The sequence below is a fragment of the Candidatus Pelagibacter sp. PS_37 genome (assembly GCF_059417825.1).
The window spans coordinates 399308-456643 of the sequence record NZ_CM182067.1; the positions used below are offsets into that span (position 1 = coordinate 399308).

62 protein-coding genes and 3 tRNA genes (2 of these 65 only partly in view) are annotated in these 57336 nt (G+C 30.7%); 46 read left to right on the forward strand and 19 right to left on the reverse strand.

Annotated elements, in window-relative coordinates:
• A protein-coding gene (locus AC5SL9_RS02145; protein WP_006997091.1) for a DUF3553 domain-containing protein crosses the window boundary here: on the reverse strand, window positions 1-150 show its 5' portion. 57 nt of this gene lie to the left of the window's left edge; the window shows 150 of its 207 coding nt (coding positions 1-150); the start codon lies at window positions 148-150; its stop codon lies beyond the left edge, outside the window.
• A 5-nt stretch (window positions 151-155) separates the two neighbouring features.
• On the opposite strand from AC5SL9_RS02145, the gene mnmA reads away from it, so the two are divergent.
• The 13 genes from mnmA (at window position 156) to AC5SL9_RS02210 (ending at window position 11636) form a co-directional block, all read left to right on the forward strand.
• Window positions 156-1271, forward strand: a complete 1116-nt coding sequence (gene mnmA, locus AC5SL9_RS02150; RefSeq protein WP_494574273.1) for a tRNA 2-thiouridine(34) synthase MnmA — start codon at window positions 156-158, stop codon at window positions 1269-1271.
• A gap of 185 nt (window positions 1272-1456) precedes the next feature.
• Window positions 1457-2632: a trans-sulfuration enzyme family protein gene (locus AC5SL9_RS02155; RefSeq protein ID WP_494574274.1), complete on the forward strand. Its 1176-nt coding sequence runs from the start codon at window positions 1457-1459 to the stop codon at window positions 2630-2632.
• Window positions 2629-3849, forward strand: coding sequence for an MFS transporter (locus AC5SL9_RS02160; protein ID WP_271622941.1), 1221 nt, complete (start codon window positions 2629-2631; stop codon window positions 3847-3849). The genes AC5SL9_RS02155 and AC5SL9_RS02160 overlap by 4 nt, the downstream gene beginning before the upstream one ends.
• Before the next feature lie 3 nt (window positions 3850-3852).
• Window positions 3853-5016, forward strand: a complete 1164-nt coding sequence (locus AC5SL9_RS02165) for a chorismate-binding protein (RefSeq protein ID WP_271626431.1) — start codon at window positions 3853-3855, stop codon at window positions 5014-5016.
• Entirely contained in the window at window positions 5013-5570 is a 558-nt protein-coding gene (locus AC5SL9_RS02170; protein WP_011281980.1) for an aminodeoxychorismate/anthranilate synthase component II, read from the forward strand. Before AC5SL9_RS02165 ends, AC5SL9_RS02170 begins: the two co-directional genes overlap by 4 nt.
• Window positions 5533-6303, forward strand: coding sequence for an aminotransferase class IV (locus AC5SL9_RS02175; RefSeq protein ID WP_041185785.1), 771 nt, complete (start codon window positions 5533-5535; stop codon window positions 6301-6303). Before AC5SL9_RS02170 ends, AC5SL9_RS02175 begins: the two co-directional genes overlap by 38 nt.
• A complete protein-coding gene (locus AC5SL9_RS02180) occupies window positions 6272-6706 on the forward strand; it encodes an HIT family protein (RefSeq protein WP_011281982.1) in 435 nt (144 codons plus the stop codon). Before AC5SL9_RS02175 ends, AC5SL9_RS02180 begins: the two co-directional genes overlap by 32 nt.
• A 104-nt stretch (window positions 6707-6810) precedes the next feature.
• Window positions 6811-7605: a hypothetical protein gene (locus AC5SL9_RS02185; protein ID WP_011281983.1), complete on the forward strand. Its 795-nt coding sequence runs from the start codon at window positions 6811-6813 to the stop codon at window positions 7603-7605.
• A 20-nt stretch (window positions 7606-7625) separates the two neighbouring features.
• Window positions 7626-8096 carry an adenylyl-sulfate reductase subunit beta gene (aprB, locus tag AC5SL9_RS02190; protein ID WP_011281984.1) on the forward strand — a complete coding sequence of 157 codons (471 nt, stop codon included), beginning with the start codon at window positions 7626-7628 and terminating at the stop codon, window positions 8094-8096.
• Window positions 8096-9955, forward strand: a complete 1860-nt coding sequence (aprA, locus tag AC5SL9_RS02195) for an adenylyl-sulfate reductase subunit alpha (protein ID WP_271564760.1) — start codon at window positions 8096-8098, stop codon at window positions 9953-9955. Before aprB ends, aprA begins: the two co-directional genes overlap by 1 nt.
• Before the next feature lie 18 nt (window positions 9956-9973).
• Entirely contained in the window at window positions 9974-10324 is a 351-nt protein-coding gene (locus AC5SL9_RS02200) for a hypothetical protein (RefSeq protein WP_006997079.1), read from the forward strand.
• Window positions 10325-10391: 67 nt separating this feature from the next.
• The gene (locus AC5SL9_RS02205; protein ID WP_006997078.1) at window positions 10392-10526 is read left to right on the forward strand and encodes a hypothetical protein; all 135 of its coding nucleotides are present in this window, start codon (window positions 10392-10394) and stop codon (window positions 10524-10526) included.
• A gap of 27 nt (window positions 10527-10553) precedes the next feature.
• Entirely contained in the window at window positions 10554-11636 is a 1083-nt protein-coding gene (locus AC5SL9_RS02210) for a sulfite exporter TauE/SafE family protein (protein WP_011281987.1), read from the forward strand.
• Here AC5SL9_RS02210 and AC5SL9_RS02215 read toward each other — a convergent pair.
• Genes AC5SL9_RS02215 through AC5SL9_RS02225 form a run of 3 tightly spaced genes read right to left on the reverse strand, consistent with a single transcriptional unit; the run spans window position 11633 to window position 14181 of the window.
• Complete coding sequence (locus tag AC5SL9_RS02215) at window positions 11633-12706, reverse strand: YeiH family protein (RefSeq protein WP_494574275.1); 1074 nt, start codon at window positions 12704-12706, stop codon at window positions 11633-11635. The genes AC5SL9_RS02210 and AC5SL9_RS02215 overlap by 4 nt on opposite strands.
• Window positions 12707-12724: 18 nt before the next feature.
• Window positions 12725-13891 (reverse strand): UxaA family hydrolase, encoded by a 1167-nt coding sequence (locus AC5SL9_RS02220; RefSeq protein ID WP_006997075.1) that lies wholly within the window; start codon window positions 13889-13891, stop codon window positions 12725-12727.
• A 5-nt stretch (window positions 13892-13896) separates the two neighbouring features.
• Entirely contained in the window at window positions 13897-14181 is a 285-nt protein-coding gene (locus AC5SL9_RS02225) for a UxaA family hydrolase (protein WP_006997074.1), read from the reverse strand.
• A gap of 112 nt (window positions 14182-14293) precedes the next feature.
• On the opposite strand from AC5SL9_RS02225, the gene xsc reads away from it, so the two are divergent.
• From xsc to AC5SL9_RS02245, 4 genes are read left to right on the forward strand one after another with little or no spacing between them, the layout of a single operon-like run.
• Window positions 14294-16078 carry a sulfoacetaldehyde acetyltransferase gene (xsc, locus tag AC5SL9_RS02230; protein WP_494574276.1) on the forward strand — a complete coding sequence of 595 codons (1785 nt, stop codon included), beginning with the start codon at window positions 14294-14296 and terminating at the stop codon, window positions 16076-16078.
• A gap of 39 nt (window positions 16079-16117) precedes the next feature.
• Entirely contained in the window at window positions 16118-17719 is a 1602-nt protein-coding gene (locus AC5SL9_RS02235; RefSeq protein ID WP_494574277.1) for a flavin-containing monooxygenase, read from the forward strand.
• Between the two features lie 15 nt (window positions 17720-17734).
• The gene (locus AC5SL9_RS02240) at window positions 17735-18484 is read left to right on the forward strand and encodes an SDR family NAD(P)-dependent oxidoreductase (protein WP_006997071.1); all 750 of its coding nucleotides are present in this window, start codon (window positions 17735-17737) and stop codon (window positions 18482-18484) included.
• A gap of 4 nt (window positions 18485-18488) precedes the next feature.
• Complete coding sequence (locus AC5SL9_RS02245; RefSeq protein ID WP_494574385.1) at window positions 18489-19793, forward strand: NAD(P)/FAD-dependent oxidoreductase; 1305 nt, start codon at window positions 18489-18491, stop codon at window positions 19791-19793.
• On the opposite strand, the gene AC5SL9_RS02250 is transcribed toward AC5SL9_RS02245, so the two are convergent.
• Together AC5SL9_RS02250 and AC5SL9_RS02255 are read right to left on the reverse strand one after the other, a co-directional pair.
• A complete protein-coding gene (locus tag AC5SL9_RS02250) occupies window positions 19794-22379 on the reverse strand; it encodes an ABC transporter permease (RefSeq protein WP_006997069.1) in 2586 nt (861 codons plus the stop codon). It lies immediately after the preceding gene.
• Window positions 22315-22980, reverse strand: a complete 666-nt coding sequence (locus tag AC5SL9_RS02255; protein ID WP_494574278.1) for an ABC transporter ATP-binding protein — start codon at window positions 22978-22980, stop codon at window positions 22315-22317. Before AC5SL9_RS02255 ends, AC5SL9_RS02250 begins: the two co-directional genes overlap by 65 nt.
• Between AC5SL9_RS02255 and AC5SL9_RS02260 the strand changes: the two genes are divergently transcribed.
• Together AC5SL9_RS02260 and AC5SL9_RS02265 are read left to right on the forward strand one after the other, a co-directional pair.
• Window positions 22979-23593: an arylesterase gene (locus AC5SL9_RS02260; RefSeq protein WP_011281993.1), complete on the forward strand. Its 615-nt coding sequence runs from the start codon at window positions 22979-22981 to the stop codon at window positions 23591-23593. The two genes, AC5SL9_RS02255 and AC5SL9_RS02260, sit on opposite strands and share 2 nt — an antisense overlap.
• Window positions 23594-23607: 14 nt before the next feature.
• On the forward strand, window positions 23608-24900 hold the full coding sequence (locus AC5SL9_RS02265; protein WP_006997066.1) for an NAD(P)H-dependent oxidoreductase: 1293 nt from the start codon (window positions 23608-23610) through the stop codon (window positions 24898-24900).
• Here AC5SL9_RS02265 and AC5SL9_RS02270 read toward each other — a convergent pair.
• From AC5SL9_RS02270 to AC5SL9_RS02295, 6 genes are all read right to left on the reverse strand, one after another.
• Window positions 24897-26048, reverse strand: a complete 1152-nt coding sequence (locus tag AC5SL9_RS02270) for a M24 family metallopeptidase (protein WP_494574279.1) — start codon at window positions 26046-26048, stop codon at window positions 24897-24899. The genes AC5SL9_RS02265 and AC5SL9_RS02270 overlap by 4 nt on opposite strands.
• Before the next feature lie 119 nt (window positions 26049-26167).
• Window positions 26168-26944 (reverse strand): fumarylacetoacetate hydrolase, encoded by a 777-nt coding sequence (locus tag AC5SL9_RS02275; protein WP_278387130.1) that lies wholly within the window; start codon window positions 26942-26944, stop codon window positions 26168-26170.
• Entirely contained in the window at window positions 26944-27744 is an 801-nt protein-coding gene (locus AC5SL9_RS02280) for a M23 family metallopeptidase (RefSeq protein ID WP_018414037.1), read from the reverse strand. The genes AC5SL9_RS02275 and AC5SL9_RS02280 overlap by 1 nt, the downstream gene beginning before the upstream one ends.
• Complete coding sequence (locus AC5SL9_RS02285; protein WP_006997062.1) at window positions 27729-28487, reverse strand: SDR family NAD(P)-dependent oxidoreductase; 759 nt, start codon at window positions 28485-28487, stop codon at window positions 27729-27731. The genes AC5SL9_RS02280 and AC5SL9_RS02285 overlap by 16 nt, the downstream gene beginning before the upstream one ends.
• Window positions 28488-29078 carry a TerC family protein gene (locus tag AC5SL9_RS02290; protein ID WP_011281998.1) on the reverse strand — a complete coding sequence of 197 codons (591 nt, stop codon included), beginning with the start codon at window positions 29076-29078 and terminating at the stop codon, window positions 28488-28490.
• Entirely contained in the window at window positions 29078-30673 is a 1596-nt protein-coding gene (locus tag AC5SL9_RS02295) for a GMC family oxidoreductase (RefSeq protein WP_006997060.1), read from the reverse strand. Before AC5SL9_RS02295 ends, AC5SL9_RS02290 begins: the two co-directional genes overlap by 1 nt.
• A gap of 88 nt (window positions 30674-30761) precedes the next feature.
• On the opposite strand from AC5SL9_RS02295, the gene AC5SL9_RS02300 reads away from it, so the two are divergent.
• Window positions 30762-31508 carry an FKBP-type peptidyl-prolyl cis-trans isomerase gene (locus tag AC5SL9_RS02300; RefSeq protein ID WP_494574280.1) on the forward strand — a complete coding sequence of 249 codons (747 nt, stop codon included), beginning with the start codon at window positions 30762-30764 and terminating at the stop codon, window positions 31506-31508.
• Window positions 31509-31515: 7 nt separating this feature from the next.
• Here the strand turns inward: AC5SL9_RS02300 and AC5SL9_RS02305 are convergent, their stop codons facing one another.
• Complete coding sequence (locus tag AC5SL9_RS02305; RefSeq protein ID WP_494574281.1) at window positions 31516-31932, reverse strand: winged helix-turn-helix transcriptional regulator; 417 nt, start codon at window positions 31930-31932, stop codon at window positions 31516-31518.
• A gap of 124 nt (window positions 31933-32056) precedes the next feature.
• Between AC5SL9_RS02305 and AC5SL9_RS02310 the strand changes: the two genes are divergently transcribed.
• From AC5SL9_RS02310 to AC5SL9_RS02335, 6 genes are all read left to right on the forward strand, one after another.
• Window positions 32057-32833, forward strand: a complete 777-nt coding sequence (locus AC5SL9_RS02310; protein ID WP_006997057.1) for an SDR family NAD(P)-dependent oxidoreductase — start codon at window positions 32057-32059, stop codon at window positions 32831-32833.
• Window positions 32833-34353 carry an aldehyde dehydrogenase family protein gene (locus tag AC5SL9_RS02315; RefSeq protein ID WP_006997056.1) on the forward strand — a complete coding sequence of 507 codons (1521 nt, stop codon included), beginning with the start codon at window positions 32833-32835 and terminating at the stop codon, window positions 34351-34353. The genes AC5SL9_RS02310 and AC5SL9_RS02315 overlap by 1 nt, the downstream gene beginning before the upstream one ends.
• On the forward strand, window positions 34346-35272 hold the full coding sequence (mmsB, locus tag AC5SL9_RS02320; RefSeq protein WP_006997055.1) for a 3-hydroxyisobutyrate dehydrogenase: 927 nt from the start codon (window positions 34346-34348) through the stop codon (window positions 35270-35272). Before AC5SL9_RS02315 ends, mmsB begins: the two co-directional genes overlap by 8 nt.
• A gap of 177 nt (window positions 35273-35449) precedes the next feature.
• Window positions 35450-36541 carry a TRAP transporter substrate-binding protein gene (locus tag AC5SL9_RS02325; protein WP_494574282.1) on the forward strand — a complete coding sequence of 364 codons (1092 nt, stop codon included), beginning with the start codon at window positions 35450-35452 and terminating at the stop codon, window positions 36539-36541.
• 87 nt (window positions 36542-36628) lie between these two features.
• The gene (locus tag AC5SL9_RS02330; RefSeq protein ID WP_494574283.1) at window positions 36629-37288 is read left to right on the forward strand and encodes a TRAP transporter small permease subunit; all 660 of its coding nucleotides are present in this window, start codon (window positions 36629-36631) and stop codon (window positions 37286-37288) included.
• Window positions 37288-38613, forward strand: coding sequence for a TRAP transporter large permease (locus tag AC5SL9_RS02335; protein ID WP_006997052.1), 1326 nt, complete (start codon window positions 37288-37290; stop codon window positions 38611-38613). Before AC5SL9_RS02330 ends, AC5SL9_RS02335 begins: the two co-directional genes overlap by 1 nt.
• 4 nt (window positions 38614-38617) lie before the next feature.
• Here AC5SL9_RS02335 and AC5SL9_RS02340 read toward each other — a convergent pair whose 3' ends face one another.
• Window positions 38618-39508: a DMT family transporter gene (locus AC5SL9_RS02340; RefSeq protein ID WP_271564593.1), complete on the reverse strand. Its 891-nt coding sequence runs from the start codon at window positions 39506-39508 to the stop codon at window positions 38618-38620.
• A gap of 116 nt (window positions 39509-39624) precedes the next feature.
• On the opposite strand from AC5SL9_RS02340, the gene AC5SL9_RS02345 reads away from it, so the two are divergent.
• The 3 genes from AC5SL9_RS02345 to AC5SL9_RS02355 all read left to right on the forward strand — a co-directional run bounded on the left by AC5SL9_RS02345 (window position 39625) and on the right by AC5SL9_RS02355 (window position 42631).
• Window positions 39625-41037 (forward strand): cytosine permease, encoded by a 1413-nt coding sequence (locus AC5SL9_RS02345; protein WP_494574284.1) that lies wholly within the window; start codon window positions 39625-39627, stop codon window positions 41035-41037.
• Window positions 41038-41041: 4 nt separating this feature from the next.
• Window positions 41042-41788 (forward strand): SDR family NAD(P)-dependent oxidoreductase, encoded by a 747-nt coding sequence (locus AC5SL9_RS02350; RefSeq protein WP_494574285.1) that lies wholly within the window; start codon window positions 41042-41044, stop codon window positions 41786-41788.
• 201 nt (window positions 41789-41989) lie between these two features.
• Window positions 41990-42631, forward strand: a complete 642-nt coding sequence (locus AC5SL9_RS02355; protein ID WP_006997048.1) for a DUF3047 domain-containing protein — start codon at window positions 41990-41992, stop codon at window positions 42629-42631.
• Window positions 42632-42633: 2 nt separating this feature from the next.
• Here the strand turns inward: AC5SL9_RS02355 and AC5SL9_RS02360 are convergent, their stop codons facing one another.
• Entirely contained in the window at window positions 42634-42771 is a 138-nt protein-coding gene (locus AC5SL9_RS02360; RefSeq protein WP_006997047.1) for a hypothetical protein, read from the reverse strand.
• A gap of 57 nt (window positions 42772-42828) precedes the next feature.
• Here AC5SL9_RS02360 and AC5SL9_RS02365 point away from each other — a divergent pair, with 57 nt between their 5' ends.
• Complete coding sequence (locus AC5SL9_RS02365; RefSeq protein ID WP_018414049.1) at window positions 42829-43254, forward strand: YbgC/FadM family acyl-CoA thioesterase; 426 nt, start codon at window positions 42829-42831, stop codon at window positions 43252-43254.
• Here AC5SL9_RS02365 and AC5SL9_RS02370 read toward each other — a convergent pair.
• Window positions 43247-43921: a uracil-DNA glycosylase gene (locus AC5SL9_RS02370; protein ID WP_494574286.1), complete on the reverse strand. Its 675-nt coding sequence runs from the start codon at window positions 43919-43921 to the stop codon at window positions 43247-43249. The two genes, AC5SL9_RS02365 and AC5SL9_RS02370, sit on opposite strands and share 8 nt — an antisense overlap.
• Window positions 43922-43923: 2 nt before the next feature.
• Between AC5SL9_RS02370 and AC5SL9_RS02375 the strand changes: the two genes are divergently transcribed.
• Both AC5SL9_RS02375 and AC5SL9_RS02380 read left to right on the forward strand, forming a co-directional pair.
• Window positions 43924-44475 (forward strand): histidine phosphatase family protein, encoded by a 552-nt coding sequence (locus AC5SL9_RS02375; protein WP_020169336.1) that lies wholly within the window; start codon window positions 43924-43926, stop codon window positions 44473-44475.
• An 18-nt stretch (window positions 44476-44493) separates the two neighbouring features.
• Window positions 44494-44631 carry a hypothetical protein gene (locus AC5SL9_RS02380; RefSeq protein ID WP_020169337.1) on the forward strand — a complete coding sequence of 46 codons (138 nt, stop codon included), beginning with the start codon at window positions 44494-44496 and terminating at the stop codon, window positions 44629-44631.
• On the opposite strand, the gene AC5SL9_RS02385 is transcribed toward AC5SL9_RS02380, so the two are convergent.
• The 3 genes from AC5SL9_RS02385 to AC5SL9_RS02395 form a co-directional block, all read right to left on the reverse strand.
• Entirely contained in the window at window positions 44628-44975 is a 348-nt protein-coding gene (locus AC5SL9_RS02385) for a hypothetical protein (protein ID WP_494574287.1), read from the reverse strand. The genes AC5SL9_RS02380 and AC5SL9_RS02385 overlap by 4 nt on opposite strands.
• Window positions 44976-45037: 62 nt before the next feature.
• Window positions 45038-45217: a hypothetical protein gene (locus tag AC5SL9_RS02390; protein WP_494574288.1), complete on the reverse strand. Its 180-nt coding sequence runs from the start codon at window positions 45215-45217 to the stop codon at window positions 45038-45040.
• Window positions 45210-45461 (reverse strand): DUF1289 domain-containing protein, encoded by a 252-nt coding sequence (locus AC5SL9_RS02395; protein ID WP_011282009.1) that lies wholly within the window; start codon window positions 45459-45461, stop codon window positions 45210-45212. Before AC5SL9_RS02395 ends, AC5SL9_RS02390 begins: the two co-directional genes overlap by 8 nt.
• Before the next feature lie 101 nt (window positions 45462-45562).
• Here AC5SL9_RS02395 and AC5SL9_RS02400 point away from each other — a divergent pair.
• The 14 genes from AC5SL9_RS02400 to nuoG form a co-directional block, all read left to right on the forward strand.
• Window positions 45563-45647: transfer RNA gene (locus tag AC5SL9_RS02400), tRNA-Leu, on the forward strand.
• Window positions 45648-45663: 16 nt separating this feature from the next.
• Window positions 45664-47097 (forward strand): trigger factor, encoded by a 1434-nt coding sequence (gene tig / locus AC5SL9_RS02405; RefSeq protein WP_494574289.1) that lies wholly within the window; start codon window positions 45664-45666, stop codon window positions 47095-47097.
• Window positions 47098-47128: 31 nt separating this feature from the next.
• Window positions 47129-47740, forward strand: coding sequence for an ATP-dependent Clp endopeptidase proteolytic subunit ClpP (gene clpP, locus AC5SL9_RS02410; RefSeq protein ID WP_271480859.1), 612 nt, complete (start codon window positions 47129-47131; stop codon window positions 47738-47740).
• A 91-nt stretch (window positions 47741-47831) separates the two neighbouring features.
• Window positions 47832-49100, forward strand: a complete 1269-nt coding sequence (gene clpX / locus AC5SL9_RS02415) for an ATP-dependent Clp protease ATP-binding subunit ClpX (protein WP_006997038.1) — start codon at window positions 47832-47834, stop codon at window positions 49098-49100.
• 59 nt (window positions 49101-49159) lie between these two features.
• The gene (gene lon / locus AC5SL9_RS02420) at window positions 49160-51544 is read left to right on the forward strand and encodes an endopeptidase La (RefSeq protein WP_027306582.1); all 2385 of its coding nucleotides are present in this window, start codon (window positions 49160-49162) and stop codon (window positions 51542-51544) included.
• A gap of 49 nt (window positions 51545-51593) precedes the next feature.
• Window positions 51594-51669 (forward strand) — tRNA-Val (locus AC5SL9_RS02425).
• Window positions 51670-51682: 13 nt separating this feature from the next.
• A tRNA-Asp gene (locus AC5SL9_RS02430) sits at window positions 51683-51759 on the forward strand.
• An 88-nt stretch (window positions 51760-51847) separates the two neighbouring features.
• Window positions 51848-52216 (forward strand): NADH-quinone oxidoreductase subunit A, encoded by a 369-nt coding sequence (locus AC5SL9_RS02435; protein ID WP_006997036.1) that lies wholly within the window; start codon window positions 51848-51850, stop codon window positions 52214-52216.
• A gap of 11 nt (window positions 52217-52227) precedes the next feature.
• Window positions 52228-52749, forward strand: coding sequence for a NuoB/complex I 20 kDa subunit family protein (locus AC5SL9_RS02440; protein ID WP_006997035.1), 522 nt, complete (start codon window positions 52228-52230; stop codon window positions 52747-52749).
• A gap of 5 nt (window positions 52750-52754) precedes the next feature.
• Entirely contained in the window at window positions 52755-53363 is a 609-nt protein-coding gene (locus tag AC5SL9_RS02445; RefSeq protein WP_494574290.1) for an NADH-quinone oxidoreductase subunit C, read from the forward strand.
• Window positions 53347-54522 (forward strand): NADH-quinone oxidoreductase subunit D, encoded by a 1176-nt coding sequence (locus AC5SL9_RS02450; RefSeq protein ID WP_494574291.1) that lies wholly within the window; start codon window positions 53347-53349, stop codon window positions 54520-54522. The genes AC5SL9_RS02445 and AC5SL9_RS02450 overlap by 17 nt, the downstream gene beginning before the upstream one ends.
• Window positions 54522-55130 carry an NADH-quinone oxidoreductase subunit NuoE gene (gene nuoE, locus AC5SL9_RS02455; RefSeq protein WP_011282014.1) on the forward strand — a complete coding sequence of 203 codons (609 nt, stop codon included), beginning with the start codon at window positions 54522-54524 and terminating at the stop codon, window positions 55128-55130. The genes AC5SL9_RS02450 and nuoE overlap by 1 nt, the downstream gene beginning before the upstream one ends.
• Window positions 55123-56454 carry an NADH-quinone oxidoreductase subunit NuoF gene (gene nuoF / locus AC5SL9_RS02460; protein WP_494574292.1) on the forward strand — a complete coding sequence of 444 codons (1332 nt, stop codon included), beginning with the start codon at window positions 55123-55125 and terminating at the stop codon, window positions 56452-56454. Before nuoE ends, nuoF begins: the two co-directional genes overlap by 8 nt.
• On the forward strand, window positions 56447-57336 hold the beginning of the coding sequence (gene nuoG, locus AC5SL9_RS02465; protein ID WP_494574293.1) for an NADH-quinone oxidoreductase subunit NuoG. 1150 nt of this gene lie beyond the right edge of the window; only the first 890 of its 2040 coding nucleotides appear in the window; its start codon is at window positions 56447-56449; its stop codon lies off the right edge, out of view. Before nuoF ends, nuoG begins: the two co-directional genes overlap by 8 nt.

A 57336-nucleotide genomic window follows, 5' to 3' on the forward strand; every position in this document is an offset into this window, starting at 1 on the left:
ATTTTCAAAATTTACAGTAACTTTACCATTAATTATTGATTGAACTTGTCCTGTTCCCCAGTCTTTGTTGTTAGGATTGATAACTTTGTCACCTGGTTCAAAATCTAAAATCATTAATTTACTTATAGTTAATATACTAATAAATATCATTAAATATGACAAAATTTAATTCTATTGGAATAGCTAAAGACCCAAAAGACACCTTAGTTATTGTTGCAATGTCAGGTGGAGTAGATTCTTCAACAGTTGCAGCTATGATGAAAAATGAAGGTTATAATGTCATCGGTATTACTCTTAAACTTTATAATGACAGTAAAGAGACAGCTTCTTCAAAACAATGTTGTGCAGGCCAAGATATTATGGATGCAAAAAGAGTAGCTGATAAATTAAAGATAGAGCATAAAATTTTATATTATCAAAATAAATTTAAAGAAGGAGTTATTGATAATTTTATTGATAGCTATTTAAATGGAGAAACACCTATTCCATGTGTGCAATGCAATAAGACAGTTAAATTTACAGACTTATTTGAAGAAGCTAAAAGACTTAACGCTGATGCTTTAGTAACAGGACACTACGTTAAAAGTATTACTGAAAAAGATAATACAGATATGTACAGAGGAATTGATTTAAATAGAGATCAAAGTTATTTTTTATTTAATACCACAAAAGATCAATTAAATTTTTTAAGATTTCCTTTAGGCAATCTTCTTAAGGATGAAACAAGAAATATTGCAAGAGAACTTGATCTTAATGTTGCAGATAAACCTGACAGTCAAGATATTTGTTTCGTTCCAAATGGAGACTACGCTTCTGTTATAGAAAAATTTAGACCAAATTCTTTTAGCAAAGGTAACATTAAAAATATGAATGGTGAAGTGATAGGAGTTCATGATGGCATTATTAATTATACAATTGGTCAAAGAAAAGGAATTGGAGTTTCTGATAAGAATCCATTGTATGTAGTAAAGATTATTGCTGATAAAAATGAAATTATTGTTGGAGCCAAGGAACACCTTGTTAAAACAAAAATAAATTTAAAAGATTTGAATATCATTACAAACGATCAAAATGATTTTAAAAATGAATTGTTCGTAAAAGTAAGGTCTACTGGAAGATTAATTAAAGCCAAGATAGATATCAATGATACTAATGCGAACGTTAATTTATTGGAAGAGGAACACGGTATTGCGCCTGGTCAAGCGTGTGTGTTTTATGCAAAAAACAATAATGGCTATAAGGTTCTTGGTGGTGGTTGGATAAAAAGTTAGGTATTATTGAGATATAAAAGTTAAGAGACTATTTTTTCTTATTTTTTCTTTTAGCTCTTCTTTTTTTAGAGCCCTGTTTTCTTCGACCTCTGTGTTTTTTTGGGTAACCCATACTATCCTATTTATAATTTTATTGACGTTATTGGAGGGATATAGCATTCTCCCTTTAACTTATCAAATTTTTTATGACTAAATCATTCAAGACTTTTCTTAAACATACTGCAAAAGATTACCATAATCAGTCAGTTAACCCCCCTGTGGTAAGAGCATCGACTATTATCTTCAAATCCATGCAAGATATTAGAAAAATGCAGGATAAGAGCAAAAAAGATCCAACAGGTGGACATTTTGATTATGGAAGACAAGGAACATCAACAACCCATGTTTTATCACAAATACTTAAAGAAATGGAAGAGTGTTATCATGTGTTTTTAACACCAACTGGATTTGGATCAGTTTTCTTATCTATATTTAGCGTTGTTCGACCTGGTGATGAAATTATTGTGGCCGATCCAACATATTCACCTACGAGAATTTTAACTCAAGACTTCTTAAAAGAATTTAATGTAAAATCTGTTTTTTATGACCCACATGATTTGAAAACTTTAGAAAAAGCAATTACAAAAAAAACAAAATTAATTTTTGTTGAAAATCCTGGAAGCAATACGTTTGATTTTCAGGATTTAGGTAAAATAGTATCAATTGCAAAAAAGAATAAAATTTTTTCTGTAATTGATAATACATGGGGAACTCCTTATTTTTTAAAACCAATTAAACTTGGTTTTGATATGTCCATTGTATCTGCTACCAAATATTACTCAGGCCACTCAGATGTTATGGGTGGAAGTTTAGCTGTTAATAAAAAAGCTTTTAAACAAGTTGATAAAGCGAATAAAATAACTGGTTTAAGGCTTGGTCCTGATGATGCGTATTTAATAACAAGAGGACTTAGAACTTTAGATGTTAGATTAGACAAACATGAAAAAAGTGCAAAACAAGTAGCTGAGTTTTTATCTAATTATAAAAATATAAAACTATTATATCCTCATAAAAAAGATTCCTTTAATTTTAGAATGTGGAAAAAATATTATTCTGGTGCCTCAGGATTGATGGGCTTGAAAATTAAATCAAAAAACAAAAACTCTGTAATTAAGTTTGTTAATTCTTTAAAATTATTTGGTTATGGATATAGTTGGGGTGGATTTGAAAGCCTTGCTTTATATCAAGATAAACGTGAACAAGGTAATAGAGAATATCTAAAATTAGCAAAAGATGAACATTTAGTTAGATTGCATATTGGTTTAGAAGACCCAAAAGACCTCATTGATGATTTAAAAAAATCTCTTAAATATATAAAATGAGTTCAGAAAAATTTATTCAAAATAAAACAGCTTTAATAACGCTGATTGCAGCTTGTGTTGTAGTTTTAATTTCTCTTGGTGTTAGGCAAACTTTTGGTTTGTTTTTCATGGATTTTAAAAATGACCTAGATATTTCAATAACCCAATCTGGATTAGCAATAGGTATTCAAATGTTAATGTGGGGTTTAACAGGTCCTATATTTGGAGCCATTGCAGATAAATATGGTGGACACAAAGCAATTTGTTTAGCTTTTATTTTTTATATTTTGGGAATTTATTTTTTGTATGCTGGTCCAAATACTGGAATTTTTTTTCAAATCGATTTAGGACTTTTAGTTGGAATTGGTTTAGGTGGAACTGCAATTAGTATTCCAATGTCAATTGTTGGAAAGCATTTTCCATTATCAAATAGAACAATAGCAATGAGCATTGTTACAGCTGTTGGTTCTTTGGGTTATTTTATCTCACCACTTTATACGAGCTATTCATTAATTAAAAATGGATGGGTGGATACACTTTTTGTATTCACAATATTCTTATTTATCGGACTTATAATAGCTTTTTTTGTGAGATCCCCATCTGCTGCTCAGTCTATTGAAAAACCAAACAACCAAAGCGCCATAGAGGCATTTAAGGAAGCCTTCAAAAACAAAAGTTATATACTTTTAGTCTCTGGATTTTTTGTATGTGGTTTTCATATAACTTTAGTTGGAACACACGTTCCAAAATACGTAATAGATAGAGGCTTAGAAAGCTGGACGGCTGCTGCAATATTGTCATTAATTGGATTATTTAATATATTTGGTTCTTTATTAAGTGGATACTTATCTACGAAAATTAGTAAAAAAATTATCTTAAGCTCTATTTACGCATTAAGAGGAATTTCAATTATCTTATTTATATTTTTACCCGCAAGTAACATTAATGCATTTATCTTTGGTGCAAGTTTTGGTTTTTTATGGCTATCAACAGTGCCTGCTACAAGTGGAATAGTTGCTCATATTTTTGGAACAAAATATCTTGGTATTCTGTATGGAATAGTTTTTTTAAGTCATCAAGTAGGCTCATTTTTTGGAGCATTTCTTGGAGGACTATTTCATGATTTATATGGCTCTTATGATTATGCTTGGTATTTAGCAATTGTTTTATCTATTTTTGCAGCAATAATACATCTACCAATTAAAGAAGAAGCAGTTCTAAGACTAAAAACAGAATAAAAATTGAATAAGAAAAACTACTTACTAGATTTAAATAATTCAAAGAAACCCTTTATAATCTATAAATCAGATAAAGGGTTTGATCTTTATACAGACTTTTCAAAAAAGATTATTTTAAACAATAATAATATTGAAAAATTTATTAACGAAAATAATAGGTTAAAACTTCCTTATAAAGAAACTGATCTGTTTATTGGTTTTTTTGGCTATGAAATATTAAATAATTTAATTGAAGTAAAAATAAAAAAACAAAAAACAATAAATTTCCCTAAAGGCATATTTTATAAACCTGAAACAAAAATAAAACTTCCAAACAACCTTGAGTATAAAAAAACAAGATCATTAAATTCTAATGATTTATTCAAAATAAATATTAATAAAAAATCCTATAAGGTAATATTTGATAAATTTAAAAAGAAAATAAAATCTGGAGAAACATATCAGATTAAAATTTGTACTAAATATAGTAATAAATCAAAAATAGATGCTTTAGATTTTTTTAGTAGACTTGTAAAAAGCAATATGGCGCCTGAAGCATTTATGATTAAGGATAAAAATTATTCAATAATAAGTTGTTCTCCTGAAAATTTGATAACAAAAAAAAATAATTTTATAACAACAAAACCAATTGCAGGCACTTTAAAGAAAACTAAAAAATTAAATAAAAATAAAGCCCTTACTTTTTTTAGAAAAAACTTAAAAGAATCCAAAGAACACAACATGATTGTTGATATGGAAAGAAATGACTTATCTAAAATTTGTAAACCAGGTTCAGTAAAAATTTTAAAAAAAAAGATAGTTGAAGAATATAAAGATCTTTATCATTATGTGAGTTTAATTGGAGGACAACTCAAAAATAGAGTTACCTCATTAGAGATTATAAAGGCAATGATGCCGGGAGGATCTGTAATAGGATGTCCTAAAATTAGTACATTAAATTTGTTAAACAAACAGGAAAAACAAAGTAGAAATATTTATACAGGTAGCTTTGGTTACTTAAAGTTCAATGGAGATATGAGGTTTAATATCATTATTAGATCAATATTAAATTTTAAAGGTAAATCGGAAATTTCTGTGGCCTCTGGTGTTGTAATTGACAGTAATGCAGCTCATGAATTTAATGAAAATTATATTAAAGCAAAGTCATTAATGGATCTTTATAAATGATATACATTATCGATCATCATGACTCTTTTACTCAAAACGTAGTACATCAATTTCAAAATTTTGATGAAGTTGTTTGCACTAATTTTAATGAAATAAATCAAAATAAATTAAAAAAAGCAGATATTATTGTTTTTTCACCAGGTCCAGGTGCTCCGAAAGATTATCCAATTAGTTCTGAGATTTATAAAAAATTTAAAGGTAAAAAAAAAATTATTGGAATTTGTCTTGGGTTTCAACAAATTCTTCATTGTGAAAATGGAAAAATAGTTGAACAAAAAAAGATTTACCATGGTTTCCAATCTAAAATAAAAGTAACTAGCAAAAATTCATTGTTTAAAAAAAATAGTCAATTTACTGTAGGTAGATATCACTCTCTAAAATTAAAAGAGCCGTTTGCTGCAAAAAATTTTGAAATTACAATGAGGTGTGCTATTTCAAATACAGCAATGACAATAGAAAATAATAAAGAGAAAATATTTGGCTTTCAATTTCATCCTGAATCTTTTTTAACTGAAAATGGTAACTTACTTATTAAAAAAATCTTATCAGCATAAAACTTACAAAGAGATTAATTTTAAAGATCTTTGGGGGGATAATGGTGTATTCACTACAATGTGGATTTTTGGAAAACCTGCTAAAATACTTTTTTTTAAAAAACATATTAAAAATTTAATAAAATCTTTAAAAGTTTATAAATTAAATAACCCAAATCTTGAAAAAAATATTCTTAAATTAATCAAACTGAATATTGATAAAAAAAGATCTTATAATCATCTTCTTAGAGTTGCAGTGAATAAAAAGATGATATCAATTTCTTTGAGAAACAGAAAAACTCCTAAATTAAATTTTAATTTAAAGCTTATCCGTCACAAACGATTTGACCCTAAATTTAAAAATCTTAAATATAACTTTATATTAAAGCATTTATCTAAAATGGATAATACCACTTCAGATGTTGGTCTTTGTTACAAGAATACAATTTTAGAAAGTGGAACTTCAAATATGCTGTTTATAAAAGATGATAAAGTGTACTCTCCAATTAATAATATTTATAAGGGCATTACCTATAAATTTTTTAATAAAAAATTAGGTAAGATTATTAACAAAGATATATTGATAAAAACTTTATCTGAATTTAGTGAAATTCTTCTCATTGGTTCTGGAAAAGGTGTTGCTTCAATAAAAAATATTAATGAAATCAAGTGGAAGAGAAAAAGTTTTAAATTTTATAAAAAACTATCTAATTTTTATAAAAATGAAGTTAACAAATGCTCTATCTATAGATAAAATTATGTTTGACCCAAATAATCCTTGTTTATTCTGCAACTCCAAACAAAGTGGACTAGCTGCTGAAAATGATTTGGCTTATGCTAGTTATGACACATATCCAGTGTCCGAATTCCATTGTTTAATTATTCCAAAACGGCATGTTGTGGATTATTTTGATTTAAATGACGATGAAGTGATTGCTTGCAATAACTTAATCAAACAAATTAAAGAGGAAATATTGTTAAAAGATCCGGCAGTTAAAGGTTTTAATATTGGAACAAATGCTGGAGTTATTGCTGGACAATCAATCTTGCATTGTCATATTCATCTAATTCCTCGTAGAGAAGGCGATGTTGATAACCCACAAGGAGGAGTTCGGTCGGTTATACCAAAGAAACAGCATTACAAGCGTAAGGTGTAAAATCTTATATGGTAAAATAACCCATACAAAACGGTTGATCTATTATTTCATCTGTACTAAATAATCACAATCAACATAGATTCTAAATAAAGGTATTACTAATTATGATGTCAATTAACCCTTTTTCAGTTTTAGCTGAAACAATATCTCCTGCAGCCATACAATTTTTTGTTTTAGCTATGATTGCTTTAATTATTATTGGAACAATAGTTCAGATGATCCATCATAAAAATGTAACTTACTTTTTTAATAATGCAAAAAAAGCAAAATTAGCAGCTGAAAGAGAATTAGGAGCTGGAGAAAAAACATCAATTATTTTAAAAACTGTAGCTCATGATATCGCAACTACTGCAGAGCTTGGAGCTGGTAAAAGAAGAGTTGCACACGTTATGGGAATGTATGGAACTATTTTATTTTGGGTTGCATCTGTTGTAATGGTTTTTTGTTATACAGCACAAGGAACTACCACACCGACAGTTTGGCCTATAATTTGGCATGTCGGAGCAATTATGACTTGTGTAGGTGGATATTGGTTTTGGTTATTTTTAAGAGTGGATGTGTTAGCCGAAGCTCATCCTTGGTATAGAATTATTAAAGCTGACTTATTTGTTTTAGCACTTCTTGCATGTGCTACTACTGGACTTGCTTGGTCATACTTTCAATCTTCAGGATCAGCTGGATTAGGATATTTATTTTTAATTTTATTTATTACCTCAAACATTGTTTTATTTGGGGGAGTTTATTGGTCAAAATTTGCACATATGTTTTATAAACCTGGTGCAGCAATCCAAAAAAACTTAGCAGAAGCAGACGGATCAAGAGACAATCTTCCTCCACTTGCAGATGCACCAAAACAATTTGGACTAGGAATTAAAAGAGAACAACCAAAACATTATTAAAAAGAGAGAGGTAAAATAATATGTCAACTTTTGTATACATGACGAGATGTGATGGATGTGGTCACTGTGTGGATATTTGTCCATCAGATATAATGCACATCGATGAAAATATTAGAAGAGCAGTAAATATTGAACCAAATTTTTGTTGGGAATGTTATTCTTGTGTAAAAGCTTGTCCTAATCATGCAATTGATGTTCGTGGTTATGCTGACTTTGCTCCTATGGGTCACAGTGTAAGAGTTAGACGTGAAGAAGAAAAAGGAACTATTTCTTGGAAAATTAAATTTAGAAATGGAACTACAAAAGATTTTGTATCTCCAATTACAACAAAACCTTGGGGAAAATTTATTCCTAAATTAGCAGAAGGTGAAAAACCTAATCAAGGTGAGATCAATTCTCAAATGCTTTACACTGAGCCTAATGGTTTAAATATTGATGGTAAATTACCAGTAGTGCCAAAAGATTCATTTAAAAAAGGGGTTTACTACTAATGGCTAAGCATAAAACACATTTTGAAGATTGCGATGTTCTAGTTGTTGGTGGCGGTATGGCTGGAACTGGTGCTACTTTTGAAGCTAGACACTGGGGAAGAGACATGAAAATTATTTGTGTTGAAAAAGCTAATATCGATAGAAGCGGAGCGGTTGCTCAAGGTTTATACGCTATTAACTGTTACATGGGTATGCAGTGGGGTGAAAACCAACCTGAAGATCACGTAAGATACGCTCGAAATGATCTAATGGGAATGGTTAGAGAAGATTTAGGTTATGACATGGCTCGTCACGTTGATTCAACGGTTCATATGTTTGATGAATGGGGCTTACCAATGATGAAAAATGAAAAAACAGGTCGTTACCTTAGAGAAGGTAAATGGCAGATTATGATTCATGGTGAAAGTTATAAACCAATCGTTGCAGAAGCTGCAAAAAAATCAGCTGACAAAATTTATAATAGAATAATGATTACTCATCTTTTAATGGATGAGGCTCAAGAAAATAGAGTAGGTGGAGCTGTTGGTTTTAATATGAGAACTGGTGACTTCCATGTATTTAGAGCAAAAACTGTAATTGTTGCAGCAGGTGGAGCATCTCACATTTTCAAACCAAGAGCAGTCGGTGAAGGAATGGGAAGAACTTGGTATGCACCATGGAGTAATGGTTCAGCTTATGCATTACCTATCGCTGTTGGAGCTAAAATGACACAAATGGAAAACAGAATTGTGTTATGTAGATTTAAAGATGGTTATGGTCCGGTTGGAGCATACTTCTTACACCTTAAAACATATACTCAAAATGCAAATGGAGAGAATTATGAAAAGAAATGGTATGACCAAACTAAAGAATTAGTTGGTGAGTATATTGATCACCATCCAACACCAACATGTTTAAGAAACCATGCATTTATACAAGAAACTATTGCAGGTGGTGGACCTATTCATATGGTGACTACTGAAGCATTCCAAGATCCACATTTAGAAACAGTTGGTTGGGAAAACTTTTTAGGTATGACCGTTGGTCAAGCTGTTGTTTGGGCATCTCAAAACATAGATCCTAAATACACAAATCCAGAATTAACTACATCTGAACCATATGTTATGGGTTCTCATGCAACATGCTCTGGAGCTTGGGTTAGTGGACCTGAAGATTTATCTCCACCAGAATATTTCTGGGGTTATAACAGAATGTTAACAATTGATGGTCTTTTTGGTGCAGGTGATACTGTAGGTGGAAGTGCCCATAAGTTTTCTTCTGGATCATTTACTGAAGGTCGTTTAGCTGCAAAAGCTGCTGTTAAATATATTCAAGATAAAAAAGCAGAAGGTATTAAAGTTACTGATAAACAATGTGAAGACTTTAAAACTGCTGTATTCAAACCTTTAGAGACATACCAAGTAGCTCAAAATGAGATCACAGGTGGAACAGTTTCACCAAGTTATATTTCTCCTATTCAAGGTCTTCAACGTTTACAAAGAATTATGGACGAATATGTTGGTGGTATTGCAACTAACTACATGACAAATGGTAATATGCTTAAAAGAGGCCTAGAATTACTTGCTTGGCTAGAGGAAGATTTAGAAAAAGTAGGAGCTGAAGATTTGCACCAACTTATGAGAGCTTGGGAATTAAAACACAGAGCTTTAACTTCTCAATGTGTAACTGAACACACAATGTTTAGAGAAGAAACACGTTGGCCTGGTTACTATTACAGAGGTGACCATATGAAACTTGATGATGATAATTGGCATTGTTTAACAGTTTCTAGACGTGATCCTGAAACTGGTAAATTCTCTCTTGAGAAAGTGCCGGTTTACCACATAGTTGACGAGAACGAGAAGAAAAAAGCTTCTTAAAACAGTTAAACTTAAATTATGAATCTTTTAGAGAAATCTGATGATGAGATTATAGCAATTGCTAATCCTATTTGGGATAATCTTGTTAAAACTTCCAATATGAAAGATTATGGTGGTTTTACTAAAGATTTTGGAACTCAAATGTTATTTGGAGCAAATGAAGTAGAGCTTGGTAAACAGTGGGCTAATAATAAACTTTTAACAAGCCTAAAAGAAGACTACCAAGCATTTGGTTGTTTAAGACGAGGTCAAAACATCACCGTTCTATTTAAACAAAGAAGTAAGGAGATTGAAGGTGAGTTCTTAGGAAGATTGGTTCTTGGTATCGAGGGTGATGATGTTAAGGTTTTTGGAGCAACAATCTACTAATAAAAAAAATCACTTTATATTAAATATTTATTTGACAAATAATTAACTGGGTGTATTGACGGTTGTAATGTCAATTTCCAACATAAAAATATTAAAAAGAATTTTAGATTTTAAGGCAACTATTATCAAAACAGGTATCTTTGTTAGCTTAGCTGCTTATTGGGGTGTTATTTTAGTTGGAACTTTTATCACATTTAATTAGTTTGTTTTTAAAGACTAATAATTTTTTATGGATGTATTTTTACCAATAGCTCAAGTATTTGTTAACCCAATTGAAATACTTTTATTGAGTGCAATCGTTGGAGTACTTTCTGGTTTATTTGGTGTTGGGGGTGGTTTTTTAATGACGCCATTCTTAATTTTTTTAGGCGTGCCACCTGCATATGCGGTTGCAAATGAAGCTAACAATATTCTTGCAACATCAGTATCAGGATCAACAACTCATTATTTAAAAAATACTTTAGATTACAAAATGGGTCTTATGATTGTAATTGGTGGATCAATTGGAACAGCTTTAGGTATTTATACTTTTACATATTTTAAAGGTATTGGAAAAATTGATACGGTTATTTCTTTAGCCTACATGTATATACTTGCAATTATTGGTACATTAATGTTGGTTGAAAGTCTTAGAGAAATAGACAGAGCAAAAAGAAATCTTGTAGTTAAAAAAAAATTACACGTTCATTATTGGATACATGGTCTTCCATTAAGAATGAGGTTTCCAAAATCAAAATTATACGAAAGTATTTTTACTCCAATTATAATTGGTTTAGTTGTAGGATTTATTGCCGCTATAATGGGGATAGGTGGTGCTTTTATATTAGTACCCGCAATGATTTATATAATTAAAATGCCAACAAAATTAGTTCCAGGAACTTCTTTGTTTGTAACAATTTTTGTCAGTGTCATAGTTACTTTTTTGCATTCAATTAATTTTGGTTCTATAGATTTAATGTTGGTATTTATGTTAGTTATTGGATCAATTGTAGGGGTTCAAGCGGGACAGAAACTTGGTGAAAAAATTGATAGTTCAGGTTTAAAAGCATTACTGGCAATTTTATTATTGATAGTTGGAATAGCTATTGCCTATGAAACTTTTTTTGCAGAACAAACTGAAAAAGAAATAATACAAGTTTTAAATGCAGATTTGAATTTTTTCTCATTATTTATTTTAGAATTTTCAGAAGACATGCCATTCTTTTACGGATTATTTTCAATTATGTTTGCAATTCTTTTAGGTGTAGGAGCTGCTCTTATTAGACGTATTTTCTCTAATTTCAAAAAAAAGATGTTACTGAAGAAGTCTTAGTTTAAAAAGTTAATATAGAATTCTATACTCAAAATACTTACCAAACCTACTGTAGCCATCCCTATAAATCCGACTAAAAAAGGTTTGTAACCCATACTTTTAAGATCTCTCAGATTTGTAGATAAACCAATAGCAGCCATTGCCATTGTTAAAAATACTTTTGAAGATGATTTGATAATATCAACTGTCTCCAGCCATAAATTATTATATGAGTTTAAAAAAAATTGATCCCCAATATTTCTTAAAATTATCATAACTACAAAACCTATTACAAAATAAGGGAAAATAGCCAATATTGAGTAATTTTTTTTAACAACATTGTTTCTATTATAAAGAAATGCAAATAATGGAATCATTATTACCAAAAAAGTATTTCTTATTAATTTTGTGACAGTTGCAATATTCAATGTTTCTGGGCTGTTAAACTGTTGATCGTAAATAAGTCCAGCTGCAGCAACTTGTGATGTTTCATGAATTGATGTACCTAAAAATAAACCAACAAACATTGGTTCAGCATCAAAGTAATAATTAGCAAAATAAGGATATATAAGCATCGATAAAATTCCAAACAAAGTGATGTTAGCAATTGCATATGATACTTCATTTTTTTTTGCACCAATTACTGGAGCAGTTGCCATAATTGCTGTTGTCCCACAAACTGTGCTACCAATAGATATTAAGTAAGCCATTCTTGTCGGGATTTTAAGTTTTTTAATTAACAGTTTTATAACTATTAGTACTGTTACAATACAAATTATAATTAAAGGTATTGCCACAGCTCCAAATTCTAAAAACTCAAAAGGTTTTAATTGAATTCCTAAACAAATTATTCCAAGTTTTAGAATATATGATTGAGTAAAGTCCAAACCCTTTACAAAGTTATCTCTCATTTTGAATATATTTCCAAAAAACATTCCAAGTAAAATAGCAATCATGGCTGTCGATATTGGACTTTTATCGTAACCTAATAATTCAATACCAATAATATTATTAAATCCTTGAGATAAACTGTAGAGAACAAACGCTAAAACAATACCTGGTAAAATGACCAGATATTTTTTAAATAACATTACTTTATAGATAAATTTTTAAGCACTTCTGTAAAGTTTAGTCATAACAAACTCCTTATGACCTAAAGCTTCAGCACAAGTTAATCTACCGTTAGCAACTCTAATCATTGATTTGATCAATTCATCACCAGCTTGTGATAAATTCATTTCACGAGATAAAATTTTCGATACATCACAATCAATATGTTCACCCATACCTTTTACAGTTAATGGGTTGGCAGTTAATTTTACAACAGGTTCAATTGGATTACCTACTATATTTCCTTGACCTGTTGGGAATAAGTGAATGTTAAATCCAGCAGCTGCTTGAAGTGTAATACACTCTGCTGCAGCAGATGAAGTATCCATAAAGTATAATCCTTTTCCTTTAGTAGGTTCTTCAGCTGGTTCTAAAACATCGATAAACTTACAATTTCCAATTTTTTGGAAATTTCCAAATGCTTTTTCTTCAATTGTAGTTAATCCACCTGCTATATTTCCTGCAGTTGGTTGACTTTCAGAAAGATCATCTGTCGCCTCTTTTAAAATAAAGTCGTTGTAATCGCTCCAAGTTTTCATGAATTTTTCTGAAGCTTCTGGAGTGGCCCCACGTGTAGCACAAACTTTTTCAGCACCAGTTAACTCTGAGGTTTCACCAAAACATAAATGAACTCCCAATGGCTCTAATTTATCCATTAAGTTTCCAACTGTTGGGTTAGCAGCAAGACCTGATGTTGTATCAGATTCACCACATTTAACCGAAATCCATAAATCACTTAAAGGACACTCTTCTCTTTGTTTTTCAGAAGCCCACATTGCAAATTCTTGAGCTTTTTTAGAAGCCTTCATGATTGTTCCAATATCACCAGTTCTTTCAATATGAAATCCTTCAACTGGTTTTCCAGTTTTAGCAATTTCATCAACAATTCTTTTTGTCCATTTAGGTTCAATTCCAATAACAATTACAGCAGCAACGTTAGGGTTTTTTCCAGTCCCAATCATTGTTCTAAAGTGTAGATCTAAATCAGCACCAAATTGAAGTCTTCCATAAGAGTGAGGAAGGGCAATCGTACCTTTAATATTATTTGCTACAGCTTCAGCACAAGCATTAGAGATATCATCTACAGGTAAGATGATTACGTGATTTCTAGTACCAACTCTGCCATTTTCTCTTTTATAACCTAAAAAACTTTTTGGAATTTCCATATTTTTTACCACTTCTTCGTTTTTACATTGTGAACATGAACATGCTCACCTTTTTTGATTGATTTAACTACTTTTCCAATATCATGACCATATTTCAAAATAGTATCACCTTCATTAAGGTCAACCATTGCAATTTTATGTCCTAATTGAATTTCATCTACTGATTGAATTTGAACTGTTTTATCATTCTCCATAATCCAACATGCGCAATCTTGTTTTGGAGTAATTTTATCAATAACAACTACTCCTACGTTGTCTTTTTCGTCGTGTATAATAATATCTGTAGCCATAATTGTGTCGATTTGTTTGTTTGAAATTTTTTAAATCTTATATATTAATCTTAAAAATTAACAAATTATTTATAGATTTTTTTAACAACTTAAGCAGGAAGGCCTAATTATTATGACTAAAATGACAACAGAAGAAGCTTTTGTAAAAGTTTTACAAATACATGGAATTGAACACGCATTCGGAATTATCGGTTCAGCTTTTATGCCTATTTCAGATATCTTTCCTGACGCTGGAATTACTTTTTGGGATGTTGCTCATGAAACAAACGGTGGATTAATTGCCGATGGTTACACAAGATCTACTGGTAAAATGTCAATGGTTATTGCTCAAAATGGTCCTGGAATTACCGGTCTTGTAACACCAATTAAAACTGCATACTGGAACCACACACCATTACTTTTAGTAACACCGCAAGCTGCTAATAAAACTATGGGTCAAGGTGGTTTTCAAGAAGTAGAGCAAATGAATTTATTTAAAGATATGGTTTGTTATCAAGAAGAAGTTAGAGACCCTTCAAGAATGGCAGAAGTATTAAATAGAGTAATTGAAAAAGCGATCAGAGGATCAGCTCCAGCACAAATAAATGTTCCAAGAGATTATTGGACGCAAGTTATTGATATTGATCTTCCTCCAATTGTTAGACTTGAGAGACAAGCGGGTGGAGTTGATGCAATTAAAAAAGCAGCTGACTTATTATCAAACGCTAAGTTTCCAGTAATATTATCTGGTGCTGGTGTTGTAATTGGTGGAGCGATTGAAGATTGTAAAAAATTAGCTGAAAAATTAGATGCACCTGTTTGTTCTGGGTATCAACATAATGATAGTTTTCCAGGAAGTCACCCATTAGCTGCAGGACCATTAGGATACAATGGATCAAAAGCTGGAATGGAATTAATTAAGAAAGCTGATGTTGTTCTTGCACTTGGTACAAGATTAAATCCTTTCTCAACATTACCAGGTTATGGAATGGATTACTGGCCTAAAGATGCAAGTATCATTCAAGTTGATATGAATTCAGATAGAATTGGTTTAACTAAAAAAGTTACAGTTGGTATTTGTGGCGATGCAAAATTAGTATCTCAACAAATTTTAGCTCAACTTTCTCCAACAGCAGGAGATACAAATAGAGAAGAGAGAAAAAATACAATTCACCAAACTAAATCTGCTTGGTTACAAGAGTTATCAAGTTTAGATCACGAAGATGATGATGAAGGTACAGTTTGGAATGAAGAAGCTAGAAAAAGAGATGCAGACAGAATGTCTCCTAGAGAAGCATGGAGAGCAATTCAAGCAGGTATGCCTGATGATGTAATTATCTCAAGTGATATTGGTAATAACTGTGCAATTGGAAATGCTTATCCAACATTTGAAAAAGGTAGAAAATATTTAGCACCAGGACTATTTGGTCCATGTGGTTATGGTTTTCCAGCAATTCTTGGAGCAAAAATTGGATGTCCTGATACACCAGTAATTGGTTTTGCAGGTGACGGTGCATTTGGTATTAGCATGAACGAAATGAGCTCATGTGCTAGACCAGAATGGCCAGCAATTTCAATGGTAATCTTTAGAAATTACCAATGGGGTGCTGAAAAAAGAAATACTACTTTATGGTTTGATGATAACTTCGTTGGAACAGAGCTTGATCCAGAATTAAGTTATGCAAAAGTTGCTGATGCTTGTGGATTAAAAGGTGTCACTGTTCGAACTATGGAAGAGACTACTGCTGCTATCAAGCAATCATGTGAAGATCAAAAGAAAGGGATTACAACATTTATTGAAGTAATTCTTAACCAAGAACTGGGAGAGCCTTTCAGAAGAGATGCTATGAAAAAACCAGTTAAAGTTGCAGGGATCAAAAAAGAAGACATGATCAAGCAACCTTCGCTAGTTTCATAAATTGTTTTAATATCAAATAAAATACCATAATATTCTATTATGGTTAGTTATGATGCTATAATAATTGGTGCAGGCTTTTCAGGTATTTATCAATTACATAGCTTAAGAGATAAATTAAAACTTAACACTCTAGTAATTGAGTCAGGTAAGGACTTAGGTGGTACTTGGTATTGGAATAGATATCCAGGGGCCAGATGTGACTCAGAAAGTCATACTTACAACTTTACATTTTCAAAAGAGATATTTGAAAATTGGTCATGGCCAGAAAGATATTCAAAGCAAGACATCATATTAGAATATTTAAATTATGTTGTTGAAAAATTAAGTTTAAAAAAAGATATGCTTTTTGATAATAAAGTTATTAAAGCACATTTCGATGAAAAAAGTAATTTATGGAACATCAAAACCAATAAAGACAAAACTTTTTTATGCAAATATTTAATTAGTGCTGTTGGCTGTTTATCAGCAGCAAACATTCCAAAAATAAATGGTTTAAGAAAATTTAAAGGTAAATGGTACCATACAGGAAAATGGCCTCATACTGGTGTAGATTTTAAAAATAAAAGAGTTGCACAAATTGGTGTTGGTTCTACTGGAATACAGTTGGCACCCGAGATAGCTAAATCAGCAAAGAAGCTTTCAATTTTTCAGAGATCACCAAATTTTAGTATTCCAGCAAGAAATGAAATTGTTAATGATAAATATAAGAAAAAGATAAAAGATAATTATCAAGAAATTAGAGATTTAATTAAGTCAACACCAACTGGTCACGCTTTTCATTTTTCAAGTCAGTCCACTTTTGATGTCAGTAATGAAGATAGAAAAAAAATTTATGAAAACGGGTGGCAAAAGGGTGGTTTGGGTTTTCGTGGTCTTTTTAAGGATATAACAACAAATTTGGATGCCAATAAAACAGTAGTTAATTTTATTAAAGAAAAAGTAGAAGCAACGATGCAAAACAAAGATTATGCCAAAGTTGTGACAGACTTTAATTATCCATTTGCTACTAGAAGACCGACTTTAAATACAGATTATTATGAAACTTTTAATAAAGATAATGTTGAATTAATTGATATTTCAAAAGATTTAATAAAAGAAATTACTGAAACTGGAATCAGCACCATAGAAAATAACTATGAATTTGATATAATTGTATTTGCAACAGGGTATGACGCTATTACAGGTGCACTATTATCAATTGATATGGTGGGTAAAAATAATATCAAACTAAGTGAATTATGGAAAAATGGTCCATTAACTTATTTAGGTCTACAGATACCTGGATTTCCTAATTTTTTTACCATTACCGGACCTGGAAGTCCCTCAGTATTAACAAATGTTCCAATGGCTATAGAGCAACATGTCGAGTTTATAACTGATTGTATTTCACATATGGAAAAAAATAAATATTCAACAATTGAAACTAATAATGATTACTCTTTAAAGTGGAGAGGGGTAATTGATAAAGCTGTAGAAGAAACATTAATACCAGAGTCTAAAAGCTCATGGTTGTATGGTGGTAATATTGAAGGAAAACCCAAAGTTTTTATGCCTTATCCATCTGGACTTCCAAAGTATAAAAAGATTTGTGAAGACATTGTTTTAAAAAACTATGAAGGTTTTAATTTTGATAAGCATTAAAATTATTTAATAATTATGAATAAAATTGATTTAAAAAATAAAATTGCAGTAGTAACTGGAGGAGCTCAAGGTTTTGGATTGGCTATTTCAAAACGCTTTATAGAATCTGGTGCAACTGTTGTAATTTGGGATATAGATTCAATAGCTACTAAAGACGCAATAAAAATTATAAATTCAAAGAAATGTTATGCTTTTCCAATTGATATAACAAATTATAAAAAAGTTAAAGAAGGCATCAAACAAGTTTTAAAGATTTGTAATAAGATAGATATTTTTGTTAACAACGCTGGATACCATGGGATAAATGCAAATACATGGGATTACCCAATTGATGAATGGGAAAAGATTTTAAAAATTAATTTAACAGCAACATACTACTGCTGTAAGGCTGTTGTTCCTCACATGATTAAAAATAATTATGGAAGAATTGTTAACATTTCATCAAATGCTGGAAAAGAAGGAAACCCAACTGCAGCATGTTACAGTTCTGCTAAAGCTGGAACTATCGCTTTAACTAAATCTTTAGGAAAAGAATTAGCTGATAAAAATATTTCTGTTAATTGTGTTACACCTGCAGCTGCAAAAACAAGAATTTTTGATGAAATGGAACCTGAATTTATAGACTATATGCTTTCAAAAATTCCTAGAAAAAGATTTGCTAAAGTTGAAGAGTTAGCCTCTTTAGTTTCCTGGCTTTCTAGTGAAGAAAATTCTTTTGCTACTGGTGCCGTTTATGATCTTACGGGCGGAAGAGCAACATACTAAAAATATGAGGATAGTAAACGACTTAGGCTGTAGCTGGATTAGTGACCTTGATAGAAGATCTAATATAAAAAATTTAGATAAAGATAAATCTTGTGACTGGTTAATAGTAGGTGCTGGTTATACAGGTTTGTCTGCTGCTAGAAAATTATCAGAACTTCATCCAGATCAAAAAATTATTGTTGTAGATGCTCAATTAGCAGGTGAGGGTGCAAGTGGAAGGAACTCTGGTTATTTAGTCGATACTACACTTAATGATGGTTTCACATCTAACAAAGAACTTTCTAATTATAGAAAGAAAACAGACATTTATAAATTGGGAATTGATGTTGTAAAAAAGTTTATTAAAGAACATCAGGTAGATTGTGATTGGAATGAAAGTGGAAAATATTTTGCCTCATCAAATCAAAAAGATAGAAAGATATTAGAAAATTTTAGTAAAACTTTGTCAAAATTAAACTTCGGACATAATATTTTAGAAAAAGATGATTTAAGTAAAAGATTAGGTACAAATTTTTATAACCTTGCCCTTTATACCAAAGGTGGAGTGTTATTGCATCCGGGAAAATTAGTCAGAGCTATGATTGATACCTTACCTGATAATGTTGAGTTGCTTGAGAATTCTCAGCTAAATGAATGGGCAAAAAATACTGATAGAATTATTTGTAAATTTAATAAGCATCAAATAATTACTAAAAAGATTATTTTTTGTACTAATGGTTTTTTAAAATCACTTGGTGTAAAAAAAAATTATAATTTTCCCTTAACTTTAACTGCAAGCATGACAAGACCATTAACTGATAGAGAATTTAAGTCTATTGGTGAGCCTAGAGAGTGGGGTGTGCTACCTATTAGACCAATGGGCGCAACCATTAGAATGACAAAAGATAAAAGAATTTTAATTAGAAACACTGCTGAAGTTCATAGTCCTTTTAAAATGTCTAAAACAGAGTTGGATGAAAGATCTTTAACTCAAAAACTTGGAATAAAAAAAAGATTTCCAAGTTTAGCAGATAATATTATTGAATCTAGTTGGTCTGGGGTTGTATCTAGAACTAGAAATAGTTCACAAATTTTTGAAAAAGTAGAAGACAATGTTTTTGTGGCAGGCTGCTATAACGGTTCTGGTATTGGAGTTGGAACTTTATTTGGTGAACAGATAGCAATTAAAGCAAGTAATGAAAATAGTGATGAAATTAATATAATAGAATCTAGAACTAAACCTACTTGGCTTCCACCTCAGCCTTTTTTAAATATTGGGGTTAAAACAAGATTGATGTTTGAGAGGTTTAGATCTCGATCTGATGTGTAGTTATTGATTTCTTATAAGTGGATAAACTTTAGGGCTTAAATACTTAAAATTAGTAATCATAATTAAGATTAATGTTGCAAGCCCAATTCCAATAGTTACCTGTAAAAATATTGCTAAATCAAACTTCCAAGTGATTTGAAAAATATTTTCAATGATAAATTGTGAACCTATGACCGCAAAAAAGAGAGCTATTAGAATTATGGATGTGAATATTATAAAAAACTCAATAATTGAAGAAAGTATAACCTCAACTTTGGAAAAACCTAAAATTTTGAATATTAAATTTTGAAATTCTTTAATTTTACCCTGAACTATAATTGCACTTGAAATGACAATTAAACCAATGACTATAGTTATTGCAGAGATAACGGTTACAGCAATAAACACTTTGTTTAAAAGATCTGTTACTTTCTCCAAGTAATCAGTAATTTTTATAATAGAAAGACTAGGCATTTTATCTAGTAAAGCAGTTTCGTTAAAATTCTCTAAACTTTTAAACTTTGAAGTAGCCAAATATTCATGAGGTATATTTTTTGCAAATTGAGGATTTAATAACATTGCAAAGTTAATAGAAAAATCTCTGTAGTCTACTAATCTAAAATTTACTATTTCACCTTCAATTTCACGTCCATAAATATTAAGAGTAAAAATATCACCAATTTTAATATCAAAATCTTTAGCAATTTTACTATCAAGTGAAATTTGAAGTTTATCAGGTCTATCTAGATCCCACCATTTGCCTTCTACAATTGGGTTATCTTTTAAAACTTTATCAGCCCAAGAAGACCTTCTGTCATTTCTGATCACCCAGTGGCTATCATTACTTGAATCGATATAAGTATTTGGATCTATTCCATTTATTTTTACAATACCTGTTGAAACCATTGGAACAATTTCAAGGTTAGCTTCTTTATCCATGTCAAAAATTAAATCTTCAAATATTTGTCTTTCATCACTTTGAATACCAATGAAAAAATAATCAGGCGCAAGTTCTGGTATAGATTTAGCAATTTCTCTTTTAAAATTTGAACCTACAAAAGCTAAAGTTAATAGTAAAGTGACCCCCAAACCTAAAGACATAATAGTTATAGGGGTAATACTTTTAGTTTGAGTAATATTTTTAACTGATACTTTAATTGAAATATTTGGATGCTCTTTAAGTCCTTTAAACAATTTAATGATTAAGTTTGATAATAAGTAGAAGACTAATAAACAAACAAAGAAAGCTCCAAAATAACCCAAACTATAAACAGGTCGAGCAGAACCGATGGTAAATAAAGAAATTAGAATTGATAATAGTAACAGACTTAAAAGAATTGATTTTTTTGAATAATAAAATTGAAGGTTTTGAAATACATTTCTAAATAAGTTTGATGCCTTAACTTGATCAATTGCATTAATGGTTGGTATAGAAAATATGATTAATACTAATAACCCTACTAAAAAAACTTTGAAATAATTAAGAATAGAAAAACTACCTTCAATATTTAATCCAAGACCAGCTGACAGATAAACATCAACAATAGGGACTAGAAAGAAACTAAAAGAGTAGGCGGCAGTTGATATTATGAATAGTAGAATGAGCAATTGTAAATAGTAGACTATCTTTATATCCTTTGAGAAAAAGCCTAAAGACTTCTTAACTGCAATAGACATATTATTCTGATTAATGAATGAAAGTAGAGTGTTAGCAATTCCAATTCCTGCAATTAACATTGCACTGATTGATACAAGAGATAAGAATTGAGAGAAATTATCAATTATTCTCTTTAAAGGACCGTCAGATTTTTCGTGATATCTAATTCTAACCTTCTTTTCATTTTTGAATAACTGCTCAATTTTTTTAGATAAAGTATTTGGATTATCTCCCTCATTAAATTTTACTTTATACTCATAATTTAAAAAGCTCCCTAGATTATTAAGTTTTAATAATTCTAATGTTTGTTTGCCAGCTAAAGCAAAATCACCAAATACAAAAGCACCCCCAATATCAGGTACTGATTTTACGATACCAATTACAGTAAATAACTGATCTTGAACTTTGATTTTATCATTAATTTTTAAATTGAGATTTTTGAAAATGTTTTCATTAACAAGGATTGTATTCTCTATAGTTTGTAATTTTTCAAATGCACCACTTGGTTCATAACCTACCTTGCCAAATAATGGGTAATTTTGATCTACTGTTTTAATTCTAGAAAATATTGATTTATTTTTAGATTGGTTGGTAGTTGAGATCATGGTGCTAAACTCAACCATTTGTGAAACAGTAGCAAATTCTTTAACTTGGTTAATTAATTCTAAGTTGCCAACATTACGATTATAGTCAATTTCAATATCTCCACCTAAAAGTGCTCTTGAATTATTATTTAATTCTTTATTCAAACTATCTTCAATGGTGAAAATTGAACTTAAAATAAATAGGCTGATAAAAAGTGTTAGAATAATACTAGAAATTTTTTTATAATTTCTACTCAAGTCTCTTAAGGCATATATCAAAGTTAACTTGTACTCTGAAAGCTTAGACAATTTTTCCATCTTTGATTTTAATTTTTCTTTTTGCTTTATTTGCAAGTTTTGGGTCATGGGTGACCATAATTAAAGATGATTTTTCTTCTTTAATATATTTGAATAAAATATCTGCAATCATTTGTGAATTTTCACTATCTAAATTTCCCGTAGGTTCATCTGCCAAAATTAGCTTAGGTTTCATGGCTATAGCTCTAGCAATTGCTACACGTTGTTGTTCACCACCTGAAAGTTGACTAGGTAAATTATTAAATCTATTTTTTAGTCCAAATCGATCCAACAACTCTTTGGCTCGTTCAGTAGGGTTTTTTAAATTATTTAACTCTAAGGTTAGAGCAACATTTTCAACAGCAGTATAATTTGGAATAAGATAGAAAGATTGAAAAACAATACCAATATTTTTTCTTCTAATTTTAGAAACTTCATCTTCACTCATTTTAGATATTTCTTGATCTTCAAAAAATATCTTACCAGAGGTTGCTTTCTCTAGTCCCCCAGCAAGCATGATTAAGCTAGTTTTTCCAGATCCACTTTCACCCACTATTGAAATAGACTCATTTTTTTTAGTTTCTAAATTAATATTCTTTAAAACCTTAATAGTATCATTACCAGTTTGGTATTTAAGATTAACGTTTTTTAGCTTAAGAAGACCATCCATGATTAAAAGATTTATTATTAAAATTATTGCCGTCTGTCTAGTGAGCATAAACGTCAATGCTCTAGAAAACGTTATCTTATTTGGTGATAGCTTAATGGCAGGCTATGGTCTTCCACAGGAAAAACATTTAGCCATTGTCCTTCAAAATAACCTTAATGATAGTGGTTATGATCTTGGAATTATTGATGGAAGTGTATCTGGAAGCACATCTGCTGGAGGATTAAATCGAGTTGAATGGTCTTTATCTCAACCGAATATTGACTTAATGATCTTAGGATTGGGTGCTAATGACATGTTAAGAGGAATAAGCCCAATCGAGACTGAAAAAAATTTAGAAAAAATTATTCAAACAGCAAAATTAAAAAATATAGAAATAATTTTAGCAGGAATGATTGCACCAACAACTCATGGAATTAGTTATAAAAAAAAATTTGATAATATTTATCCAAGTTTAGCTCAAAAATATGAGTTAAATTTAATTCCTTTTTTATTAGAGGGAGTTGCTTTAAAACCTGAACTTAATCAAGAAGACGGTATGCACCCAAATGAAAAAGGAACTATAATTATAAGTGATACACTTACAAAAAGTATCATCAATTTTATAAAAAAATAGTATATCGTGATAAAATGTTTTTAAATACTAAACTACAATCCAGAAAAAAACCGATAAAAGTTGCATTCATTGGCTGTGGAAAATTTGTAAGCATGTTTCTTGCTCAATACAATCAATTACAAAAAATTACTATTGATACTATCGTTGATATTAATATTGATAACGCCAAAAAAAACTGTCTTAAGAGCGGTTTAACTACAGAGACAGTTAATAAAATAAATTTTGTAACTACTTTAGATGAGGCATTTGATAGAGATGTTGAAGTTTTTATAGAAGCTACTGGAAATCCAATTATAGGAACAGTTCATGCTGTAAAGATTATTAAAAATAAAAAACACATCATATTAGTAAATGTTGAAGCTGATGTTACTTGTGGGAAATACCTTGCTGATCTTGCAAAAGAAAACAATGTTATTTGTTCAATGGCATATGGTGATCAACCTTCATTAATTATGGAACAGATTGAATGGGCTAAGTTAAACGGTTTTTCTGTAGTTTGTGCAGGAAAAGGAACGAAGTACCACCCAGATTTTGAATATTCAACACCAGACACGGTTTGGGGTCACTACGGTTTAAGTAAAGAACGTGCTGAAATTGAATCTGGTATGAATCCTAAAATGTTTAATAGTTTTTTATGTGGAGATAAATCTGCAATTGAAATGTGTGCAGTCAGTAATGCATCAAATTTAAAATGTCCAAGTAATGGATTAACTTTTCCACCTGTTGGGGTTTATGACATTGCTAAAAAATTAATTCCAAAAGTGGAAGGAGGATTAATTGATTATGAAGGTCAAGTAGAGGTGATATCTAGCATTGATTTAAATCAAAAAGATATTCCAAACGATCTTAGATGGGGTGTTTACATAGTAATTAAAGCTCAAAATCAATATGTCAAAAATTGCTTTAAAGATTATGGAATGGTGACCGATTCATCTGGCAGTTATTCAGCTATATGGAGGCCATATCATTATATTGGTTTAGAACTTGCTCAATCAATATATGCAATCGCACTTGATCAAAAAGCAACAGGACAAACTATAAATTATAATGCAGATGTTGCAGCTTATGCCAAAAAAGATTTGAAAATTGGTGAGCGATTAGACGGTGAGGGTGGTTTTTGTGCTAGAGGGAAATTAATTACTTCTAAAAAATCAAAAGATGAAAAAATTTTACCTCTTGGTTTAACAGATGGAGCAATTGTTAAGAAAGATATTAATAAAGATCAATCTATAAGATTAGATGATGTGGAGTTAGATCTTCCAGAAGATGTTGTTAAAGCTAGACAGTATCAATATGATTTAATTTAAAGAACAACCAAATCCAACTTTTGCTTACCTAATCTCTCATTACCATTCTCTGTCACTAAATAGGTCTCACCTAAATTCATAGCAAGTTTACTATCTGAATCCATCAATATCATGTGCATGAAGAAGACATTACCAGGAGTTATTACATAAGGATTACCCGTGTATAACATTGGCCAGTCCATCCAATTGGGTGAGAAGGTTGTCCCTAATGAATAGCCACAAGCATTCATTCTTGATTTATTGTACCCAAGATCATCAAAAGTTTTAGCATGTATATCAAATACATCTCCCGCAGTTTTTCCTGGTATTAGAGTTTTTGCACAATTAGTCAAAGCCTCAAGACAAGACTCATGCATCTTAATATGCTTTGGATCAGCTTTACCAATAGGAATAGTTCTAAACATTGCAGAGTGATAATGTTTATAAGTTCCAGCCCATTCAATAGTTAACTGATCAGTATCTGATAAAATTCTTTTCTCAGATTGATATCTGCATAATAATGCATTGTGTCCAGAGCCTATAATATATTCATTTGCTGGATAATCACCGCCACCCTCTAAAACAACTCTTTGCATTTCAGCTAAAATTTTTGCTTCACTAGCACCAGCTTTTGCATATTTCCAAGCCTCATCAAGCGCTTGATCCGCAAGTTCTGCAGCTTTTTTTACATAAACAATTTCTTCAGTAGATTTAACAACCCTATGTTTGGTGATTAATTCTGATTGATCTTCTACCTCACAATAACCTTCTAGCGATTTATTAAGTCTTAAAGCATTACGACCTGTCATACCGTAAGCTTCGTATTCAACTCCGATTTTTTTATCTTTTAAATTTAATTCGTTTAAAATAATTTTAAGATCATCTGTAGGGTTAGACTGGTCTTTATCTACCCAAATTCTTATATCTTCAATGTTTGATGTATTTTGTGCTTGTCTTAAATCTGGAGCCCTTGTTAAAAGAATAATATCTCCTTTATTGTCCAATATTAATGTTTGAAAGAAAACATAACCAAAGGTATCGTAGCCTGTAAGCCAAAACATAGATTCTTGACGAAACATTAAAAGAGCATCAAGATTATGCTCTTTCATTGATTTTAATGTAGCCAGTTTTCTTTTCTCAAATTCTTGTTTGCTAAAATGAAGTGCCATAATAAAAACTATAACTTTTAAAAATATTAAGCACAAGTAGCCTTAAATTAAGATTTTTTTTAGTAAAACGAACCCAAATTATTGTTAATTATTAAGGTTTTTTAAATGATAATCTAAAATTAATGAATAATAGCTTTAGCTGAACCTAGTTGATCAACTTTTCCAGTATAAAGACCTTTACCTAGGATTGGAACAACACCAACAGTCGATCCTGTAAATACATAAAAATCTTTATCAAGAGTGACTTTATCTTTTTTTAACTCATTCAAAACAAATCTAAGTGAGTTTAATGGGTTTATATAAACGGTATTTGTATTTCCATTAACGCTTTGTCCAATTTTTTTATTAGCAATATTTGTCTTTAAATTTCCAATATTAATTTTTTTATATTTTTTCTTTTGCCCAATTAAAAACTTAACATTAGCACCAAAGTCACTACATAAATCTCCAAAACTAGTAATGCCTTTTTTCTTTTGCCTGTAACCAATAACCTCAATACAAGCTGCCATGTGAGAAATATGTTTTGTTATATTTTTCGTTGTAATTAATCCTTTTGATGAGAAAAAGTTTTTCTTAATTAGGTAACAAACCTCAAGTTCTATCCCTAAAGTTGATTTATTAATTTTTACTTTTTTTCCACTTTTTATAAAATTCTTTTTAAAGATTGCAGCATAGAAAGGTTTTTTTTCTTTAAGCTTTTTCATGACAGGTATACCTGTCCCTGCAGCTTTAAATCCTATTATTGGATCTTTAACTTTACTCTCACATAATTTTCTTAGCTTTTGAGCTTCACTTAATGTTTTTGTAAATTTTATTGGAAGTGGTGCAATTATTTTATTGTTAACAAAAGCATTAACTAATTTATCTGCTGTTTTTTCTAATATGGTTTTTTTCATTATTGAATGTTTAATATAGTTGCAGGATCTAGTCTAGTACCAAACCAATTAAGTCTTACATCAAGATGTGGTCCAGTTGACCTACCAGAGGAACCAACTGTAGCAATGATATCTCCTTTTTTAACATGATCACCTACATTTACAAAAATTTCATCCATATGCATGTAGAGAGTTGAAACACCATGACCATGGTCAAATATTAAAGTTGCACCTGTATAAAATAAGTCTTTTTCAGCCAGAGTAACAACACCGTTATTCATTGCTTTAACAGGTGTGCCTTTTTTTTGAGCAAAATCTAAACCGTAATGAGGCCATTTGGGTATGCCATTTAAAATTCTTTGACTACCATAAACACCAGTAATTATTGCATCATCAACTGGGATAATAAACTTTTCTTTAAAAAACTGTAAGTCACTTTCAATTTCTCTTGCATCAGCTATTAATTTGTTTTCCTTTTTTATTCTTGCATAAAATTCTTCAGGTGGTGTAACTTTTTTTTTAGGTAAGCCTTCAATTTTTTGAATATTATATTTTCTTTTTTTAATTTTTTTTATAATTTTGTTATTATTTTCAGTAATTGTAATGTCAAATTTTCTATCTTTTTCAATTCCAAATGCAAAATAACCATCTTTTGTGACTTTAACTTTTTTTTTATCTACAAAAATTGATGAACCAGGCTCAGTTTTTCCAATAATGTAATGTCCTTGAATGAATTTTCCCTGAAACTCTACTGCAAAAGATTGAGTTGAAAAAAATAACGCTACTAATGAAAGTAATCTATATATTACTTTGCTGTCCATCCACCGTCTACTAGGATTGATGTGGCTGTAATCATCGATGAAGCGGATGAAGCTAAAAAACAAACGCTTGTTGCAACATCACTTTCTGTTGCTAATTTTCCCATAGGAATATTGCCTAAAGCTAGTTTTTTAAATTCTTTGTTTTTAAAAAATCTTTTAACCATCGGTGTTGCTACAAAAGTAGGGGCCACTGTATTTACTCTAATATTGTTTTTTGCAAGCTCAACACCCATACCTTTAGTCAAACCTTCAATACCAAATTTTGTCATATTATAAACATTTCTACCAGACATTCCAACATGACCAAGTTGAGATGACATATTAATAATAGATCCACCTCTTTTTTTATTCTTTAACATTTTTTTAACAACTAATTGAGCAACATTAAAAGCAGCTTTAAGGTTTAAATCTACTAAGTAGTTCATGTTTTCTTGTTTAATTTTTTCAAAAGGTTCTGGAATATTTGTCCCAGCATTATTAACTAAAATATCTATAATCTTAATCTTATCTAGTTTTTCTTTAAGATCTTCATAATTCATTACATCACAATTAACTTTGATAACTTTACCTTTTATCTTTTTTATTTCTTTTTCAAGTTTATCAAGATCTGATTGAGTTCTACTTAAAGCAATGATTGTAGCTCCAGCTTCAGCAAGAGCAATTGAGCAAGCTCTTCCCAATCCTTTACCTGCACCTGTAACTAATGCATATTTGTTTTTAAGATTTATTTTTTGTAAGTACATTTAAATAAATAACTTTAAATCAGTATAAATTAATTCGATAGCAACAACCAGTATAGCAATTAAACCAATCCAGGCTATCCATTTATATTCATTAATCCATCTTGATATTACAGTAGCAGCTGTTGCCATAAGAATTATTGATAAAGCTAAACCAAATATTAATAATACATAGTGATCACCAGCAGCACCAGCTACACCTAAAACATTATCCAAACTCATCGTAAAATCAGCAAGTAAAACTGTCCATATAGCCTTCATAAAGCTTGAATTATCTACTTTAATATCTTCATCACCTGACTGACCTTTGATTACATCTGTATAGAGTTTGTAGACTATATAAAGAAGAAGCAATCCTCCTATTAATCTTAATCCTGTTATTTGTAATAAATAAGCAGTTAACATGGTTAAGATAATTCTTAAAATTACTGCACCACCTATCCCCCAAAAAATTACTTTTTTTCTTTGTTCGGGTGGAAATTTAGAGGCAACCATTCCAATAATAATGGCATTATCACCAGCTAATACTAAATCGATAAATATAATTTGGCCTAAAATTATAAGTTGTTCAGGCCCGAATAATTCTGCAAACATCAGCTGCTTAGTATCATATCAGCACCTTTTTCTGCAATCATTATTGTGGGTGCGTTAGTGTTTCCAGAGGTGATATTGGGCATTATTGATGCATCTATTACTCTTAAATTTTTAATTCCATGAACTTTTAGCTGATCATCAACAACGGCCATATCATCTTGACCCATTTTACATGTTCCAACAGGATGAAAAATAGTTTGAGCATAATCTGCTGCTGCTTTTAAAATATCTTCATCTTCTGTTAAATGAATTCCAGGTCGGTATTCTTCTGGGCTAAATTTTTTAAATGTCTCAGATTCTAAAACAATTTTTCTTGTTAATTTAAGACCAGCTGCTGCAATTTTTCTATCTTCATCTGTCGACAAATAATTCATTTTTATTTTTGCGTAAGTTCGTGAGTCTTTATCTGTTATACTAATATGACCTCTACTAGTTGGTCTAATTTGTGAAACTGTTGGAGTAAAACCATGAAAATCATGGTTTTTGGTAGCTCCCAATGTATCCATACTCATTGGCTGAACATGCCATTGTAAATCAGGCAGCTCTAATGAAGGATCACTTTTTGCAAACATACACATTTGACTTGCACCCATAGTCATGGGCCCACTTCTATTAAAGATATATTCCAATCCAATTAACAAGTTACCAAATAAACTATTAATTTTTTTATTAAGAGATTTTATATTTTGTATTTTATATATTGGTCTAAACATTAAATGGTCTTGTAAATTTTCACCTACACCCTTTAATTCATGCACCATTTCAATTCCTAGTTCCTTTAATTTATCTGAATTTCCAACTCCAGATACTTGTAATAATTGTGGAGAACCTATTGCCCCTGAAGATAAGACAATTTCTTTATTTGCACTTACAGTGAATATTTCATTTTCAATCCAATACTCAACTTCTTTAGCAACTTTGTTTTCAAAATTAATCTTTTTAACATGAGCTTTTGTAACTATTTTTAAATTAGGTCTTTTCTTAGCTGGGTTTAAATAACCAACAGCAGTACTACATCTAAAGCCATCCTTTTCTGTTACTTGAAAATAACCACAGCCATGATTGTCTCCTGTATTAAAATCTTTAGTTTTTGGAATTCCAAATTCCTCAGCCGCTTTTTGAAACTGATTTAATAAAGGCAATTGTATTCGTTGGTCAGAAACAGACAAAGGACCTCCTACACCATGAAATTCACTTTCTCCTCGTTCTTGATTTTCAGCTTTGATGAAATAAGGTAATACATCTTCCCAACTCCAGCCTTTATTTCCTAGCTGCCTCCAAACATCGTAGTCTCTGTGTTGACCCCTAACATAAAGTAGACCATTTATAGATGAGCTACCTCCAAGAGTTTTTCCTCTAGGATACCTTATGGACCTATTGTTCATAGTTTCATCCGGTTCTGTATTATAACACCAATCAACATTGGGGTTATGCATAGTTTTGAAATATCCTACTGGTATATGAATCCATGGGTAATTATCTTTACCACCAGCCTCAATTAAAAGGACTTTGTTTTTTGGATTTTCAGATAATCTATTTGCAAGAACACAACCTGCTGATCCAGCTCCAATAATAATGTAGTCAAAATTATCCATATATATTTTTATAAATTAATTTTTATTAATAATCTAATAATATATAGAAAAGCATATTTATTTCTGATATTTGAACAACTACAAAATAATGAAAAAAATATTAATATTTATATGTACAATTTTTTTATCTTTATCATTTCACGTTCAGTCTGTTGAAATTGAAATTATTAATGATAAGCCTGGTACGGGAAAAAAGATTATAAAGCATTCTTGGGTTCAGCTTGAATACACAGGCTCATTTGAAAATGGAAAAGTTTTTGATACAAATATTGGTAAAGATAGACCTTTAGTAGTACAAATGAGTATGAAAGAGGTAATTCCTGGTTTTGAACAAGGAATAATGGGAACTACCAAAGGAACTAAAAGAAAAATTAAAATTCCAGCTGAATTAGCCTATGGAAAAAAGGGTGGTGGAGATATTATACCACCTAATACAGATCTAATATTTGAATTTGAAGTAATTGACGTTTTAGATCCTAGTTATAAATCAGTTTCATCAGATGAGTTAATAGACATGATTGAAAATAATGCCGTGGCACTTGATATTAGAACAGAAGAAGAGTGGGATAAAACAGGTGTTATCAAAGGTTCATTCCCAGAAACAGCTTTTGATAAAAATGGTAAATTTCAAGTGTATGTTATGGATAAAATTAGAGCACTAGCTGCTTCTCAATCTCAAGATGTTAATTTGATTTTTATAAGTCATGATGGAGAAACGGCATCAATGTTGGCTAATTCATTTTCTGAAGACTTGGGCTTTACTAATGTTTCGGTTTTAAAAGGTGGAATTAAAGCTTGGCAGAGTGAAAATAAAAAACTTGGCCCTCATAAGTAATATCATTCTATCCATAAAAGTTTTTTCTTTGTAAGTTTTTAAATCTAATTTCATCATTTAATAAATCAATTGCTCTTTCCTGGTCTTTTCCAATAACGCTTGACATTTTCCTTTTATTAATACTTCCCCATTTAATTAAAGCTCTAATTATTGGTAAGCTAGAGCTGCCAAATTGTGTTAAAGAATATTCAACAGTTATTGGGTTTGATTTAATAACCTTTCTTTTTACTAGAGTGTCATTCTCCATTTCTTTTAATTGTTTAGACAACATTTGAGCAGTTATCGTATTTAAATCTTTCTTAAGTTTACCAAATCTTATTGGTTTATTAATTAACTTTTTAAGTATCTTAATTTTCCACTTTCCACTAATTAATTTTAAAGCATTATTTAATGGATCTTTATTTATTTCTAATTTATTTACCATGGTATGTTTAATATACTAGTTTAGTTTTAATACCAAAAAAATTTTATATTTAATAATTCTTTTGATTAATATTTTAAAAAGTAATAACTTAATTAAAATTAAAAATTTTTATAACAGGATTTCAATGAAACTAAAAGATAGAATAGCAATAGTCACAGGTGGTGGAAAAGGAATTGGTGCAGAGATTTGTGTAAGACTAGCAAGTGAGGGAGCAAAAATTGTTATAGCTGAAATGGATATTGAAAATGGTGAAAAAATTTCTAAAAAAATTCAAGGTAATAATGGTGAAGCAATTGTTGTAGAAACAAATGTTGCCGAAGAAGATAGTGCAAATAACATGGCTGATGTTGCTATTAAAAAATTTGGTAAGATTGATATTCTTGTTAATAATGCTGGTATAAGACATATTAACAATATTCTAGATCATACAAAACAGCAATGGGATGACATGATATCGGTAAACTTAACCGGACCATATCTATGCTGTAAGTCTGTTATTCCTCATATGATAAAAAATGGTAAAGGAAAAATTATTAATTTTGGATCTATTGCAAGTTTTATGGGTAGACCTGATAGAGTAGCCTATGTTGCTGCAAAATCTGGTATACTAGGTTTAACGAGAGCCTTAGCGGTCGATTTAACTGGGAAAAATATTAACGTAAATACTATTTGTCCTGGGTTAATTTCAACACCTTTCAATCAAAAATTTGCTGAAGATCCTACTCACGGTAAAGCTTGGGGCAAAGAAACTATAGTTGGACGTTGGGGTTTGCCATCTGATATATCTGGTGCAGCTGTTTTTCTATCTAGCGATGATGCAGATTTTATAAATGGATCTGAAATAAAAATTGATGGTGGATGGTTAGCAGCAAAAACTAGAAAAGGTGAAATAAGTAATTAATGAGTGATGATTTTAAAAATAATTTAGAACTAGCACTAGGTAATGCAAAAAGATTATCTAATAAAATTTTAATTAATGGAAAATTGTCACCTGCTAAAGCTGAAGCTAAAATTAGCGTATTAAATCCAAGTACAGGTGAAAATATTGGTGAAGCTCCACAGTGCAATAAGGTTGATGTGAATATAGCGGTTGATGCAGCAGAAGCTGCATTTCAAAAATGGAAAAAAGTACCTGCGAGAGAACGTGGTAAAATAATGACGGCTGCTGCTAGAAAATTAGAAGATAGAAAAAATGAAATTGAAACATTATTAGCTTTAGATACTGGTAACGCACTTAGAACTCAAGCCATACCGGAGACAGCAGCATCAATTGAATTAACTCATATGTTTGCTGGACTTGCAGGAGAAATAAAAGGTGAAAATTATCCACCAAACATTCCAAATACAATTCATTACACAACCAAAGATCCAATTGGAGTTGTTTGTGCAATTATTCCTTGGAATGCTCCTTTATTTTTGACTGTTGCAAAAATTGCACCAGCTATTGTAGCGGGAAATACTGTAGTGTTAAAAACTGCTGAGCAAGCACCACTTTGTGCTTTACTCTTATGTGAAATATTACAACAAGAACTTCCTCCTGGAGTTTTAAATGTAATTTCAGGCTATGGAGAAGAGTGTGGTGAACCATTAATTGATCATCCTAAAGTTAGAAAGGTTACTTTTACAGGATCGTTTTCTGTTGGAAAAATTATTGCAATAAAAGCTGCTCCAAAATTATGTCCAGTTACATTAGAATTAGGTGGAAAAAATCCAAATATTATAATGAGTGATGCTGACTTAGATATAGCAATACCAGGCGTAATTGATGGTATGAGGTATACTCGTCAAGGACAGGCTTGCACCGCAGGATCAAGAGTTTATATACACGAAAAAATTTATGATAAAGTTTTAGAAGGTGTAGTTTCTAAATTAAGTAAACTTAAGATGGGAAATGCACTTGATAGTAAATCTGATATTGGCGCAATAATATCTAATGAACAACTCAAAAGAACCTTACATTATATGGACATTGCTAAAAAAACATCATCTGCAAAGGTCTTACATGGTGGCAATCAACCTAAAGGAGGAGATTATAAGGAAGGTTTCTTTTATGAACCAACCTTATTGTCAGGCGTTCCTGTAGAATCTCCCGTATGTCAAGAAGAGGTATTTGGCCCTGTTGCTTGCGCAATTCCGTTTAAGAGTTTTGATGAAGTTATGAAAAGCGCTAACGACACACCTTTTGGTTTATCAGCCGTTTTATGGACTCAAAACTTATCTAGAGCATTGCAATTTGTAGATGAAATTGAAGCTGGCTTTGTTCAGGTAAATCAATGCGTTGCTCCAAGAGCCAATGTTTCTTATGGAGGAATTAAAATGAGTGGTTTAGGTAAAGAATATGCTTTTGATAGTATGATTAACCACTTTACACAAAGTAAAACAGTTTTAATTAATAGAGGTAAATCAAATTTAGATGACTAATCACATTGCATTTATAGGTGTTGGAAATATGGGAAACCCTATGGCTGATCAATTAGTAAAAGCTGGCAAAGAAGTAAAAGCTTTTGATGTTTCACCAGAGGTAATAAAAATTGCAAAAGAGTCAGGTTTAAATGTTGTATCCACTATTGATGAATTATTAGATGGCGCTAGTACTGTTATATCTATGCTACCAGAGGGAAAGCATGTTCGATCTCTTTATTTAGGAGACAAAGGAATATTAAATAAAATTCCAAAAGAATGTTTGATAATTGATTGCTCAACAATTGATATTGAGACTTCTCTAGAGCTAGGTAATGAATCAAAAAAACTTGGAATTAAAATGATAGATGCACCAGTTACTGGTGGTGTGATGGGAGCAAGAATTGGAAAATTAAATTTTTTAGTTGGTGGAAGTGATGAAGCTGTAGCATTAGCAAAACCTTTATTTGATATTATGGGACAAAAAATTTTACATGCAGGTGTTCAAGGAAGTGGAGTAGGTGTAAAAATTTGCAACAATATGTCTTTAGGAATTTCTATGATAGCAGCATCTGAATCTTTAATGTTAGCTAAAAGATTAAAAATGGATATTAAAAAGGTTCATGAAATAATAAAAGCAGCTTCAGGAAATAATTGGGCTATGACTAATTATACACCTTTACCAAATCTTACTGATGGAGTTCCTTCAAATAATAAATACCGACCAGGTTTTACAGCATCAATGATGAGAAAGGATTTAAGGCTAGCCATGGATGCCGCTCAGTCTGTAGATGCCTCTACACCATTAGGTAAAGCTGCTTTAGAAATTTTTTCAAAATTCTGTGATGAGGGTGATAGTGACACTGACTATTCAGGTATATCTAAAATGATTGGTGGTGATGCTTGGAATTATCCATTTGATCCAAAAGGAAATAAATAAAAACAATATTTGTAAATTTACTTAACAGTATTAAAAGTATACCAAACAATTCAATTGATTGTAGTATATTATAGGTTGTATCGTCTATATTTAACTTATTTTAAGTTTACTTTTCTCCTACAATAATGTTTATTTCAAATTTATTAAGACTAAATAAAAAAACAGAGAGGGATAAACATGAAAAAAATCACATCATTGATTTTAAGTTTAGTATTTGCAGTATCTATTATTGCTTCTGCTTCTGCTAAAACTTTAAAAATACAAATGACCTTTCCAAAAACTTCTTATGATGCGCAAATCGTAGGAATGTGGGCTGAAAGAGTTACTGGCCTTACTGGTGGTTCATTAAAATTTGAACTTCTAGGAGCTGGAGAAGTTGTAGGTGTTAAAGAAACATTAGAAGCTGTTGACAAGGGTCTTGTTGATGGTGGTGCTGCTTGGACTCACTACTGGTCTAACTATCACCCTGCTGCAATGTTATTTGGTTCGCCAGTTGCAGGTGGTGGTATTGGTTTAAGTACTAAATCTTGGTTAGCTTGGTATTTTGATAACGGTGGAAAAGCTTTATACGATCAACTATGGGATGAAATGGGTATGAACGTAAAAGGTTTTGTTATGGCATCTTCTGGTCCAGAGGCTTTAGGTTGGTTCAAAGAGCCGATCAACAGTATGGCTGATTTCAGAAAATACAGATTTAGAACTCCTCCGGGAATTCCTGGTCAAACATACAAAGACATTGGTGTTGCATCAGTTTCAATGGGTGGTGGAGATATTCTACCAGCACTTGAAAAAGGAACAATCGATGCTGCTGAATGGTGTTGTCCAAAACCAGATCTAGTATTTGGTTTCCAAAAGGTATTGAAAAATTACTACCTTCAAGGCTTACACCAAAACGTTGTAAATGGAGACGTGTTCTTCAACAAGGATGTTTATAATAAGTTAACTGACCAAGAAAAATATGCAATGGAAATTGCTTCTGAAGCGATGATAACTAGAAACATTACAAACAGAGCTGTTGAAAATGGAAAAGCGTTGATTGAATTAACTACCAAACATGGTGTTATACTTCATGATACTCCAGCTGATTACTTTGTTGAATATATGGCTGCTGCTAAAGCTACTATTCTAAAGAACTCAAAAGAAAATAAGTTCTTTGATGAAGTTTACCAGCACATGACTGCTCACGCAAAAATCGTAGTACCTTTTATTGCTCAAATGGAAACATCTGATGCATCAATTGGAACTGCATTTGCAAAAGCGCAAAAGTAAATAGATAATTTAAACGGGGGCTTAATATTTTTAAGCTCCCGTTTTTTTAAAGTAAAAAAAATTTAATCGACATTACTAATTAATAAAATGGTCAAAAAAAAATCTCATTCAGCTGGCGTTAAAGAAACTCTAGATATTACTGATGAGTTAATAGCGGAACGTAGAACTAGTTTAAAAATGCCTAAGGACATGGCTCCTTGGATGGCAAAAACTATAGAGTTTATCGACCTTAACATGTTGAGAATTGGTAAAGTAATTTGCTGGATGGTAATTCCTTTAATTTTTGCAATGACTTTTGAAGTTATTGGTAGACATTTTTTTAATAGACCAACTCTTTGGGCTTATGATGTAACCAGAATGATTGCAGGAGCATTTTTTATGTTGGGTGCTGGTTACGCATTATCAAAAGGTATTCATATAAGAGCTGATTTTTTATATAGAAATTGGAATGTTAAAACTCAAGCAAAAGTAGATCTATTCTTATATTTATTATTCTTCTTTCCAGGTTTCATAGTCTTCTTTTGGGTAAGTTTTGATTATGCTTATACTTCTATATGTGGGAGATCTATTTTAGCAGAATGCTTAGATGGAAAAGTTAGAATTCAAAGAGCAATGGATACTACTTGGATGCCAGTAATGTGGCCATTAAAAAGCTGCATGCCAATTGGAGCTTTTTTGTTATTAATTCAAGGGATATCAGAATTATTTAAAACATATTATGCGTTTCTGAAAGGTAGATGGCCGTAATGGAAATTTTTTCACAAGAATTAATTGGAGCAATAATGATAGGAGTAATGCTATTTGCTATCTTTATTGGTTTTCCTATTTCATTTACATTAATATTTTTAGGTCTTGTGTTTGGTTACTGGGGTTTTGGAAAGTTAGTTTTTTATTTAATGACCCTACAGTTTAATATGATTATGACGGAAAGTACGCTGGTTGCCGTCCCACTCTTTATATTTATGGGCATATTAATGGAATCTGCAGGTCTTATGGAAAGACTATTTTCAGCCATACAATTAATGCTATCTAGAACAAGGGGCGCATTATTTTATGCAGTTATGTTTGTGTCTACAATTTTTGCTGCTGCAACAGGAATAGTTGGAGCATCAGTAACAATTCTTGGAATCATGGCAGGTAAAACTATGATTAAATCTGGATACGATACTAGATTATCTGCAGGCTTAATATGTGCCGGAGGAACTCTTGGAATTTTAATTCCACCAAGCATTATGTTAGTAGTAATGGGGCCTGTTTTAGAAATCCCAGTAACAGATTTATTTGCTGCAGCAATAATTCCAGGAATAATGTTGGCAGTTCTTTATGCTCTTTACACCACTGTTAGATGTTATTTTGATCCAAAACTTGGTCCAATTTTACCAAAAAGTATGCAACCAAAAAGTATGGGTAAAGTTTGGGTAGAATTCTTTTTAGGGTTAGTACCGCCTGCGGGATTAGTATTTTTTGCTCTAGGTAGCATATTATTTGGTTTAGCAACACCTACTGAAGGTGCCGGTATTGGAGCTATTGGATCTTTATTACTTGCTTTAGCATATAAAAAATTAACTTTAAAAACTTTAAAAAATTCTTTAATTAAAACTTTAGAGATTACTGCATTGATAATGTTTTTAGTTGCTGCATCGAATTTCTTTGGAGCAGTTTTTTCAAAATTAGGAACACCATCTTTATTAACTGAATTTTTATTAAACTTAGAAGTTAACAGATATGTTATTTTAGCTATACTAATGGCAGTAATTTTCTTGTTAGGTTGGCCTTTAGAGTGGGTACCAATAGTTCTTATTGTATTACCAATATTTGTTCCATTGATTAAAGAATTAGACTTCAACTTGACTTGGTTTGCAATACTTGTAGCTGTGAATTTACAGACCGCCTGGTTATCTCCACCTGTAGCTCTATCTGCGTATTTTTTAAAAGGTGTTGTGCCAGAATGGGAACTTAAAGATATTTATCTTGGTATGATGCAGTTTATGGGAATACAGCTTTTAGGTTTAATTTTGATCATCGCATTTCCTCAAATTGCACTTTGGTTACCTAGTGTAATGTACCCTTAAGAGTTTATTTTTTATTTATATAAGGAATTACAGTTCCAACTAAAATAATTCCCAATGAAATAAATATATTTAATGTAATTTCTGCATCAATTACTACCCAGGCAGATAAAGCTCCTATGGGCCCTGTTAAAGGATACATAAGACTAATTCTTCCTATTGGAACCCTTCTCAAGGCATAATTATAAAATAAATAAGAACCAAAAGTTATAAAAGATAAAGTGATTGCAGCTATTACTGATGGTGTAAATTCTAAATGAAATGAATATCCAAAGGTAGAGTTAGGCCAAATAATAAATAATATTAAAAATGATAAAATGAAACCAGTAAAATATTGGTAAGTATTTACACCTAGCTGGTTAACATTAGTTTGCATTTTTTTTCTACCAATAACTTCATTAATTGAAGCCAAAGTCATTCCTGCAAAAATAATAAAGTCCCCAATATAATTTCCCTGACCAATAATAGTTTGACTTGATAAGAGTATATAAGTTCCAATAATTGTTATAAAAGCTCCTATTAAAACCTTTATCTCAATTTTTTCATTTAAAAATATTTTAGCAACAAAAGGTTGCATGATTGGCATTGTACTTATAATAGCAACACCATTAATAGGCGACGTAAGCATTAAACCTACATGGAATGCTAATGTTACAAGAAAAGGGTTTAGTAAACCCATCAAGAAAGGTGCTAGACCTATTTTTTTAATTGACAAGTCAACTCTCATTATTAAAGCAAAAGTTAACATAAGCAAAAAAGCAATTGCAAACCTTACAGCTAGTAAATCAACAATTTGAAATTCTTCTAGAGCAAGTTTTACAAACGGAGGACCTGAGCCAAAACCAATTACAGCAAGAAACATTGCCAAGTAACCAATATTTTTTTTAAGAAAGAGCATTAGATCCAAAATACTATTACAAATGAAAAAAAAAGATATTCCATTTTAACTTATTAGTTTATTATTTATTAGTGATTCAGCGTAAAAATAAAATTAATCTTATTAACTGGGAATTAGTGTCAGTTAACCCAAATGATAAAACTTGGAATTGGAAGGATATTTTTTGCTTTTGGGGCATTAATATACAAAGTGTTATTGCTTTTTCCTTAATAGCATCATTGTATCTTGTTTATGACTTAAACATTGCAGTTGTTTTTTTAGGAAGTTTAATTGGTTCTCTTCTAGTTTATTTTTTAGCTAACTTGATAGGAAAACCCTCTCAAAAATATGGTCTTCCATTTCCCGTTATCTTAAGGACTTCATTGGGTGTGTTTGGGGCAAAATATTTTTCTTTAATAAGAGGTCTTGTTGGTATCTTCATGTTTGGAATTCAAACATATTTTTTATCAAAAGCATTTAGTTATTTAATTCGAATATTTTTCTTTTCTGTTGATAATACTTTCCTTCAGCATGATATTTTTTTAATTTTTGTTTCAGGTCTTAACATTATTGATTGGGCTGCTTTTTTAATAGCAATTCTATTACAATCTTTTTTATTCAGTAAAAGTCATAAATTTAATAAGCTAATTATTAATTATTCAGCAATAACAGTTTACACAGGGATGCTATTATTTTTTTTTGTTGTACTTCTCTTAGATGTTAAGGAGGTTTCAAGATCATTTGCTGACATTTTTACTTATAGCAATATATTTCTTAAGAGTAATATTGCTCCCTTGATTACTGTAGTTGGAATAGTATTTGCTTACTTTTCAATTATTCTTGTAAATTTTGGAGACTTTGCCCGTTACGTTAAAGATGAAGAGGAATTAAAAAAAGGTAATTTGAGTTTATTTTTAAATCTTATTATATTTTCATTTTTTGCTGTATTTATAGTTGTCGGGGCTGATGTAATTTTTCATCAGAAACTTGAGGAAATTGGAAAGATACTTACAAATCCTACAGATATTATAGGAACTTTAGATAACACTATTTTAACTGTAATAGTTTTATTTTTTATTATTGTAGCTTCAGCATCTACTAATCTAATTGCAAATTATGTGCCTGCTCAAAATTCTTTGTTAAATTTTTTTCCAAGTAAACTTAATCTAAAAACTTCCTCTTATATAATTATTATTTTTGGATTTATAATTGGTATTTTTTGGTTACCATTATTAAGTCAGATAGGAATTTTATCTTTTGTCGATACATTTGCTGCATTTTTTGGACCTCTTTTTGGTGTTATAATCATAGATTATTATTTAGTTAAAAAATCAAACTTAAATAATAAGGATATATTTTCAGCAGAACCTGATGGAGTTTACTTTTACACTAATGGATGGCATATAAAAGCCGTATACTCTATAACCCTAGGTTTTATTTTTGCTGCTTCAACAATTTGGAATGAAAGTTTAATGAATTTTAATTCTTACTCTTGGTTAATTGGTGCTTTTATCTCTTCATTGACATACAATTTATTAACAAGTAAATAATTTCATGCATCAGTTTGATTTAAAAAATAAAACAGCAATTATCACAGGTGGAGCACAAGGTTTTGGTTTAGATATTGCTAAAAGGTTTTTAAAGTCAGGAACAAAAGCTATTATCTGGGACATCGATGAAGAAGAATTAAAAAAAGCTGTTAAAGCTGTGAATGATCCAAATCTTTCATATAATGTTGTTGATGTATCTGTTTTCAAAAATGTTAAAGATACAGTTGATGAAATAGCAAAATCTTCAAATATTGATATTTTAATTAATAATGCGGGTATTACTGGGTCTACGTCTTCACTTTGGGATTACGATGTAGCTGAATGGAATAAAATAATAGAAATTAACTTAATGGGTACATTTAACTGTTGTAAATGTGTGGTGCCTTACATGATTAAAAATGATTATGGTAGAATCATCAATGTTGCTTCGGTTGCCGGAAAAGATGGTAATGCAAATGCAAGCGCTTATAGCTCAGCAAAAGCGGGTGTTATTGGTTTAACAAAATCGTTAGGAAAAGAATTGGCTGATAAGAATATAGCTGTAAATGCTGTCACTCCAGCAGGAGCTAAAACAAGAATATTAGACCAAATGTCAAAAGAACATGTTGCCAGAATGCTTTCCAAGGTTCCTAGAGGTAGATTTTTAGAGATAGAAGAGTTTACTTCATTAATTTGTTGGCTAGCTTCAGAAGAAAACTCATTTTCAACAGCAGCTGTTTTTGATATTAGTGGTGGTCGTTCTACTTACTAACTAGCACTTTAGAATCAACATTAAGAGACTTACTTTCTTTAGAAATAACTGGTGCCAGTAGAATTATGGACCAATATATTAATAAAACAAATATAGAAATTAATTTCATTCTATTTATATAGTATCCAATATTGATAATTTAATGCTTAAAGTGTGTTCAAATATTGTTTTAAAATTAAATTTAGATATACCCTCAGACTGATGAAATTTTTTTTAATATTATTAGGATATTTATTTTTAATAACAAAACCTTTGTTAGCTGAAAATGTTTACGTTTTCGATTTTACTAACGATGAGTTAAATACATTAAAAGTTAAAAAAGTTAAAGGAGAGACCAGCTGGGCTGTTGGGTCTAACGAAAATGGTAACTTTATAAGAGCAGAGGCTGAAGGTGTTGGGTCAGGCTTGGGAAAAGAAATTAGAATTGATCTTAATAAAACTCCTATTATTAATATTACATGGAAAGTTGAGAAAGACTTATCTGGAATTATTGAAAATAGTAAAAAAGGGCACGATTATGCTGCTAGAGTTTTTGTAATAAAAAAAACAGGTTCTACGCCATTATCTAACAGGGCAATTAATTATGTTTTTTCAAGTAATAATGATGTTGGAAAATATTGGCCAAGTCCATATACAAAAAAATCTATTGATTATGTTCTCTCAACTACAAAAAATAACAAAAATACATGGGTTACTGTTAAAGCAAATGTGCAAAAAGATTTTAAGAAACTTCATGAAATTGATGTTACAGAAATTTCAGGTATAGCTATAATGACTGACACTGATAATTCGAAATTAAAAGCTATCTCTTATTATCAAGATATTTATTTTTCAGCTGAATAAGATTATTTAAATACTTTTTTAAGACCAATACTTAAAAAAGATAAAAGTACTGCAACAATTACATCTTCAATGGGTGCAGCATTAGGGACCAAATAATTCCAAGCAATTACACCTAAAAGCCAAATAATATAAACTTTCATTGTTATATTATATCTTAGTTTGATGCTAAAAATATTTATTTTTGATAGTATAAATTCATGCACGAAAATTTTTTTCACAATATAAAGGTTTATTATGAAGACACTGATGCAGGTGGAGTTGTTTATTATGCAAACTATTTGAAGTTTCTTGAAAGAGCAAGAACAGAAGCATTGTTTACAATCGGATTTAATAATAAAAAAATTAAAGAAGATTATGGAGCCTTAATTGTTGTTAAATCTTGTAACATTGAGTACAAAAAACCCTCTTATCTTGAAGACGAGTTAAAAATTAGATCCTTTGTTAAATCTATTACAAAAACTTCTTTTTTTATGTCACAATTTATTTCTAGAGATGACGAATTAATTGTTGAGGCAAAAGTACATTTAGTTTTTGTAGATAAAAATGGAAAACCTATAAAAGTTCCAGAGGACATTTTTAAAGTTTTTAAACCTTATTTTTGCGATAGTATAAAAATTAAATAATTTTCTTAGCCTCCTTTAACAAGCTTACCATTTTTTGTGTATTAATCATTTTTCTATTAACATTTCTTGGACTAGGGTGATAACTAGGAATTAGAATTTTATTATCAGGTAATAAATATTTTACACCGTGAATGAAGATTAATTTTTTATCAAAATGATAATTTTTTTTATAAAATTCTATACAATTATCAAATGAAACTTTACCTAATGCTATAATAACTTTTAAATTTTTTAATAAGGTCAATTCATTTTTAAAAAATGTTGAACAGTTGGATAATTCATTTTTTAAAGGTTTATCTTCTGGAGGGACACATTTAAGAATATTTGTAATATAGGTTTTATTTAATTTTAAACCATCATCAATATGCGTAGAAGTTGATATATTTGATATGTTAGCTTTAAATAAACAGTTAAAAAGAAAATCTCCAGATTTATCTCCAGTGAACGCTCTGCCTGTTCTAGTACCCCCGTGAGCTGCAGGCGCCAGACCTACTATTAATAGTTTAGCGTTAATATCACCAAATCCTGTAACTGGTTTAGCCCAATAAGTTTCCTTTATATTTTGTTTTCTTTTTTCTATAGAAATTTTTTTACTAAACGCAATTAACCTAGGACAACTTTTACATTTAACTATTGAATTATTTAATTTTTTGAATTTTATATCCATATATGAAACTTATAAAATTTTTTTTATTAATACTTTTATCTTTTAATATTTCAGTAAAAGCAAATTCAAATGATGAAATACAAAGTTTGTTAAAAGAAGGTAAAAAATTAATATTTATAAGACATGCAATTGCACCAGGTGGAGGTGATCCATTAGATTTTGATATATTAAAATGTGAAACCCAACGAAATTTAAGCATAGAGGGTATTGAACAATCTAAAAATATTGGGAAGTTTTTTTCACAAAATAATATTAAGATCGATAAGGTGTTATCTAGTGAGTGGTGTAGATGTAAACATACAGCTCAACATGCTTTTGATAAATATGAAACAAAAAGTTTTTTAAATTCATTTTTTAGTGCAAAATTTGCAAGTAATAAAAATAAACAAATTTATGATTTAAAAAAATATATTAATGAATGGAACGGTGATAACAATTTGGTATTAGTTACACATTATGTAACAATTCAAGAAGTACTAAATATTTCACCTTCTTCTGGAGAGATAATCATTTCAGACAAAAATTTTAATGTTCTTGCTCGACAAAATTTTTAAAAAATATAAACTAATAAAATGTCATCTAAAAAAGCCATGAAGTTAGCTCAAAAACAGGCTTATGCTAAACATAGAAGTAATATAACTAATACTAGGTTTGGTTCAAAAAAAATAAATTTTACAAGTAAAGTAAATAAGAAAAGTAAAAAATCTTAACTTTCTTTTTCGAAAACTTCCACTTTATCACATGTTGAAATTTTTGAGATACCTTGCTCTCCATTTATGACTGTTTTGATTTTTATTAATGGTTTTTTTTCAAAGACTAGTTGGGTATAAAATTGTGGGTAACCAATTTTGTCTGTTAGTATTAAGTTCTCATCTTCATAGATAAATCTTTCAATTAAATTTTCTTGTTTAACACTAAGATCAGTAGATTTATATTTTTTAAAAGTTTTACTTTCATAAATATAATTTCTCTTCATTAAAGACTTTTCTAAATCTAAAATATATTCATTTTTAATAAAACCATCTTTTAAATTCTTACAGCCTGTTAAATACATAATTTCAGATAAAGCAAATGTCTGGAAGCTTACTAATAAGATTGAAAAGATACCAAAAAAAATTATTTTTTTACTTTTTTTTCATGTTTGTCAGCGTAAAAAAGTGCAATTAATAAAATTGCTGTCCAAATTATCCCTATAAAAGCTTTGGGTCCAGTTTCTGCACTCCATATATTTAAAACCAATGCTCCAAAGATTAATCCCGCAACATAAATTAATATAGCTAAAGTAGATTTACTCATTATTCAAATTCTTTTTATAAAGTGAAATTCCATTTTCAATCTTATGATCATAAGATTCTTTAAAACTCTCTAATTGCCAGCCACTCAGACGTGTCTGAATAATCGTTAAGTTTGATTTTTTCCATTCTTCTGTAGTTTCTTGCATTTTCCACATTTTTTTTTCCTCATTATTTCTTGCACATCCATAACAATATCCTGTTTGAGGATCTGTTTTACATATGCTTATACATGGAGAAATAATCATTTTTTTTAAATTATTAGTAAATATAATTGATTATTAATATATTTCATTATTATTGTCATTGGACAAATAGAAACTATCCTATATAAAGCCACAAGAATTGTGGGCGAATGGCGGAATTGGTAGACGCGCTGGTCTTAGGAACCAGTATCGCAAGATGTGAAGGTTCGAGTCCTTTTTCGCCTACCAACAAGTTTAAAAAATTATGAAAGTTACAGTAGAAAATAAAAAAGGTTTAAACAAAGACATTAAAGTTTTCATAGATAAAGAAACTATGAATTCTTATATGGATGAAAAATATGAAGAAATTAAAAAGACTGTTAACTTAAAAGGTTTTAGACCTGGGAAGGTGCCTAAAGAAGTTTTAAAAAGACAATTTGGCCAAGCAATTTTTAGTGAAGTTCTAGATAAAGTTCTAAAAGACACATCAGTTAAAGCTTTAGAAGATAATAAAATTAAGCCAGCCGGACAACCAAAGCTTGATCTTAAAACCTATGGTGAAGATAAGGATTTAGAATATGTAATGTCGATAACAGAACTTCCAAAAGTAGAGTTAAAGTCTGTTGAAAATATTAAATTTGATGAATATTCAGTTAAAATTGACACAAATGAAACAGATAAAAGAATTAAAGAAATTGCCAAAAGTCAGAACAATTTTAAAGAAGTTGCAGCAGATGTTAGAGCAGTAGAGGAAAATTTAGTTATTTTTGACTACAAAGCAACGATTGATGGAAAAGATTTTACTGGTGGTGAAGGAAAAAATACACAATTAATTCTAGGTAAGGACTTATTTATTAAAGGCTTTGATAAGCAGCTTATCGGCGTTAAGAAAAATGATGAAAAATCTGTTGACGTTACTCTGCCTGAAAATTATCCACAAAAAGAATACGCAAATAAGAAAGCTAATTTTATTTGTAAAATTACAGAAGTAAAAAAATCAGAGGAAGTAAAAATAGATGATGTTTTTGCTAAAAACTTAGGTGCAAAAGATCTTGCTGATTTAAAAGTATTAGTTAGCAAACAAATTAATGATGAATATAAAAATTCTCTAGATAAATTGGCAAAAACTCAAATCTTAAAAGAAATTGAAAATTTTAAAGTGGATGAAATTCCAGAAAACTTAATTGAAGAAGAAGTTAAGATTTTATCTCAAGGTATGACTGAAGAAGATTCTAAAAAAAGTAGAAAAAATTTCGAGGAAATCGCAAAAAAAAGAATTAAAGTTGGATTGATCTTAAATGAATTCGGTGAACAAAATAAAATCAAAGTAACCGAACAAGAAGTTCAAGCTGAAGTTCAAAAACAACTTAGAATGATGCCTGGCCAAGAAAAGATGGTTATGGAATTTTATCAAAAAAATCCATCAGCATTAGCTAGCTTAAGAGGAACCGTGTATGAGGAAAAAATTATCGATCTAATTAAAACTAAAGCAAAACCATCTAAAAAAGAAATTAGCAAAGAAGAAGCAGAAAAAATTTTAAAGGAACATCAAAAACAAGATCATAATCATGAACATGACCACAATCATGACCACGATCATACTGAGGAAAAAAAAGCTTCAAAATCTGCTAAAACTGAAAAAAAACCAAAGCCTTCAGCATCAAAAAAACCTACTACAAAAAAAGTTAGTAAAAAGTAATCACAAGTTGTATAAGTAAGAGAATCAACTTATGACAACAAACTTATCAGATCAAATGAATACTCTTGTACCTATGGTTGTTGAACAATCAAATAAAGGTGAGAGAGCTTATGATATTTATTCAAGACTTCTCAAAGAGAGAATTATTTTTTTGGTAGGACCAATAAACGATAACGTAGCATCTTTAGTTACAGCTCAACTTTTGTTTTTAGAGTCTGAGGATCCAAAAAAAGAAATTAATTTATATATTAATAGTCCTGGAGGACTAGTGACAGCAGGTCTTGGAATTTATGATACTATGCAATACATTAAACCAGATGTTTCAACACTATGCATTGGTCAAGCTGCATCAATGGGTTCATTTTTATTAGCTGCAGGTAAAAAGGGTAAAAGATTTTCTTTGCCAAATTCTAGAATTATGGTTCACCAACCTTCTGCTGGTTTTCAAGGGCAAGCTACAGATATTGAAATTCATGCTAACGAAGTTTTAGCCTTGAAAAAAAGACTTAATGAGATTTATTCAAAACATACTGGAAAATCTGTTGATGATGTGAAGAAAGCACTAGAACGTGATAACTTTATGACTCCAGATACTGCAAAAGAGTTTGGTTTGATAGACGAAGTAGTTGAAAATAGATCTTAATACACAACATCTTGACACCCCATTAAACTGATACTTGATTAGTATGAGTCTTCTATATTAAAGTAACTTTACTGATTCGTTTATAAATTATATGACAACAAATAATAAAAATATTCTTTACTGTTCTTTTTGTGGAAAGAGCCAACATGAAGTTAGAAAACTTATTGCAGGTCCAACTGTATTTATATGTGATGAATGCGTTGAACTATGCATGGATATCATCAAAGAAGAAAGTAAAGACACATTTGTTAAACATCAAGATGGGTTACCACCGCCTAAAGAAATTTGTGCTGTATTAGATGATTATGTTATTGGGCAGCCTCACGCAAAAAAAGTTTTATCAGTTGCTGTTCATAATCATTATAAGAGACTTAATTACGAGACTAAAACTAGCAAAACAGTTGAACTTTCAAAATCAAATATTCTTTTAGTTGGTCCAACTGGTTGTGGAAAAACTTTATTAGCTCAAACTCTAGCAAGAATCCTTGACGTTCCTTTCACAATGGCAGATGCAACCACTTTAACAGAAGCAGGTTATGTTGGTGAAGATGTTGAAAATATAATTTTAAAATTATTACAAGCTGCTGATTATAACGTTGAAAAAGCACAACGTGGAATTGTATACATCGACGAAGTTGATAAGATTAGCAGAAAATCAGAAAACCCCTCTATTACTAGAGACGTGTCTGGAGAAGGTGTGCAACAAGCTCTATTAAAAATTATGGAAGGGACAGTGGCTAGCGTTCCACCTCAAGGAGGCAGAAAGCATCCACAACAAGAATTTTTACAAGTAGACACGACAAATATTTTGTTTATTTGTGGTGGAGCATTCGCTGGCTTAGATAAAATAATATCTCAAAGAGATAAGGGTACATCAATAGGATTTGGTGCAAATGTAAAAAAAACAGATGATAAAAAAACAGGTGAGTGGATGAAAACTTTAGAACCTGAAGATCTGTTAAAATATGGCTTAATCCCAGAATTTATTGGAAGACTTCCAATGATAGCTACATTAGAAGATCTTGATGAAAAATCTCTAGTTAAAATACTACAAGAGCCAAAAAACTCACTAATCAAACAATACCAAGAATTATTTAAATTAGATGGAGCTAAGTTAAGTTTTAAAGAAAATGCGATCAAAGAGATTGCACAAAAAGCAATTAATAAGAAAACTGGGGCTAGAGGCCTTAGATCAATCTTAGAAAATATTTTATTAAAAACAATGTACGATCTTCCAAGTCAAGACAATGTGGAGGAAGTTATTGTAGACGCTAGTGCGGCCAAAGGACTATCTCAACCAATCATAGTTCATTCAAAAAATAGTAGCAAAACAAAGACTGACAAAACTTCTGCTGCCTAATTTCACGTTAATAAGTAATAAATAGCTATTGCAATATCATATTTAATATCCATATTTAGATGATGGATGTAAAAATTGAACGACCTTTATTACCGTTAAGAGATATTGTTGTATTTCCAAATATGGTAGTTCCATTATTTGTTGGTAGAGATAAATCTATTGCCGCTTTAAATGAAGTTATGAAAAAGGACAAAAAAATTGTTCTAGTTACCCAAAAAAATTCAGAAATAGATGACCCTAAAAAAACTGATGTTTTCATGTATGGTTGTGAAGGTAATATTCTTCAGTTATTAAAATTACCAGACGGTACAGTAAAAGTTTTAGTTGAAGGAAGTAAAAGAGTAAAAATTTTAGATTTTAAAGATAATGAGAAATTTATTATTTGTGAATATGCTCATCACCATGATGTAGTAACTAAAGATGAAGACTTAATACCACTAGCAATGACTGCTGTAAGAAGATTAGAAAAACTAACTTCAATTAATAAAAAAGTATCAAGTGAAACGATTAATAATATTAAAAAGTTAACTAATGCATCACACATTGCTGATAATATCGCATCTCACCTAACAGCTACAATTTCAGAGAAGCAACAAATATTTGAAACTATAGATGTTAAGAAAAGACTTAATTCTATAATTAAAATAATGGAGAATGAAACCAGTATTATTGGAGTTGAAAAAAGAATTAGAGGAAGAGTTAAAACTCAAATGGAGAAAACTCAAAGAGAATATTATTTAAATGAACAACTTAAAGCTATTCAAAAGGAATTGGGTGAAATCGAAGATGGAAAAGATGAAACTTCAAGTTTGAATAAATTAATTATTAAAGCAAAAATGCCAAAAGATGTTGAGAAGAAATGTATGGCTGAGCTTAAAAAATTAAAAAATATGAGCCCAATGTCTGCAGAGGCTACTGTTATCAGAAATTATCTTGATTGGATGACAGATCTACCTTGGTATAAAAAAAGCCAAGTTGATATTGATCTTAAGAAAGCACTTGCAGTTCTTGATGCAGATCATTTTGGTTTAGAAAAAGTTAAAGAAAGAATTATTGAATTTTTAGCAGTCCAAAAAAGAATGGAAAAGATTAAGGGTCCAATTTTATGTTTAGTTGGTCCTCCAGGTGTTGGTAAAACATCATTAGGAAAATCAATTGCAAAAGCTACTAACAGGGAATTTGTAAGAGTTTCTGTTGGTGGTATGAGAGATGAAGCGGAAATAAGAGGACACAGAAGAACTTATATAGGCTCTTTACCTGGTAAAATTATTCAAATGATGAAAAAAGCAGGTACAAAAAATCCACTTATTCTTCTTGATGAAATAGATAAAATTGGAAATGATTATAGAGGAGATCCATCTTCTGCTTTGTTAGAAGCATTAGATCCAGAACAAAACACAACATTTAATGATCATTATCTAGAAGTTGATTATGATTTATCTGACGTCATGTTTGTTACTACAGCTAACACTTTGAATATTTTACCACCGTTATTAGATAGAATGGAAGTCATTAGATTAGCTGGTTATACAGAAGATGAAAAAATTAATATTGCAAATAAGTATCTACTACCCAAACAAGTTAAAGATAATGGAGTTAAAGAAAATGAAATGACTTTATCTGAGGATATAATTAAAGAAATTATCCAAAGCTATACAAAAGAGTCTGGTGTAAGAAACCTAGAAAGAGAAATTTCAAAAGTAGCCAGAAAAGTTGTTAAGAAAGTAGTTTCTGGAGAAGAGAAAGAAGTTAAAATTGATTTAAAAAATTTACCAGACTATTTAGGAATTCAAAAATTTAAATTTGGTGAACTTGAAAGTAAAGATAAAATCGGTGTTGTTACTGGTTTAGCTTGGACTGAATACGGTGGGGAAATTCTTAAAATTGAAACTGTTATAATGCCAGGAAAAGGCAGAATGCAAATTACAGGAAAATTAGGTGAGGTTATGCAAGAGTCTATCAAAGCTGCAAAATCTTTTATTAGATCAAAAAGTTTAGATTATGGAATCATTCCTCCTTTATTTGAAAAAAAGGATTTTCATATTCATGTTCCAGAAGGAGCTACTCCTAAAGATGGACCCTCAGCCGGTATTGGTATGGTCACTTCAATAGTTTCTGCAATCACAAATAACCCCGTCAGAAGAGATGTTGCAATGACAGGCGAGGTAACATTAACAGGTCAAGTATTGCCAATTGGTGGATTAAAAGAAAAACTATTAGCAGCACACAGAGCTGGGATAAAACAAGTTATAATTCCGAAGGAAAATGAAAAAGATCTTGTTGATATGCCTAAGAAAATTATTGATGATATAAAAATTACTCCTGTTGAGCATGCTGACGAAGTATTAAAAATAGCTTTAACAAAAGAATTAAAAAGAGTTGAGTGGGTCGAGGTTGAGAAAATTTCTCAATCTAATGATAAATCTCAAGCCAGTATTCAATAATTACCAATTTACATTATCTATTCCTTGATGTAATAGTAGCGCTTGTTTTGGGCGGTTAGCTCAGTTGGTAGAGCATCTCGTTTACACCGAGGGGGTCAAAGGTTCGAGTCCTTTACTGCCCACCAAAACAACTAAAGTGGGGGTGTAGCTCAGTTGGTTAGAGCGATCGCCTGTCACGCGATAGGTCGAGGGTTCGAGTCCCTTCACTCCCGCCACTTTTTCCCTATTAATTAACATTTATATTATTAAAAATGTGACGTAAGTACCCTTCAACAAGAGGTAAAAACTGCTATATAGACTCAAATGCTTTCAGAATTTTTAAAAGATTACTTACCAATTATTATATTTTTGATTATTGCACTTGGTCTGAGTTGTGCTTTTGTTGTTGTAAACTTAATATTATCACCAAAACATCCAGATCCAGAAAAATTATCTGCGTATGAATGTGGTTTTGAACCCTTTGAAGATTCAAGAATGGAATTTGATGTAAGGTTTTATTTAGTGGCAATTCTATTTATAATCTTTGATTTAGAGATAGCTTTCCTTTTTCCTTGGGCAATATCATTGGGCAATATTGGAGGTCTTGGCTTTACTTCAATGATGATATTTTTATTCATTCTTACGGTTGGATTTATTTATGAATGGAAAAAAGGTGCACTAGACTGGGAATAAAATTTTAGATTATGAACTTAGAAAATAAAAATAAAGAAATTCCTGAAGAATTTAAAAAACTTGCTGAAGACTTTAGTAAAAATGGTTTTATCACAACTTCACTTGATAATTTAATAAACTGGTCAAGAGCTGGTTCATTACACTGGATGACTTTTGGTTTAGCTTGCTGTGCTGTTGAGATGATGCAAACAGCAATGCCAAGATATGATTTAGAAAGATTTGGTGCTGCACCAAGGGGGTCACCAAGACAATCTGATGTTATGATTGTAGCTGGAACTTTAACCAATAAAATGGCACCGGCATTAAGAAAAGTTTATGATCAAATGCCTGAACCGAGATATGTTATTTCGATGGGTAGTTGTGCAAATGGTGGTGGTTATTATCACTACTCTTATTCTGTAGTTCGAGGTTGTGATAAGATAGTACCTGTGGATATTTATGTGCCAGGATGTCCTCCATCAGCTGAAGCATTACTTTATGGAATCTTACAATTACAAAAAAAAATTAGAAACAAAGGATCTTTTGAAAGATAATTTATATGCAAAATTTAATTGATCTTGAAAAAAAAATTAACTCGGAACTTACAACTAAAATTAAAAAAACTGAGATTAGACATGAACAGTTATATGTTAATATTGATAATGAAGATTTGATAGATGTAACGTTATTTATTAAAAGTAACGAGAATACAAAATTTAGACAGTTAATTGATATTACAGTTGTTGATTACCCTGAAAATGCTCAACGTTTTAAAGTTGTATATTTGTTTTTAAGTCATGAATTTAATCAAAGAATTATATTAAGTTACTTAATAAGTGAAAATGAAGTTATTCCATCACTAACACCCATTTATCCTGCAGCAAATTGGATGGAGAGAGAAGTTTTTGATATGTATGGAGTTAAGTTTAAAAACCATCCAGATATGAGAAGAATACTTACTGATTATGGCTTTGAAGGACACCCCTTAAGAAAAGATTTCCCTTTAACTGGTCATACTGAAGTTAGATATAGCGAAGATCAAAAGAAAGTTATTAGTGAACCAGTTAAGTTAGAGCAAAATTATAGAAATTTTGATTACGAAAGCCCTTGGGAAGGAACAAAATATATTAAAGATCAAACTGACCTTGAAAATGACAAAAAAAATTAAAACATTAAATCTAAATTTTGGACCTCAGCACCCCGCAGCTCATGGTGTGTTAAGATTAATTTTAGAATTAGATGGAGAGGTTGTTGAAAAAGCTGATCCACATATTGGTCTTCTACACCGGGGAACAGAAAAGTTAATAGAAAATAAAACGTATATGCAAGCAGTCCCTTATTTTGACAGACTTGATTATGTTGCTCCAATGAATCAGGAACATGCTTTTGCTTTAGCTATAGAAAAAATTTTAAAGATAAATGTTCCAATTAGAGCCCAATTAATCAGAGTAATGTTTTGTGAAATTGGAAGAATATTAAGTCATATATTAAATGTTACAACTCAAGCTCTTGATGTAGGCGCTTTAACTCCATCACTATGGGGTTTTGAAGAACGTGAAACATTAATGACATTTTATGAAAGAGTATCTGGTTCAAGACTACATGCCAATTACTTCAGGGCCGGTGGTGTTCATCAAGATTTACCGATGGGTCTTGAAGAGGATATAGGTAATTTTTGTAAGTCGTTCCCGAAGATAATAGATGATCTAGAAACATTATTGACTGACAACAGAATATTTAAACAGCGAAATGTTGATATAGGAATTGTAACCAAGGAAGATGCGTTAGATTATTCTTTTAGCGGTGTTATGATTAGAGGCTCTGGAGTTCCTTGGGATCTAAGAAAGTCTCAACCTTATGACTGTTATGAACAACTAGAATTTAAAATTCCAGTAGGAAAAAATGGAGACTGTTTTGATAGATATTTATGTAGAATTGAAGAAATGAGAGAAAGTGTTTCAATAATCAAACAATGTTTAAGTAAAATGGAAAAAGGACCAATTAAATCATTAGATGGAAAAATTAGTCCTCCACCTAAAAAAGATATTAAACAATCAATGGAAGCTTTAATTCATCACTTTAAATTATTCACTGAAGGTTATCGTGTTGACAAAGATGAAATTTATACTGCTGTTGAAGCACCAAAGGGTGAATTTGGTGTTTATTTAATATCTGATGGAACCAGCAAACCTTACAAATGTAAAATTAGAGCTCCTGGCTTTTCTCACCTACAAGCAATGGATTATTTGATTAAAGGACATATGCTTGCTGATGTACCTGCTGTTTTAGGTTCGTTAGATATTGTTTTTGGAGAGGTTGATAGATAATGAGTTTAAGAAAACCTGCAAAAGAACAACCAGAAAAATTTGAATTCACAGCAGATAGTCTAGCTGCAGCAAAAGAAATGATTTCCAAATATCCAGAAGGAAAACAACAAAGCGCTGTAATGGCATTACTATATATCGCTCAAAAACAAAATGATAACTGGATACCACTTGCAGCAATGAAATATATCGGAAAGTTTTTAGATATGCCTTATATAAAAGTTTATGAGGTGGCCACTTTTTATACAATGTATAACCTATCACCAGTTGGAAAACACTTTATTCAAGTTTGCACAACTACACCATGCATGATTAGAGGAGCTTATAAACTTGTTGAAGCATGCAAAGAAAAAATTTCAGAAAATGAAAATGAATTATCCACTGATAAATCATGCTCATGGATGGAAGTTGAATGTTTGGGTGCATGCGTTAATGCCCCAATGATGCAAATTAATGATGACTATTATGAAGACCTAGATAAAGAAAAAACTTTAAAAATTTTAGATGAGATACTTGACGGTAAGACGCCAAAGCCAGGATCTTATAGAGGAAGAGTTAATAATGAACCTGAAAATAACAGAAAAACACTTTTGGATTTAAAAAATGCTTAACGATAAAGATAGAATATTTCAAAACCTATATAATGATAAAGGTTCAGATGTTGAGTCTTCAAAAAGTAGAGGCGACTGGGTAGATACTGCTGAAATAATAAAAAAAGGTAGAGAATGGATTATAGAAGAAGTTAAATCATCGGAATTAAGAGGAAGAGGTGGTGCTGGATTTCCTACGGGTCTTAAATGGTCTTTTGCCCCAAAAGAACTTGGTTCTAGACCTCACTATCTAGTTATAAATGGTGATGAATCTGAACCTGGCACATGTAAGGATCGTGATATTTTAAGGTTTGAACCTCACAAATTAATAGAAGGATGTTTGATTGCTGCTTACGCAGTTCAGGCCCATGTTTGCTATATTTATATACGCGGCGAATATTTTATTGATGGACAAAAACTTCAAAAAGCAATCGATGAAGCTTATGAAAAAAAACTTATAGGAAAAAATGCCTCTGGTACTGGCTGGGACTTAGATATTTATATTCATTATGGAGCAGGCGCTTATATATGTGGTGAAGAAACAGCACTTCTAGAAAGCATCGAAGGTAAAAAAGGTCAGCCAAGATTAAAACCTCCTTTTCCAGCTTTAATAGGATTATATGGATGTCCAACAATAATTAATAACGTGGAAACTATAGCTGTTGTTCCGACGATTTTGAGAAAAGGTGGTAAATGGTTTGCGTCATTAGGAAAAGCGAAAAATACAGGAACTAAAATATTTTGTATATCTGGAAATGTTAATAAACCATGTAACGTTGAAGAGGAAATGAGTATATCTCTTAAAGAGTTAATAGAAGTACATGCTGACGGAGTAATTGGTGGATGGGATAATCTACAAGCAGTAATACCAGGTGGATCTTCTATGCCTATTATACCAAAAAAAACATGTGAAACTTTAACAATGGATTTTGATTCACTTGTTGCTGAGAAAAGTGGTTTAGGAACCGCAGGTATTGTCGTTATAAATAATGATCAGGATATTATTAAATGTATGGCAAGAATTGCTAGATTTTATAAACATGAAAGTTGTGGACAGTGCACACCATGTAGAGAAGGTTCTGGATGGATGTGGAGAATGTTAGAAAGAATGGCTAAGGGAGAAGCGTCAAAAGATGAAGTAGAAATGCTTGGTGATGTTACAAATCAAATTGCTGGTCATACTATTTGTGCTTTTGGTGAAGGATCTTCATGGCCTGTCCAGGGTTTGTTAAGACATTTTAGAAAAGAAATTGAGGAACGAAACAATTTTGAACCAACAATAAAAAAAAATAATGAAGTTCCTTATTTAGTCGATCAACATTTATTGGATAAAAAAAATGCCTAAATTAAAAGTTAACAATATTGAAGTTGAAGTTGAAGATGGCTTAACAGTCTTACAAGCTTGTGAAAAAGCTGGAGTTGAAATTCCAAGATTTTGTTATCACGAAAAACTTTCAATTGCTGGAAATTGTAGAATGTGCCTAGTTGAAATGGAAAAATCTCCAAAACCAGTTGCATCATGTGCGATGCCTGCTGCTGAAGGTATGAATATTAAAACGAATACTGAATTTGTTGAAAAAGCAAGAAAAGGTGTGATGGAATTTTTACTTGCAAATCACCCATTAGATTGTCCTGTATGTGATCAAGGTGGCGAATGTGATCTTCAAGATCAATCAATGTTTTATGGGGTAGATAAATCTAGATTTAAAGAAAATAAAAGACAAGTTCCTGAAAAAAATATGGGTCCTTTAATTAAAACTCAAATGACAAGGTGCATCCATTGTACTAGATGTGTTAGGTTTGCAACAGAAATTGCTGGTGTACCAGAAATAGGAGCAATAGGACGTGGTGAAGATATGCAAATAACTACTTACCTTGAGCAATCAATGCAATCAGAATTATCTGCTAATGTTGTTGATTTGTGTCCTGTTGGAGCTTTAACATCTAAACCATATGTTTTTGAAGCAAGACCTTGGGAATTAAAAAAGACCGAATCTATTGATGTTATGGATGCTATTGGCTCTAATATAAGAGTTGATACCTATGGCTGGGAAGTTAAGAGAATTTTACCAAGAATAAACGAAGACATTAACGAGGAATGGATTTCTGATAAAACAAGACATGCTTGCGATGGTTTATCAAATCAAAGACTAGATACACCTTATATTAAGTATAATGGAAAATTTGAAAAAGCATCATGGTCTGAAGTTTTTAATATAATTAAATC

Coding starts and splice junctions, on each gene's coding strand:
- AC5SL9_RS02225 (WP_006997074.1), bottom strand. CDS start 14,181: ATGGCTACAGATATTATTATACACGACGAAAAAGACAACGTAGGAGTA.
- AC5SL9_RS02170 (WP_011281980.1), top strand. CDS start 5,013: ATGATATACATTATCGATCATCATGACTCTTTTACTCAAAACGTAGTA.
- AC5SL9_RS02340 (WP_271564593.1), bottom strand. CDS start 39,508: ATGCTCTTTCTTAAAAAAAATATTGGTTACTTGGCAATGTTTCTTGCT.
- AC5SL9_RS02365 (WP_018414049.1), top strand. CDS start 42,829: ATGCACGAAAATTTTTTTCACAATATAAAGGTTTATTATGAAGACACT.
- AC5SL9_RS02305 (WP_494574281.1), bottom strand. CDS start 31,932: ATGGTAAATAAATTAGAAATAAATAAAGATCCATTAAATAATGCTTTA.
- nuoE (WP_011282014.1), top strand. CDS start 54,522: ATGAGTTTAAGAAAACCTGCAAAAGAACAACCAGAAAAATTTGAATTC.
- AC5SL9_RS02295 (WP_006997060.1), bottom strand. CDS start 30,673: ATGGATAATTTTGACTACATTATTATTGGAGCTGGATCAGCAGGTTGT.
- AC5SL9_RS02390 (WP_494574288.1), bottom strand. CDS start 45,217: ATGAGTAAATCTACTTTAGCTATATTAATTTATGTTGCGGGATTAATC.
- clpP (WP_271480859.1), top strand. CDS start 47,129: ATGACAACAAACTTATCAGATCAAATGAATACTCTTGTACCTATGGTT.
- tig (WP_494574289.1), top strand. CDS start 45,664: ATGAAAGTTACAGTAGAAAATAAAAAAGGTTTAAACAAAGACATTAAA.
- AC5SL9_RS02180 (WP_011281982.1), top strand. CDS start 6,272: ATGAAGTTAACAAATGCTCTATCTATAGATAAAATTATGTTTGACCCA.
- AC5SL9_RS02220 (WP_006997075.1), bottom strand. CDS start 13,891: ATGGAAATTCCAAAAAGTTTTTTAGGTTATAAAAGAGAAAATGGCAGA.
- AC5SL9_RS02235 (WP_494574277.1), top strand. CDS start 16,118: ATGGTTAGTTATGATGCTATAATAATTGGTGCAGGCTTTTCAGGTATT.
- AC5SL9_RS02445 (WP_494574290.1), top strand. CDS start 52,755: ATGCAAAATTTAATTGATCTTGAAAAAAAAATTAACTCGGAACTTACA.
- clpX (WP_006997038.1), top strand. CDS start 47,832: ATGACAACAAATAATAAAAATATTCTTTACTGTTCTTTTTGTGGAAAG.
- AC5SL9_RS02205 (WP_006997078.1), top strand. CDS start 10,392: ATGTCAATTTCCAACATAAAAATATTAAAAAGAATTTTAGATTTTAAG.
- AC5SL9_RS02330 (WP_494574283.1), top strand. CDS start 36,629: ATGGTCAAAAAAAAATCTCATTCAGCTGGCGTTAAAGAAACTCTAGAT.
- AC5SL9_RS02200 (WP_006997079.1), top strand. CDS start 9,974: ATGAATCTTTTAGAGAAATCTGATGATGAGATTATAGCAATTGCTAAT.
- AC5SL9_RS02310 (WP_006997057.1), top strand. CDS start 32,057: ATGAAACTAAAAGATAGAATAGCAATAGTCACAGGTGGTGGAAAAGGA.
- AC5SL9_RS02285 (WP_006997062.1), bottom strand. CDS start 28,487: ATGTACTTACAAAAAATAAATCTTAAAAACAAATATGCATTAGTTACA.
- AC5SL9_RS02380 (WP_020169337.1), top strand. CDS start 44,494: ATGTCATCTAAAAAAGCCATGAAGTTAGCTCAAAAACAGGCTTATGCT.
- AC5SL9_RS02175 (WP_041185785.1), top strand. CDS start 5,533: ATGGTAACTTACTTATTAAAAAAATCTTATCAGCATAAAACTTACAAA.
- AC5SL9_RS02395 (WP_011282009.1), bottom strand. CDS start 45,461: ATGATTATTTCTCCATGTATAAGCATATGTAAAACAGATCCTCAAACA.
- aprA (WP_271564760.1), top strand. CDS start 8,096: ATGGCTAAGCATAAAACACATTTTGAAGATTGCGATGTTCTAGTTGTT.
- AC5SL9_RS02155 (WP_494574274.1), top strand. CDS start 1,457: ATGACTAAATCATTCAAGACTTTTCTTAAACATACTGCAAAAGATTAC.
- AC5SL9_RS02210 (WP_011281987.1), top strand. CDS start 10,554: ATGGATGTATTTTTACCAATAGCTCAAGTATTTGTTAACCCAATTGAA.
- AC5SL9_RS02440 (WP_006997035.1), top strand. CDS start 52,228: ATGAACTTAGAAAATAAAAATAAAGAAATTCCTGAAGAATTTAAAAAA.
- AC5SL9_RS02315 (WP_006997056.1), top strand. CDS start 32,833: ATGAGTGATGATTTTAAAAATAATTTAGAACTAGCACTAGGTAATGCA.
- lon (WP_027306582.1), top strand. CDS start 49,160: ATGATGGATGTAAAAATTGAACGACCTTTATTACCGTTAAGAGATATT.
- AC5SL9_RS02435 (WP_006997036.1), top strand. CDS start 51,848: ATGCTTTCAGAATTTTTAAAAGATTACTTACCAATTATTATATTTTTG.
- AC5SL9_RS02350 (WP_494574285.1), top strand. CDS start 41,042: ATGCATCAGTTTGATTTAAAAAATAAAACAGCAATTATCACAGGTGGA.
- AC5SL9_RS02160 (WP_271622941.1), top strand. CDS start 2,629: ATGAGTTCAGAAAAATTTATTCAAAATAAAACAGCTTTAATAACGCTG.
- AC5SL9_RS02185 (WP_011281983.1), top strand. CDS start 6,811: ATGATGTCAATTAACCCTTTTTCAGTTTTAGCTGAAACAATATCTCCT.
- AC5SL9_RS02260 (WP_011281993.1), top strand. CDS start 22,979: ATGATTAAAAGATTTATTATTAAAATTATTGCCGTCTGTCTAGTGAGC.
- AC5SL9_RS02375 (WP_020169336.1), top strand. CDS start 43,924: ATGAAACTTATAAAATTTTTTTTATTAATACTTTTATCTTTTAATATT.
- AC5SL9_RS02325 (WP_494574282.1), top strand. CDS start 35,450: ATGAAAAAAATCACATCATTGATTTTAAGTTTAGTATTTGCAGTATCT.
- AC5SL9_RS02360 (WP_006997047.1), bottom strand. CDS start 42,771: ATGAAAGTTTATATTATTTGGCTTTTAGGTGTAATTGCTTGGAATTAT.
- AC5SL9_RS02385 (WP_494574287.1), bottom strand. CDS start 44,975: ATGTATTTAACAGGCTGTAAGAATTTAAAAGATGGTTTTATTAAAAAT.
- mnmA (WP_494574273.1), top strand. CDS start 156: ATGACAAAATTTAATTCTATTGGAATAGCTAAAGACCCAAAAGACACC.
- AC5SL9_RS02290 (WP_011281998.1), bottom strand. CDS start 29,078: ATGTTTGCAGAATTATTCGGGCCTGAACAACTTATAATTTTAGGCCAA.
- AC5SL9_RS02450 (WP_494574291.1), top strand. CDS start 53,347: ATGACAAAAAAAATTAAAACATTAAATCTAAATTTTGGACCTCAGCAC.
- AC5SL9_RS02355 (WP_006997048.1), top strand. CDS start 41,990: ATGAAATTTTTTTTAATATTATTAGGATATTTATTTTTAATAACAAAA.
- AC5SL9_RS02240 (WP_006997071.1), top strand. CDS start 17,735: ATGAATAAAATTGATTTAAAAAATAAAATTGCAGTAGTAACTGGAGGA.
- AC5SL9_RS02215 (WP_494574275.1), bottom strand. CDS start 12,706: ATGTTATTTAAAAAATATCTGGTCATTTTACCAGGTATTGTTTTAGCG.
- AC5SL9_RS02300 (WP_494574280.1), top strand. CDS start 30,762: ATGAAAAAAATATTAATATTTATATGTACAATTTTTTTATCTTTATCA.
- nuoF (WP_494574292.1), top strand. CDS start 55,123: ATGCTTAACGATAAAGATAGAATATTTCAAAACCTATATAATGATAAA.
- AC5SL9_RS02265 (WP_006997066.1), top strand. CDS start 23,608: ATGTTTTTAAATACTAAACTACAATCCAGAAAAAAACCGATAAAAGTT.
- AC5SL9_RS02250 (WP_006997069.1), bottom strand. CDS start 22,379: ATGACCCAAAACTTGCAAATAAAGCAAAAAGAAAAATTAAAATCAAAG.
- AC5SL9_RS02275 (WP_278387130.1), bottom strand. CDS start 26,944: ATGAAAAAAACCATATTAGAAAAAACAGCAGATAAATTAGTTAATGCT.
- AC5SL9_RS02245 (WP_494574385.1), top strand. CDS start 18,489: ATGAGGATAGTAAACGACTTAGGCTGTAGCTGGATTAGTGACCTTGAT.
- AC5SL9_RS02370 (WP_494574286.1), bottom strand. CDS start 43,921: ATGGATATAAAATTCAAAAAATTAAATAATTCAATAGTTAAATGTAAA.
- AC5SL9_RS02255 (WP_494574278.1), bottom strand. CDS start 22,980: ATGGATGGTCTTCTTAAGCTAAAAAACGTTAATCTTAAATACCAAACT.
- mmsB (WP_006997055.1), top strand. CDS start 34,346: ATGACTAATCACATTGCATTTATAGGTGTTGGAAATATGGGAAACCCT.
- xsc (WP_494574276.1), top strand. CDS start 14,294: ATGACTAAAATGACAACAGAAGAAGCTTTTGTAAAAGTTTTACAAATA.
- AC5SL9_RS02270 (WP_494574279.1), bottom strand. CDS start 26,048: ATGGCACTTCATTTTAGCAAACAAGAATTTGAGAAAAGAAAACTGGCT.
- aprB (WP_011281984.1), top strand. CDS start 7,626: ATGTCAACTTTTGTATACATGACGAGATGTGATGGATGTGGTCACTGT.
- AC5SL9_RS02280 (WP_018414037.1), bottom strand. CDS start 27,744: ATGGACAGCAAAGTAATATATAGATTACTTTCATTAGTAGCGTTATTT.
- AC5SL9_RS02335 (WP_006997052.1), top strand. CDS start 37,288: ATGGAAATTTTTTCACAAGAATTAATTGGAGCAATAATGATAGGAGTA.